This window comes from Fibrobacter sp. HC4 (assembly GCF_023373925.1).
Taxonomy (GTDB): domain Bacteria; phylum Fibrobacterota; class Fibrobacteria; order Fibrobacterales; family Fibrobacteraceae; genus Fibrobacter.
This window is the reverse complement of the sequence record NZ_JALCZV010000003.1, coordinates 1-46596: the sequence shown is the minus strand read 5'-3', so window position 1 is coordinate 46596 and position 46596 is coordinate 1. Positions and strand designations below refer to the sequence as shown.

General features: G+C 50.3%; 41 protein-coding genes. 20 read left to right on the top strand and 21 right to left on the bottom strand.

What is annotated here, in order from left to right; translation table 11 throughout:
- Positions 1–211: hypothetical protein (locus tag MMG03_RS02570; protein ID WP_249505570.1), on the bottom strand; the 211-nt coding region annotated here is incomplete at its 3' end.
- Between the two features lie 16 nt (positions 212–227).
- On the bottom strand, positions 228–872 hold the full coding sequence (locus tag MMG03_RS02565) for a hypothetical protein (RefSeq protein ID WP_199505671.1): 645 nt from the start codon (positions 870–872) through the stop codon (positions 228–230).
- A gap of 87 nt (positions 873–959) precedes the next feature.
- Between MMG03_RS02565 and MMG03_RS02560 the strand changes: the two genes are divergently transcribed.
- Positions 960–1538 carry a DUF4143 domain-containing protein gene (locus tag MMG03_RS02560; protein WP_073282927.1) on the top strand — a complete coding sequence of 193 codons (579 nt, stop codon included), beginning with the start codon at positions 960–962 and terminating at the stop codon, positions 1536–1538.
- A gap of 94 nt (positions 1539–1632) precedes the next feature.
- Here MMG03_RS02560 and MMG03_RS02555 read toward each other — a convergent pair whose 3' ends face one another.
- From MMG03_RS02555 to MMG03_RS02530, 6 genes are all read right to left on the bottom strand, one after another.
- Positions 1633–1914, bottom strand: coding sequence for a hypothetical protein (locus MMG03_RS02555; protein ID WP_158535409.1), 282 nt, complete (start codon positions 1912–1914; stop codon positions 1633–1635).
- 44 nt (positions 1915–1958) lie between these two features.
- Positions 1959–2702 (bottom strand): four helix bundle protein, encoded by a 744-nt coding sequence (locus MMG03_RS02550; protein ID WP_139259070.1) that lies wholly within the window; start codon positions 2700–2702, stop codon positions 1959–1961.
- A 149-nt stretch (positions 2703–2851) separates the two neighbouring features.
- Positions 2852–3427, bottom strand: coding sequence for a fibrobacter succinogenes major paralogous domain-containing protein (locus tag MMG03_RS02545; RefSeq protein ID WP_249505569.1), 576 nt, complete (start codon positions 3425–3427; stop codon positions 2852–2854).
- Positions 3428–3465: 38 nt separating this feature from the next.
- Positions 3466–4179, bottom strand: a complete 714-nt coding sequence (locus MMG03_RS02540) for a hypothetical protein (RefSeq protein WP_112131709.1) — start codon at positions 4177–4179, stop codon at positions 3466–3468.
- Positions 4180–4191: 12 nt separating this feature from the next.
- The gene (locus MMG03_RS02535; protein ID WP_073282916.1) at positions 4192–5907 is read right to left on the bottom strand and encodes a hypothetical protein; all 1716 of its coding nucleotides are present in this window, start codon (positions 5905–5907) and stop codon (positions 4192–4194) included.
- Between the two features lie 4 nt (positions 5908–5911).
- Positions 5912–6310 (bottom strand): hypothetical protein, encoded by a 399-nt coding sequence (locus MMG03_RS02530; RefSeq protein ID WP_073282914.1) that lies wholly within the window; start codon positions 6308–6310, stop codon positions 5912–5914.
- Between the two features lie 339 nt (positions 6311–6649).
- Between MMG03_RS02530 and MMG03_RS02525 the strand changes: the two genes are divergently transcribed.
- The 5 genes from MMG03_RS02525 to MMG03_RS02510 all read left to right on the top strand — a co-directional run bounded on the left by MMG03_RS02525 (position 6650) and on the right by MMG03_RS02510 (position 10944).
- Complete coding sequence (locus MMG03_RS02525; RefSeq protein ID WP_073283151.1) at positions 6650–6955, top strand: type II toxin-antitoxin system RelE/ParE family toxin; 306 nt, start codon at positions 6650–6652, stop codon at positions 6953–6955.
- The gene (locus MMG03_RS02520; RefSeq protein WP_073234160.1) at positions 6942–7286 is read left to right on the top strand and encodes an addiction module antidote protein; all 345 of its coding nucleotides are present in this window, start codon (positions 6942–6944) and stop codon (positions 7284–7286) included. The genes MMG03_RS02525 and MMG03_RS02520 overlap by 14 nt, the downstream gene beginning before the upstream one ends.
- A gap of 213 nt (positions 7287–7499) precedes the next feature.
- Positions 7500–7646, top strand: a complete 147-nt coding sequence (locus MMG03_RS16025) for a type II toxin-antitoxin system MqsR family toxin (RefSeq protein WP_083538078.1) — start codon at positions 7500–7502, stop codon at positions 7644–7646.
- Positions 7647–8135 (top strand): type II toxin-antitoxin system MqsA family antitoxin, encoded by a 489-nt coding sequence (locus MMG03_RS02515; protein ID WP_073282911.1) that lies wholly within the window; start codon positions 7647–7649, stop codon positions 8133–8135. It begins immediately after the preceding gene.
- 61 nt (positions 8136–8196) lie between these two features.
- Positions 8197–10944, top strand: coding sequence for a valine--tRNA ligase (locus MMG03_RS02510; RefSeq protein WP_249505568.1), 2748 nt, complete (start codon positions 8197–8199; stop codon positions 10942–10944).
- A 97-nt stretch (positions 10945–11041) separates the two neighbouring features.
- Here the strand turns inward: MMG03_RS02510 and MMG03_RS02505 are convergent, their stop codons facing one another.
- From MMG03_RS02505 to MMG03_RS02490, 4 genes are all read right to left on the bottom strand, one after another.
- Positions 11042–12613 carry a pitrilysin family protein gene (locus tag MMG03_RS02505; RefSeq protein WP_083538080.1) on the bottom strand — a complete coding sequence of 524 codons (1572 nt, stop codon included), beginning with the start codon at positions 12611–12613 and terminating at the stop codon, positions 11042–11044.
- Between the two features lie 46 nt (positions 12614–12659).
- Complete coding sequence (locus MMG03_RS02500; RefSeq protein ID WP_139258148.1) at positions 12660–12827, bottom strand: HIRAN domain-containing protein; 168 nt, start codon at positions 12825–12827, stop codon at positions 12660–12662.
- A gap of 93 nt (positions 12828–12920) precedes the next feature.
- Complete coding sequence (locus tag MMG03_RS02495) at positions 12921–13754, bottom strand: aldo/keto reductase (protein ID WP_101478765.1); 834 nt, start codon at positions 13752–13754, stop codon at positions 12921–12923.
- A gap of 79 nt (positions 13755–13833) precedes the next feature.
- Positions 13834–14745 (bottom strand): cation diffusion facilitator family transporter, encoded by a 912-nt coding sequence (locus MMG03_RS02490; RefSeq protein WP_249505567.1) that lies wholly within the window; start codon positions 14743–14745, stop codon positions 13834–13836.
- Between the two features lie 691 nt (positions 14746–15436).
- Here MMG03_RS02490 and MMG03_RS02485 point away from each other — a divergent pair.
- Together MMG03_RS02485 and MMG03_RS02480 are read left to right on the top strand one after the other, a co-directional pair.
- A complete protein-coding gene (locus tag MMG03_RS02485) occupies positions 15437–16813 on the top strand; it encodes an efflux RND transporter periplasmic adaptor subunit (RefSeq protein WP_073233694.1) in 1377 nt (458 codons plus the stop codon).
- A gap of 243 nt (positions 16814–17056) precedes the next feature.
- The gene (locus MMG03_RS02480; protein WP_249505566.1) at positions 17057–18541 is read left to right on the top strand and encodes a PHB depolymerase family esterase; all 1485 of its coding nucleotides are present in this window, start codon (positions 17057–17059) and stop codon (positions 18539–18541) included.
- Between the two features lie 181 nt (positions 18542–18722).
- Here the strand turns inward: MMG03_RS02480 and MMG03_RS02475 are convergent, their stop codons facing one another.
- On the bottom strand, positions 18723–19664 hold the full coding sequence (locus MMG03_RS02475) for an aldolase catalytic domain-containing protein (protein WP_249505565.1): 942 nt from the start codon (positions 19662–19664) through the stop codon (positions 18723–18725).
- A 391-nt stretch (positions 19665–20055) separates the two neighbouring features.
- Here MMG03_RS02475 and MMG03_RS02470 point away from each other — a divergent pair, with 391 nt between their 5' ends.
- A complete protein-coding gene (locus tag MMG03_RS02470) occupies positions 20056–22143 on the top strand; it encodes a glycoside hydrolase family 9 protein (protein WP_249505564.1) in 2088 nt (695 codons plus the stop codon).
- A 249-nt stretch (positions 22144–22392) separates the two neighbouring features.
- On the opposite strand, the gene MMG03_RS02465 is transcribed toward MMG03_RS02470, so the two are convergent.
- Positions 22393–23274 carry a GRP family sugar transporter gene (locus MMG03_RS02465; protein WP_249505563.1) on the bottom strand — a complete coding sequence of 294 codons (882 nt, stop codon included), beginning with the start codon at positions 23272–23274 and terminating at the stop codon, positions 22393–22395.
- Positions 23264–24652 (bottom strand): tRNA uridine-5-carboxymethylaminomethyl(34) synthesis GTPase MnmE, encoded by a 1389-nt coding sequence (gene mnmE, locus MMG03_RS02460; protein WP_249505562.1) that lies wholly within the window; start codon positions 24650–24652, stop codon positions 23264–23266. Before mnmE ends, MMG03_RS02465 begins: the two co-directional genes overlap by 11 nt.
- A gap of 193 nt (positions 24653–24845) precedes the next feature.
- Here mnmE and MMG03_RS02455 point away from each other — a divergent pair, with 193 nt between their 5' ends.
- The 10 genes from MMG03_RS02455 to nth all read left to right on the top strand — a co-directional run bounded on the left by MMG03_RS02455 (position 24846) and on the right by nth (position 39042).
- Positions 24846–25841, top strand: a complete 996-nt coding sequence (locus MMG03_RS02455; protein ID WP_073233686.1) for an aldose 1-epimerase — start codon at positions 24846–24848, stop codon at positions 25839–25841.
- 181 nt (positions 25842–26022) lie between these two features.
- Positions 26023–27903 (top strand): glycosyl hydrolase, encoded by a 1881-nt coding sequence (locus tag MMG03_RS02450; protein ID WP_101478760.1) that lies wholly within the window; start codon positions 26023–26025, stop codon positions 27901–27903.
- 172 nt (positions 27904–28075) lie between these two features.
- A complete protein-coding gene (locus tag MMG03_RS02445) occupies positions 28076–30094 on the top strand; it encodes a T9SS type A sorting domain-containing protein (RefSeq protein ID WP_249505561.1) in 2019 nt (672 codons plus the stop codon).
- Between the two features lie 83 nt (positions 30095–30177).
- Positions 30178–31857, top strand: coding sequence for a glycosyl hydrolase (locus MMG03_RS02440; protein WP_249505560.1), 1680 nt, complete (start codon positions 30178–30180; stop codon positions 31855–31857).
- Positions 31858–32036: 179 nt separating this feature from the next.
- Positions 32037–34013, top strand: a complete 1977-nt coding sequence (locus tag MMG03_RS02435; protein WP_249505559.1) for a glycosyl hydrolase — start codon at positions 32037–32039, stop codon at positions 34011–34013.
- Positions 34014–34166: 153 nt separating this feature from the next.
- Complete coding sequence (locus MMG03_RS02430) at positions 34167–36581, top strand: DUF3536 domain-containing protein (RefSeq protein ID WP_249505558.1); 2415 nt, start codon at positions 34167–34169, stop codon at positions 36579–36581.
- A complete protein-coding gene (gene hpt / locus MMG03_RS02425; protein WP_073233676.1) occupies positions 36582–37106 on the top strand; it encodes a hypoxanthine phosphoribosyltransferase in 525 nt (174 codons plus the stop codon).
- 27 nt (positions 37107–37133) lie between these two features.
- Positions 37134–37634, top strand: coding sequence for a hypothetical protein (locus tag MMG03_RS02420; RefSeq protein ID WP_073155911.1), 501 nt, complete (start codon positions 37134–37136; stop codon positions 37632–37634).
- A complete protein-coding gene (cysE, locus tag MMG03_RS02415; protein WP_073155908.1) occupies positions 37631–38416 on the top strand; it encodes a serine O-acetyltransferase in 786 nt (261 codons plus the stop codon). Before MMG03_RS02420 ends, cysE begins: the two co-directional genes overlap by 4 nt.
- The gene (gene nth, locus MMG03_RS02410; RefSeq protein ID WP_249505557.1) at positions 38413–39042 is read left to right on the top strand and encodes an endonuclease III; all 630 of its coding nucleotides are present in this window, start codon (positions 38413–38415) and stop codon (positions 39040–39042) included. Before cysE ends, nth begins: the two co-directional genes overlap by 4 nt.
- A gap of 33 nt (positions 39043–39075) precedes the next feature.
- Here the strand turns inward: nth and MMG03_RS02405 are convergent, their stop codons facing one another.
- The 6 genes from MMG03_RS02405 to MMG03_RS02380 form a co-directional block, all read right to left on the bottom strand.
- Entirely contained in the window at positions 39076–40008 is a 933-nt protein-coding gene (locus MMG03_RS02405; RefSeq protein WP_073155902.1) for a UDP-glucuronic acid decarboxylase family protein, read from the bottom strand.
- Between the two features lie 72 nt (positions 40009–40080).
- Positions 40081–41049: a GGDEF domain-containing protein gene (locus MMG03_RS02400; RefSeq protein WP_088666269.1), complete on the bottom strand. Its 969-nt coding sequence runs from the start codon at positions 41047–41049 to the stop codon at positions 40081–40083.
- 184 nt (positions 41050–41233) lie between these two features.
- Positions 41234–42046, bottom strand: coding sequence for a type III pantothenate kinase (locus MMG03_RS02395; protein ID WP_073233670.1), 813 nt, complete (start codon positions 42044–42046; stop codon positions 41234–41236).
- A gap of 138 nt (positions 42047–42184) precedes the next feature.
- Positions 42185–43048, bottom strand: a complete 864-nt coding sequence (gene nadC / locus MMG03_RS02390) for a carboxylating nicotinate-nucleotide diphosphorylase (RefSeq protein WP_073155893.1) — start codon at positions 43046–43048, stop codon at positions 42185–42187.
- A gap of 141 nt (positions 43049–43189) precedes the next feature.
- The gene (locus MMG03_RS02385) at positions 43190–44632 is read right to left on the bottom strand and encodes a sugar transferase (RefSeq protein ID WP_249505556.1); all 1443 of its coding nucleotides are present in this window, start codon (positions 44630–44632) and stop codon (positions 43190–43192) included.
- Positions 44633–44705: 73 nt separating this feature from the next.
- On the bottom strand, positions 44706–45995 hold the full coding sequence (locus MMG03_RS02380) for a homoserine dehydrogenase (protein WP_073282878.1): 1290 nt from the start codon (positions 45993–45995) through the stop codon (positions 44706–44708).
- Positions 45996–46348: 353 nt separating this feature from the next.
- Here MMG03_RS02380 and MMG03_RS02375 point away from each other — a divergent pair.
- On the top strand, positions 46349–46596 hold a 248-nt coding region (locus tag MMG03_RS02375), incomplete at its 3' end, for a transposase family protein (RefSeq protein ID WP_249505554.1).

Here is a 46596-nt window from a genome sequence, read left to right as displayed (position 1 = left end):
ACACCTGGTCTCCGATGGTCGTGTACTTGTAAACGCGGCCGTCGCGTTCGTCGGTGAAAGTGCCGCGGTTCGGCATGCCGTAGGCGTTCGTGCCGATGTCGGGGCACACCTTCTCGGCGCTCCAGCTTTCACCCTCGTCGTCGAATATGCAAGAGGTAAGGGAAAAGGCCGCAAGCAAAATTGAGAATAGACAAACCAACTTAAGTTTCATCTCGATCCATCTTTTTTTATTTGAAAATCTGCCAGTTGAGAATCACGTTGCCGTTGCGCAGCACCAGGTAGCCGCCCTGCTTGAGTTTGTCGGCAGGGATCACCACCATGTGGGTGCCCTCGCCCCACTTGCCTTCGAACAGTTTCGCCTGCGGGGCGCCGACTGCATTCTCAATTTCAAGGGTGTAGTAGCCCTCGGCGTCGATTTCCACATAGACTACGTCGCCCACGCGGGTCACGCGGCTCTCCGAAACATTTTTCACTACCACGCTGTCCGCAAATCGGGGCTGCGGAACGCCGCCGTAGAGCAGGTTCCCGTTCCTGTCGAGCACCACTATGGAGTCGGCCACGGCAAAATCCCTGCCCAGGCCATGGTGCGACGGGTCGTCATTTGCATTGAATCCGTCACCCCAGTCGGAGTTGTGCAAAGCGAACTTCGCGCCATTGCCGAACGCATTGCGTTCACCCGGATTCAAGACAACATTTTTATACATAAACGAAATGTAGTAAAGGTCGCCGCCGGCCGCAACATGGGATGCCTTCGCGAAGGTGGTATCGTAGTATTCCGGGTCGGCCACGTCGCCCTGGGCATCGCGATAGTAATACAGGACTTCGAAACCATCGACAGCGACGGTGCCGTCATTTTCGACAACTACCTGCACCTCGTTCCTCCTGTTCAGCTCCCAAGACAAATCTTTGGCAAGAACACGCACCGAGGGCTTAGGCCGTTCGGCGGTTTTTCCGTCGTCATGGCAGCTCCAGTCGTTCAGCAGCCCGCCATCTTCGTCAAGGAGCGCCACCCCCTTCGCCAGCACATACCCACTCTCGGCCCCCTGCTCGTACGAAGGGTCGTCCAGGATGTTCCAGGGCTGATAATAGTCGGCACGGTGCAGGCCAAGCTGGAGCTCCCCCTTGCAATCTACGAGGAACTGAGCGCCTTCAAGCTTTACATGCTCGACATCGGACTCCTGGGAGCCATGGTAAATACCGAAGCGTCACAGGTTCTTATCGACGACAGTGTATTTACGGAATACAAGGGCGGCGTAACGGAGCAGTTTATTTATCAGCAAATCAAGTGCGAACTAAACACTCCGACATACTACCACACAACCGATGATTCCAGACTTGAGGTGGACTTTATCGTTCAATACAAAGGGAAAATGCTTCCTATCGAAGTGAAGGCCGGCAGAAATGTTCGCGCCAACTCATTGAGCATGCTCCTCGCAAAAACTCCAGACATGCGAGCCGTACGTTTTTCCATGTTGCCATACAAACAGCAAAGCCAACTGACAAACATTCCCTTATACGCAGCTCCGATTATGGAGTAAAAAAGAAAGCCCCAAGGAAAAAGATCCCTGGGGCGTTTATTTTAAGGTTTTACTTCGCTAGGCCTAGGCTTGGCGGCCCATCTTCAGTGGGTGCCTAGTTAGAGTCCCGGAGACAACGAACAGAGAATCCATTATCCACGCTACATCCCTCAATATTTGGCTCCGCGACATCAACAAACAGATTCAAACGATAGGCTTCGCCGCCATCAGCCGTAGAAGACCAAAAGTTGGCGTTGTTGCCAAGGTTGTTGAACTTCTTGTTGTTGCTGTTGTAGTTGCCAGCAGGGAGAGCGGAACCACAAGCCGTTTGAACGCAGTCGCTATTAAGAGGTTGCAGAAGGTTGCAATCGCCGAACAAATCCAGTTGACCTTGCAAGATTCCACCGCCGTTTTTCTACTCGCCCTCACACAAAACGTGTTTTAGGCAAGCGGACTGCTGGACTCTGAAACGGGACACTCCGGCAAACCTTGATTTACCGGATTCCGCCCTAAAAGGTTTTGAAGTTTGACTATAGCCTGATTTACAAAAATCCACTGCTTCTCGGTGACCTGCTTTAAATCCAGAAGCAAACGCAGCCGGATTTGCAACGTAACCAAAAATCGTTCAAGGCGAACGTATTCAAATGCAATTTTTGACTGGACGACACATTGCAAGTCGGCCAGAACAGATACACATTCCTCCCGCAATTTATCTCCCAGACCGAACTTAAAATTTCGATGAAACTTGCTAGTTAAACGACAAAGGTACAATGTGAGGTCATAGAACTCACGGTAGATGACAAAGAGCTTTTTCAAGGGAACGACTGTTTCCACAGTTGAAGAAAGCTTTGAAACATTCGTGGAGGCATTGCCTACAGACTGAACAATACCGGTTTTCCAGGCATCGTACGATTCTAATTCTGGCAAGCCACTGATTTCTATATGCCGATCATCGGAAATAATTTTCCACTCGTAGCCGGCATCCTGAGCCTCGGCCCTCAAACCATCAAGAACAGAATCAGGGAAGCCGAGATACACGACATCGGCACCGATTTTCTTCACGAACTTATGGTGAACCTTGTACTCACGGAGAAATTTTACAAAACGGAATGCGGACCTTTCGTATGCCTGGAAAAACTTACGATCACGAATCAAGTGAATGCTTGATTCGTTGTCGCTTTCCACGGTGTAAATTTCGTCTATAAGCAATATTTATAACCAAACAAAAAATTTCTCCCCGAAGAACTTTCGCAGCTGCGCTGCGTTGTTCTTCGGGGAGTTTCAAGGCTTTACTTCGCTAAACCTTGGCTAGGCTTCCCACCTTCGGTGGAAGCCTAGTTAGAGTCCTGGAGACAACGCACCGAGAAACCGCCGCCCTTGCCGTAGTAGCGGACGATCGCGTCGTAGCCAATGATGGCCAGGTCGTCGGCGTAGTAGCCGCTAGCGCCCTCCGTAGAAGACCAAAAGTAGGCGCGGCGGCCAAGGTTGTTGAACTCCTTGAAGCTGCTGTTGTAGAAGCCAGCAGGGAGAGCGGAAAAACCGAACTTGTCCGCCCTATAACTAGCAGCACGCAAATTTTCACCTCGTTCCTTACCTGAAGATCCAACATTACTCAAAAGAGTCTCAAATTCCTCCGTACTGGGCAAGTGCCAGCCGCTGGGGCAGGCATTCATTGCAGCCTCCCAGGTGTAGAGGCGCCCGTACTTTTCGCAATTGGCAGGGGCGTTATCGTAGCACATGGAACCTGACACGTTCACATTCAGGTTCTCGGCCATCCAAACCTGGTCGCCGATTTTCACGGTCTTGTATGTTTGGCCATCACGAGAATCCTTCATGGTTCCCGCCATAGAAAATGTAGCTAACAAGACTACGGTCACAAGAATTTTTCCCATAATCATTTCTTTTTTCATTTTTTCTCCGTTTAGATTTAAGGACTTTTGCCATTTCCTTAATACAGTTTAACTTCGCAAATGAGTTCTTCTACGTTCACAAATTCACCGAACAATTTGCTACATACATTTTTGAAAGCGGCACCTCTAAAGGTCATTTCAATCTTTCGGTTACTTTCAAAACCAGCAACGAACATTTTGACTAGTGGAGATTCTTGATCTAGAACGAATTTCGTTTTTGAATCAAGCATAAGAGCTGATGTTTTGTCACCTTTCACAAAGTAATTCAAACAACGTTCATTATTTTTCTCAGTGATTCTATGCAAATAATTTTCACAGCCCAGAATTTCAAATTCAAACTGCGTCCCCATAGAAATAGATTTCACAACACATACAATGCCAAACCGCATTTGCGAAAGCATTAAAGAACAAAGCCTTTTCACTTCCTCTGGGGTTACATTGAAATTAGACTTGTCCAAGTTACAGTCATCCATTTCTTGTATTTTTTCAAGCCAATATTCTACAATGCTGCAATCTCCAAATTCCATTGCACACTCGCTCTCCTTTCCGTAATCAGAGAGTCTTTTTCCAACTTCTTTTTCATAAGTGCTCAATCGAATCTTTGCACTGTTTTCACTTTTTTCCTTCCACTTATCATAGGAAGAATCCGATGTTTTATAGTAATGATACAGGACAAACCATGTCGCACCCATACTACTAAGTTTATCTCCTCCAACAAAATTGAAGGAATGTTTTTCTTTGGTTATTGTCATGACATTCACCTTTTATTTTTCCAATCTCGTTCCTTTCCACATATCCGCATTCCAGCTCTGCGGATAGAGAATTTCCTTCAATTCATTTTCGGTTGCGTCACCCCAGACCTGAGGGATTCCACCGCAGTACGCACGAACATTCTCGGCACCGAAAATGGATATTACACTTTCTATAGCCTTAGCCCCATACGCATCGGCTTCCTTTTCGTAACGATGGGCATCTGCATAACATTTCAGTTCTTCGCCATACATCCATCGTTTTTCACCTTTATACCCCACAACCACGCTACAATACGCCTTTTCTTCGGAGTTTATTCGGCAACGAATGGCCTCTGTAAAAGTCTGTATCCACACAACATCATCTACAGGCAAGGAGTACCCCAGCAGAACCACATGCCGGCATTTTTCAAGGCCCACGCGAACTTCGCGCTGGACTTCTTCAAGGAACGATGTCGGCGTTCCCTTGATCATGGTCTGCATAATCATGGGCGAATTACTGGCAAAAGTCTTTGCCCCACAGGAAACACACTCTAGGGCATCCGATTGCAATGATTCGTTACGCCAGCGTTTTTCGTTTTCTGTGCGGTTAAAATTATCGTTTTCAAACAGAGGCACAGGCAAAGGTGGGTTCAAATGTTTTGAGCCATAGCCCCACTCGTCGCCAAGGTAATACATCATACGCCCGCAGGCGGGGCATTCACGCCAGTTGGAACTGCCGTGGGCAAAAAAGAACTTGCCTATACGCCCAACAGGTGACCCGGAAGCCTTGCATTCATTCTGCCTAAAGGCAACCACTTCGTCGTAGGAATAGGAGAACTTTTCGGACTTTCGATCTTCTGGTTTACTTGAAATTTTTCGGCTCTTGGTCTGGAATCCAAAATCCAGCCACTGCTCCACCTTTTGAGCCGTCTTCAAATACTTATCAAAGTGGTTCACTTCGCGGTTCGCATTGAACAGGAGCCACATGAAAACGGTTTCGAAATTGAAGGAGACAAAAGAGGTACTGAACTGGTAAAATTCGCGGCTTGTCAGGTCCGGGTATTTTTCGGCAAAAGCAAAACTTTCCTTTTGCATCAGGCGAGCGAATGTTTCTGCAAACTTTTTGTAGCTAGAAAACATCTCAGCCTTTTCGCCTTCTGCAAGATTTTTCCAAGATTTTGCGAAAAGGATTACCGTAAAACAGATAACGCAGGCGTACGCCCCCTTAAGCCTGCTGTAGTCTATGACAATTTCATCCTTATCGCCGATCGCCGCACGAACCTTGATGCCCTGCTTGGCGTTCATCTTTTTATCGAGCAGGGTATAGACATCACGAATCAGGTTGTCGTTTCCTTCGTCACAAGGGCAAATGGAAATGATCTGCTTAAGGGCCAGCCAGTCGTATGAATGGCGAAGTTCCAGAATCCTTTTTTTCAGGATTTCGTCTGGTGGAGTTACACCTGCGGAACCATAGGCCCTGCGCGCTGCGGCTAGCTCACCATTTGTAATTTCTAGCCAGCAATCTTCGTCTGTTTTGTCGTCCCCAAGCAGAATAAGAAAATCTTCAAGGCGATTCAGGTCGTTTTGCGCAAAATCATTCGTGAAATTCGCCAGGCTCTTACGACCACCGAATTTTGATAATTCTCGAAAAAATTTTGTTTGTTCACTGGTTTGGGGCATGCCAAGCAAGGCCGAAGCTCCGGCACCAATAAAAACGAGGGTCTCCGACCATGTAGAAGGCTGGCTCATAAGGCTAGATGAGGGTGATGGAGATTATCTTGGCTTCTATTTTTTCACAACCAGAAGTACCTGCAGTAGATTTAGACTTTGAGGGAGGTTCTTCAAATTTCAGGCGTACTTTTGTGTTTGATATTTTTGCTTGAATGAGCGATTGCGCAATTCCGTAACAAATGGTCGTCTTAAAATTCAAATCGTTCTTCACATTCAATAAAACAGTCTGTTTGCCACTCTCAATTTTTCCATCATCACAAGATTCATTTTTTTCCAGCATTTTTTCAGGGCAAAACACATTATACTCGTCGCTACCCTGTTTTAACAGATAGCCTTCCGTTCCCTTTACCTTAAGGGACGATACACAACCATTCACAGCCAAACCAACTTCTTGAATAACACATTCAATTTGATAAGCCATACAAACCTCATCTTTTTATTTACTTACACCTAAATGTAAACAAAAAAAAACAATGTCAAGTATTTTTGCCAAAAACGGCAAAAAACTTGAAAATTTTGGTAATCTTTCACGGAGAAATGCGGTTCTCCGCTTCATTTTGACACTTTGTGACAAGAATTTGTGTGTACATTTGATTGCGGCGAAATTCGCGCAGATTTCAAACCGATTTCTGATTTTTAGATAAGCAAAACTGATGCACAAAGCCGTCGCTTTTCAGCATGTAGCGACAGGAGGAACGATGAGTACACATGTAATGCACTTGACACTTTGTATCCGATTAGATACATTTGGGAGGGTAAGATGTTTTCAATAGAGAAAACTGAAACTTTCTCTAAATGGTACGCGAACCTTAAGGACAATCAGGCAAAGCAGAGAATATTCTCTCGATTATTGAGAGTTGAACTAGGAAATCTTGGTGATGTCAAAAACATTGGCGACGGGATATCCGAAATGCGATTCGATGTTGGACCTGGATATAGGCTCTACTACGCCATACGGGGACAGGTTGTAATCATTCTCCTATGTGGTGGAGACAAATCAACACAACGGCGAGACATTGAAAAGGCAAAGGAAATGTGGAGGACGATTCAAAATGAAAACAAGTAAGCTGGATTTATCAGAGCTTTTGGATAACGAGGAGGTTATCGCGGGAGTCATCAGCGACGCATTGCAGTCAAACGACAGCACCGTTTTGTTGAGGACCATTGGATACGTAGCCAAAGCTCGCGGCATCGCACAAATTGCAAAAGCAACAGGCCTCGGCAGAGAAAGTCTTTACAAGGCGCTGAATGAAGATGCTCACCCCCGTTTTGACACCATTTTACGCGTATTGAACGCACTAAATGTTCAAATGATCGCGGTTCCTAAAGTTCCTACAAAGAGAAAGGTTACCCGCAAACTTGCCGTGGCCGAAAAGAAAGCCGCTTACAAAGCTTAGGCAAATGTTTCGCCGAACTTAAACCATTTTTTGATAAATAAAACCGTAGCACAAAACCGTCGCTTTTCAGCATGTAGCGACAGGAGGCTAAATGACCAAAATACCGCTCGCAGATAGTACCATTATGGTACTTTTATATCTATATTTTCATTGTAACAGATTCTTCTGCTTTTGAGGAGGCATTCTGAATGGAACACCTCGGCAAAGCACACTATGACAACCGACGCTGACACAACTCTTTGGCAAGATGTATATCATTCAGTCGACACAAAAGCAGATGGTTCTTGCGTAAAGTTGTACATCAAAATTCAAATAACAAAAAATGGAAACGGAGTTGTCATTTCGTTCAAGGAGCTATAAATGATTATCAAAGAATGTCCCATTTGCAGCGCAAAAGTGAACCGAAAAAAAGTAAAAGAAACCTACACCTACAAGGGTAAATCCATCACAGTAAACAACCTTCCAATTTTCCATTGTACCGGATGTGGAGAGGAATTCATTGACGAGGAACGCGTCGGTCCCATCAACAAAAAGCTAGATGCTCTCTACAGGGAAGCGGAGGGCTTATTGCAGCCCCAGGAAATCGTAGAAATTCGCAAGAAGTTCGGTTACTCCCAGGAAGAATTTGCAGAAATCGTAGGTGGCGGACCGAAGGCCTTTGCCAAGTATGAAAAAGGAACCGTAACACAGAGCCGCTCCATGGACAACCTGCTTCGCATCCTGCGGGATTCCACAGACGCCATGGCCATTCTAACAAGTCAAAAAGCCCTCTGCGCCTGCGAAGCCCAAAGTACTTATCAGGCAAAAAAAGACAAGAGTTCGTCCTGTTCAAAAACATCTCGTTCGTGAAGTTCACTGTTTTTTTCTAAATTTGCCCGCATTAAGAAATTATTTGTGGAAGTAATAAATCATGGAAACACGTTATAATTCTTCAGAAGTTGAAGCCCGCTGGCATGAGACCTGGGCTGAAAAAAATAGCTTTGCACCTAGCGGTAAGGGCGAACCGTTCTCTGTCGTCATTCCGCCTCCTAACGTAACCGGCGCCCTGCACCTGGGCCACGCCTTGAACGACACCCTTCAGGATATTTTGGTACGCTACCGCCGTAAGACCGGTCGCGACACCCTGTGGATTCCGGGTACGGACCACGCCGGTATCGCAACCCAGGCTGTTGTGGAAAAACGCCTGTTCCAGGACGAACACAAGACCCGTCACGACATCGGCCGCGACGCCTTGGTGGAACGCATCTGGAAGTGGAAGGAAGAATATGAAGCTCGCATCACCAAGCAGCTGAAGAGCCTTGGCGTGAGCTGCGACTGGAGCCGTCAGCGCTTCACCTTGGACCCCATCTGCGCCAAGGCTGTTCGCCACGCCTTCTTCAACCTGTTCAAGAAGGGTTTGATCTACCGCGGTAAGCGTCTGGTGAACTGGGACACCAAGCTCCAGACTGCCGTTGCCGACGACGAAATCTATTACGAACATGTGAAGGGTCACTTCTGGACCTTCAAGTATCCTCTGGCCGATGGTTCGGGTTTCATTCCCGTTTCCACCACCCGTCCGGAAACCATCATGGGCGATACCGCTCTTGCCGTGCACCCCAGCGACGAACGCTATGCACAGTTCATCGGCAAGATGCTGAAGGTTCCCTTCGTTGATCGCGAAATTCCCGTGATTGCAGACGCCATCCTCGTGGACAAGGACTTCGGTACCGGTTCCGTGAAGGTGACCCCGGCTCATGACCCCAACGACTATGCTACCGGCCTCCGTCACAAGCTTCCCATGATCAACATCATGAACGACGACGGTTCCCTGAATGAAAACGCCGGCAAGTTCCAGGGCCTTAAGGGCCAGGCTGCCCGCGACGCCGTCGTGGCAGGCCTCGAAGAACTTGGCCTCCTCATCAAGGTGGAAGACCACGAAATGGACGTGGGCCACTCTGACCGTTCCAAGACTGTTATTGAACCGTACCTCAGCGACCAGTGGTTCGTGAAGATGGACGTTCTTGCCGAAAACGCAATGAACGCTGTGAAGTCCGGCGAAATCAAGATTATTCCGGAACGCTACGCCAACAAGTATCTGGATTGGCTTGGCGAAAAGCGCGACTGGTGCATTAGCCGTCAGCTCTGGTGGGGCCACCGCATTCCTATCTGGCACACCGACGCAAGCGAAGAAGAACTGAAGGCCGTATTTGGCAACCGTGAAGACATCTTCTTCTACAAGGCAGAAAACGGCGGCTACCTGGTCTGCTCTCAGGAAGAAAACCTTGCAGAAGACGCAGTTCCGGGTCACGTCCTCAAGCAAGAAGACGACGTTCTGGACACCTGGTTCTCCAGTGGTCTCTGGCCCCACTCTACCATGGGTTGGCCGGAAAACACCGACACTCTTAAGAAGTACTACCCCACTTCCGTGCTGGTGACCAGCCGCGACATCATCACCCTCTGGGTGGCTCGCATGGTGCTGTTCTCCCAGGAAAACATGGGTACTATTCCGTTCCACACTGTTTACATCCACCCGAAGATTTTGGACGGCAATGGCATGACCATGAGTAAGTCCAAGGGTAACGGCGTGGACCCCATGGACATCGAAAAGAAGTACGGTACCGACGCTCTCCGCTTCGTGATGGCCAGCCTCTGCACCGACAACCAGGACGTTCGTCTGCCGGTGAAGAAGGAAAAGCAGGAAGACGGTACCGAAATCAACACTTCCGAAAAGTTCGAAATCGGTCGTAACTTCTCTAACAAGATTTGGAACGCTTGCCGCTTCCTCTACCCGCAGCTGGAACAGGCTGGCGCCCTTGCCGCTGAACTTCCCATGGACAAGAATTTGTTCGCACTGGAAGACAAGTGGATCCTTTCTCGCCTGCAGACCACCATCAAGGATGCTACCCGCATGCTGGAAGAATACCACTTCGCAGAACTTGCCGGCTTCCTCTACCGCTTCGTGTGGGATGACGTTTGCAGCCAGTACCTGGAAATCAAGAAGGCTGTGATCAACCAGGAAACTCTGGATGCCAACAAGAAGAACGCCATGGCAATTCTCAGCTACGTGCTGAAGAATGTTCTTGACCTTCTCCACCCGGTAATGCCCTTCATTACTGAAGAACTGAACAGCATCCTGTTCCAGGGTTCCGAAATGGTGATCAGCCGCCCCTGGCCCACCGCTGATGAATCTCTCATCAACAAGGATATCGAAGCAGCATTCGACCAGGCATTCGCCGTGGTGGAAGCCGTTCGCGGTGTCCGTGGCCGTTACAGCGTTTCCCCGGCTACCAAGCTGAAGGCTGTTGTCTCTGTGGATGACGCCGCAACCGAACAGTCCGTCAATGCATGCCTCGCCATCATTACCGAACTGGGCGGCATTGAAAGCATTACCGTTGGCGTTAAGGCTGAAAAGCCCAAGTTCAGCGCCAGCGCCGTTGTGCCCGGTGGCGAACTCTTCATCCCGCTGGAAGGCATCCTTGACCCGGCTGCAGAAATCGCACGCCTCGAAAAGGAAATCGAAAAGGCCAAGAGCTTTGCCGCATCTATCGAACGCAAACTTTCCAATGAGAAGTTTGTTTCTGGTGCCCCGGAAGCCGTGGTCAACGCCGAACGCGTGAAGCTCGCAACCCAGCAAGATATCATCGCTAAGAACCAGAAAGCTCTTGAAGAGCTGAAGTAATTCAACGCGGTCTTTAATGCGAAAAAGAGGAAGTTCCCAAGGAACTTCCTCTTTTTTTATTTCAGGTTTGCGGTTTTAATTTCCGACTTAACCCATTTTATTTTTTGTCAGATTTTTTTGCAGCCTTTGCTGCAGGTTCCGCCGTTTTTACAGCAGTGGGTTCTGCAGTTTTCACAGCCGTTTCTGCTGGCTTTGCAGCCACAGGCTTTTCTTTCAGCAGCAGGCCTGCAACGCTGTGATCGCGGACGAAGGTCTTCTGGGCGGCTTCCTGCACAGAGGCGGCGCTAACCTTGTTCAGTTCGTCGGCCCAGGTGAGGTACATGCGATAGTCGCCGAACATTTCATACCAGGCCAGATTGGTTGCCACGTTTTCCATGTCGGTAAGGCTACGGACCAGGCCAGCGTAGGCACGGTTCTTCACCTTCTGGAATTCACGTTCGCTAACCGTTTCGGTCTTCAGTTTTTCCAGTTCTTCCCAAACGATAGCTTCCACCTTGGCGGGGTCGGCATCGGGGCGCATGTTCACGGTGACGCTGAATTCAGACACATACTTGTTGGGGCTGTTGCTTGCGCCAGCATTCACCGCCAGCTTTTCCTGTTCCACCAGACGCTTGTAAAGTTTGCCACTGCGACCATTCAGCACGCCCTCGGCAATATCCAGAGGGTAAAGAATCGGGTCGCCCACTTCGGGAGTCTTGAACACCAGAGTAAACAGGTTGGGAGCATCGGGGCGCTTTACCGTCAGGCGCTTTTCGCCAGCCTGTTCCGGATCGCGGATGGTCAAAGGCGGAAAAGCTTCGCCGGCAGGAATATCAGCAAAATACTTCTTCACCATTTCCATGGTAGAGGTGGTATCCAGGTCGCCAGCCAACACCAAGATGGCATTGCGGGGCTTGTAATACTTGCGGTAATGTTCGTCGGCCATTTCGCGGGTCAGGTTGGCAATATCACTGGGCCAGCCAATGGTAGGCACGCGATAGGGGAAGGCCTCGTAAATCAGGGAATTCAGACTTTCGTAGTAGCGGCCCGTGGGCTTGTCGTCGTAACGCATGCGGCGTTCTTCGCGGACCACATCACGTTCGGAATAGAATTCACGGAGCACCGCATTCTGCATACGGTCGGCTTCCAGCCACATGAACAGTTCGATCTTGTTCTTGGGCAAGGTCACAATGTAAGCCGTCATCAAGTCCGTGGTAAAGGCGTTCAGCCCAGTACCGCCGGCGGCCTGGTAAGCGCCCCACAATTCATCCTTCACAAAAATCTTGCGGTGTTCGTTCACAATGGAATCGTGCTCCGCAGTCAACTTGCGGACCGTGGCCGTATCACCTGCATTCTTTGCCGGACGAATCAAGGCCTGCAGACTATCCTGCAGTTCCATAAAGCGGACATCGGCGATGCTATCCGTAATGCCTACCTTTTTGGTTCCCTTGAACAGTTCATGTTCCAGCAGGTGAGCCAGGCCAGACTTTCCCGGAACCTCGTGGACAGAACCCGTCACATAGAACAGGCGGCAGCTCACCGTAGGAGCCTGCTTATTGGGGTGCAAAAGAACCGTCAGACCGTTAGGCAAAACTTCCTTATGCACGGCAAGATTCACTTCGGCAAAAGCACTGGACACGCAGCAAGCCAAGGCTGCGCACACGGCAAAATTCTTGAACGAAAACTTCATACCCCGAAGATAGCATTTTTGATTGAATACGCCAAAGAGATACCCCCTAATCTTCCATATACAAATCAATAGTTACATCCGGAGTCATGGCGTACCAACGATTTTCATGAACAGACGCATAAACCATCTTTCCCGCATCCATCAAATTGGCCACCACAACATTATTTTTCCGGGGAACATAACCAAGCTTATTCCCTTGAGAATCCTTGACCATGATAGCATACTTATCATGTCATTCTTTGAAGCAAAAATCAATTCCGAGGATTATATCGACTTACTGAAATCCCGAAAAAGTTAAGATGTTTCTTTAAATTTCAGGCATTTCCAGCAGCTGTTCCATATCGGCGGCACTGATTTCAAAGTCCAGGGCGCCGTTTTCGCGGATGCGTTCGGCGTGGGTAGACTTGGGAAGCGTCACCAGGTTCAACTGCAGGCAGAAACGGTTTGCCAGCTGGGGCACAGACACGCCATACTTCTTGGCCATCTCGCACACCGCAGGAACGTTCATCAGGCGGCCCGTCGCATTGGGCGAATAAGCCTCCACGCGGATTCCGTTGTAGCGGCAATACTCGATCAGTTCCAGAGGCACATGGCCAATGTGAACGCGAATCTGGTTCACCACCGGCTGGACCTTGCAGTTATCCTGGATGTTCTTGATATCGTCAATGCTGAAGTTAGAAACACCGAGGCAGCGGATTTTGCCCACGTCGTAGGCGGCTTCCATGGCGCGCCACACTTCCAGATTCTCGGCATTGTAAGAAGGCGCATTCGGGTCCTTCATTTCGATCCAGGGTTTGGGCCAATGGATCAGCATCATGTCGATATGGGGCGTAGCCAAACGTTCATAGCTTTCTTGAATAGACTGTTCCGCCCCCTTGTAGCTCTTGACTTCGGCGGGCACCTTTGTGGTCAAGAAAATACTTTCGCGGTGGATTCCCGTCTTTTCGAGGGCAGCCTTCAATCCGGCGCCAACCCCAGCCTCGTTACCATAAACAACGGCGGTATCGATATGCTTATAACCTGCATCGATGGCGGCCACAACAGCGTCGGCTGCAACATCGTTCGGGGTTTGCCAAGTGCCAAGGGCAACTTTCGGAATACGGACACCATTGCTCAGTTTGAAAACTTCATCTAAAACCATGCACGACTCCTTTGAAGGCAAGTTTTCTAGAGAAATCTATACCATTTCGGGGCAATATGCAATTTGCACAGAAAATTTTTTACTTGAAGGCCTTCTTGGGGTCGAAGGGGTCTACGTGGACCATGGCATCCACCACATTTTCGCCCGCGTCCAGGATTCGGCGCTCCACTTCTTCGGAAAGATCATGGGCAGCCAGGAGGGTCATATCGGCAGGAACCACAATATGCAGGTCCACATGAAGGTCACTACCCACAAAGCGGGTCCTGAAACCATGGATACTAATGACGCCGGGAGTTTCAAGGGCTAACGTTTTTAATTTCGTCGCCGTTTCCTCAGGGGCACCAATATCTGCCACCTGGTGAATTCCAGGCCAGGCAATTTCGTAGCCCGAATGCAGAATAAAGCAAGCCACAATCAGAGCGCCCACGGAATCCGCAAACCAAAGTTCCGGGAACAGGATGCCGATCCCCACCGCAATCAACACGGGAATAGAACTGTAGGCATCGCTGCGATGGTGCCAGGCGTTGGCTTCGAGAGCCTGACTGCGGATGTTCTTGCCCGCCTTGCGCGTATAACGGAACAAGCCCTCTTTAATGGCAATGGAAAGTGCCGCCATAACAGCAGCAATCCATTCCGGATGAGACGCGCCCTCTTCTCCCAATCGCAGGGTCTGAATGGCATCGTACCCAAGCCCCAAGCCAACAGCGCAAACCGCCACACCGATCCCCACAGAAATCAGGGTCTCGAAACGGCGGTGGCCATAAGGGTGGTTAGCATCCGGCGGACAGTTCCACAACTTGGAACCCGCAATAACGGCAATATCCGTCAAAAAGTCAGACGCACTATGAATAGCATCGGCAATCAAGGCCTGAGAACCACCGATAAAACCGGCGAAGAACTTGCCCACAGACAGAGCCACGTTCCAACCCAGGCCAACCCAGGTCACATGGCGCACTTCGGCGCTGTCATCTTGCTTAACGATGCGAGTCATACCCCTAATTTAGCAACCTGTTCAAAAAAAGACTAGGACTAAGGGGAAAGGAAGGACATAAACTGCGGGGTAGATATGAGTGAACAGTGGATAGTGGATAGTGGGGTGTCGTCCTGAACATTCGCAAACTGTCATTCTGAACTTGTTTCAGAATCTCATAAACGCACGAGACCTTGAGCAGTTTAGTTATGAGTTGTGAGTAGTGAGTAGTGAGTAGTGAGTAGTGAGTAGTGAGCTAAAAGTAAGGCGCCTTTGGCGCGACTATAAAAACTCATAGCTCACAACTGAAAACTCTCCGTTGGTAAGGGCGTCTCCGGCACGATTTTAATAACTCATATCCGATATCTAGATCCTTCGCTTCGCTCTGGATGACACTTCATATCTCATATCTTGTATCTCGTATCTGCTTTCTAGCCATAAATACCAGGGTATACGTGTACGCAATAGTGGGTTCAACCCATGAATACATGGCAATGCATAAGTGCAATAGTGAATTTGCAGAACTTTTACACGGGTTTGCCTCTGTGCAATTGCGCATCAAAAGGAGGAAACACCGGGCATGTTTCAAATTAGTTCCTCAGGGGACAATTAAGCGTCTCCCCCCAGCGTCTTTCTTTGCAACGAATCCCCTTGCTAGCGCATCTAAATAGCTGTAAAAAGTCTAATACTTTCTAAATTTTCTCCGTAAAGTATGATGAAGCTATTGAAATTCTTAATTGTAATCGCCATTTTGGCGGGCGTTGGCTATGGAGTCAAGACGTTTGTGTTTGACAAGGGGGCCGAAGCGAAGATTGCCACCTTGGTCACTTCGGAAGTTACCCTGGCCACCATTTCTACCACTATTTCTGCAACAGGTTCCCTGGAACCCGTAGACCAGGTGGAAGTGGGCACCCAGGTTTCTGGCGATATCAGCAAGCTTTTCGTGGATTTCAATTCCAAGGTCAAAAAGGGACAGGTCATTGCGGAGCTGGACAAGTCCAAGTTACAGGCCACCTTGAACCAGGCCGAAATCGCCTACAAGTCAGCCGAAAACGATTTTAACTACAAGACAAAAACTTTTGAACGTACCAAGAAGTTGGCCGAAAGCAACAGCGCCAGCGCCGTGGAACTGGAATCTGCCGAGTACAGCGTAAATGCCGCCAAGTTCACCATGGAACAGCGCAAGAACGAAGTGGCCCAGGCCCGCCTGAATCTCAGTTACGCCACCATCAAGAGCCCCATTAGCGGCGTAGTTTTGAAGCGCGCCGTAGACGTGGGCCAGACCGTGGCCGCCTCCATGAGCACCCCCACCCTGTTCATTATCGCAAAGGACTTGAGCCAAATGAAGGTTATGGCCGACGTAGACGAAGCGGATATCGGACAGGTAAAAGCCGGCCAGCGTGTTGAATTTACAGTGGACGCATTCCAGGACGACAAGTTCAGCGGCAAGGTTCAGGAAGTACGCCTGAACCCCACCACCACAAGCAACGTGGTGACTTACACCGTGGTCATTACCGCCGACAATCCGGATCAGAAATTGCTGCCGGGCATGACCGCCACCTGTACCATCGTAACGAAGGAAGTTCAGGACGCCATTTCCATTCCGGCAAAGGCATTGAAGTTTACACCCAACGAAAGCACTCCCATGGCGGACTTCAAGGATATGCCACGCCCGCCTATGCCTCCCGAAGGTTTCGGCCCGCCGCCAGGATTCAAGGAAGGCGAAATGCCCCCGCCGCCCCCGGGAATGGATGGTCCTCCTCCTGGCGGTCCTGGTGCTGGCGGCCCTCCCCCGGGAATGGGTCCCGGCGGTCCTGGCGGATTCGGCAAGGGTGGCTTTGGCGGAAAGCGTAAGCCCGGCAAGCAGAAAGGCAGAAACATGGTCTGGGTCAGCGTCAACGGGAAGGCTGCCCCCCGCCCCATCAAGATTGGCATTAGCGACGGCGTGAACGTGGAAATCCTGAAGGGTCTAAGCGTTGGTGACGTCGTGATTACCGGCCAGGAAATCGAGACCGAAGTCAAGGCCGAAAAGGAAAAGGCAAGCAGCCCCTTTATGCCTGGCCCTCCGGGAAAACGCAAGAAGAAATAATCCCACGCAGACCAGGATCTGCGCGGCAAGAGAGAGAGAAAGTCTTCGCTACGGCGGAGACTTTTTTATTATTCGGGAACATTATTCCCGAAGGAAACGCAAACGAGAACAATCACCCCGTTTTTTCTTAATGTCAGTTTTATTTATCATCTTTTTCCAGGGGATTCTCTGCGTAATTATTCTAACTTGAGTTTGGTTTTGTAAATCAAGGTGTGTTCGGGATAAAACTCTAAAGGAGATTTTATGTTTTTGAAGCATGCCCTGGGTGGCGTTCTTGTCACCGCAATTGCAGCTTCCGCGTGGAACCTTGACGGTACCGTGGTCAACACAGACAACGAGCCTCTGGAAGGCGTTAACATCACCTGCTACAACTATGGTGGCTACACCGCAACAAGCGACGCCCAAGGAAGATTTTCCATCGGCGATGAAATAACGACTGCAATTGCAGACGCCTCTATTCAAAACAAAATTGCCGTAGCCAAAAATGGAAACGTCTTGAGCATTGCCAACCCCAGCGGTAATTCCTTCAAGGTTTCTATGATGGACGCTCTTGGCAAGATGATGATGCAGCAGGAGTTCAATTCACAGAACACCTCCATCGACATTCAGAAATTCGCTGGTCAGAAATTCATGATTCTGAAGGTGTCCAGCAATAGCGTAAACGACAACTACATCGTAAGTCGCGGTGCCTTGATGAAGGCTGGCGACCCTCTGCCCTACTTGGCATTCTCTCTTACCGGATACAAGATTTTCAGCTATACCATGGCCGAAGAGGAGGAAACTGGAAAAGTCTTTACCTTGGAAAAGCAGGACTTGACAGCATCCAGTTCTTCTATGACTTGGGAGCAGCCTAGCTCTTCTTCTATGACTTGGGGACCGGCAAGTTCCGCATCCCAAAGTTCCGCCTCCACAGCAAGATCCAGCTCCAGCGTCGAACTGATTGTAAATTGCGCCAGCAAGACTGCAAAGGCCGGCGATCAGACCATGAGCGTAAACGTAGATGGACAGACCCGAACCTTCATCATGCACGTTCCCAGCGCCTACAAGGGCGACAAGGCAGTCCCTCTGGTCATTGACTTCCACGGTATCGGCGGTAATGGTCAGGGACAGATGGGCGGAACCCAATTGAGGGCTCGGACTGATCCTGAAGGCGTCATCTCCCTGTACCCCGACGGAGCAAGCGCAGCCTGGAACGTAGGCCCCTGCTGCTCTACCGCAGACGACGTAAAGTTCACCCGCGAAATGATCAAGGCGGCCAGCGAATCCGCCTGCATCGACAAGAAGCGCGTGTACGCCAGCGGCTTCTCTATGGGCGGTGGCATGACCAATCATCTGGCTTGCAACTTGGCCGATGAACTGGCCGCCGTGGCACCTTCCGCAATGGACCTGAATACAGTCAACAGCGCATCCTGCAACCCGGCTCGCCCCATTCCCATTATCATGTACCGCAGCACTAGCGATGGCGTCTGCGTCTATCAGGGTGGCGACAGCGGTCGCGGCGACGGCCTGAACTTCCTCGGCGCCGAAAAGAACTTCACCTTCTGGGGCCAGAAGAATGGCTGTACCGGCAACCCCACAGAAACCCGAGACGGCAACGTCACCGTGAAGGAATACTCCAACTGCATGGACGGCGTGAAGGTTGTATTCCGCAACGATCCTAACGCAGGCCACTCCTATGCTGACGGCAAATCTGCCTGGGCATTCCTGAAGCAGTGGCAGCTGCAGTAATCAAGAATTCATCTACTCCTTCTAACAAAAAATCCCGAGTCCGTTCAAAAACGGAACTCGGGATTTTTTATGAAGCGACTCTCGGCTCTTAATCGTGGGACTCTTGCCCCGCGGGCTGCGAGTCTACGGCCAAAGGTTTTGTTATCCAGGCAAGTTTACTTGCCTGCGCACCAAAACCTCTTTAGTCGTTCATCATATGGTTGTAGAACTTGGAGTAGTTGTCCTTGTCTTCGGTCTTGCGGACGGCGATTGCATCCTGCGGGTGACGGTTCAGCATACCAGTGATCATCTGCGGAATGATGTAGCCCCATTCGTACTTGGCCTGGAGCGGGAGGAACAGTTCCTGGTAAGCATCGAGAACCGGACGGAGATCGTACTTGGGGTTCTTCAGGAAGCCAAGGAGAAGTTCGGTGGTGCAGTTGCCAGCGCCACGGCCCATACCGGAAACGGAACCGTCCAGGAAGTCAACGTGGTTGATGATAGCCTGAATGGTGTTAGAGAAAGCCAGCTGCTGGTTGTTATGACCATGGAAGCCGAACTGCTTGTTCTTCACGATGCCACGGTAGCGAGCCATTTCCTTATCGATGTCTTCCTGGTAGAAGGCGCCGAAGCTGTCTACGAGGTACAGAACGTCAGCCTTACATTCTTCGTTCACCTGGTGCAGAGCTTCATCCAGTTCCGGACCGCGGTCACGGCTCACAGCCATGATGTTCAAAGTGGTTTCGTAGCCCATGTCATGGAAGGCGTTCACCATTTCGATACCCTTGTCGATGTTCTTTACGTAAGAAGCAACGCGGAACATCTGGTAGGGGCTTTGGTCAGCGGGCTTCACAGCGTCCATGTTCACGCGGCCCACGTCAGCCATCACGGCCATCTTCATCTTGGAATCGATGCCGTCCTTCACCTTCCACAGCAGATCGTCTTCGCAGAACTTCCACGGACCGTATTCCTTGGGGTCGAACAGTTCCGGAGAGTTCTTGTAACCCATTTCCATGTAGTCGACGCCAGCGGCGGACAGGAGGGTGTAAAGACGACGGACGAATTCCAGGGAGAAGTCGTGCTTGTTGACGAGACCACCGTCGCGGATGGTGCAGTCGAGAACCTTAATGCTTTCGTAGTACATAGTAGCTTATAAGTTAAAGGTTAAAGTGTAAAAGTTAAAGGGCCTGCGGCCCGATTTCTTATGAGGGTAAAGGTAGATTAATAGGTGGGTTCGCACAAGGGGACAGCTAACCTAGAGAAGAACTTTATGCATTTTAAACGCATTTTTTGCGTTAATAACACCCTAACACCCTATTTTTGATGGTATTCAGGACATTACAAAAGCATAAAATCACCTCATTTTCAACACAATCCATAGAATCCATCAAGGTCGACAAGCCTATGACGGGCCAACCCATCTTTATTTTAACGCAACTTTTGCGTAATTATTAATCTAAAAGGTTAGCTTTGTTCTCCCGATGTCCATCCATCCTCTTATAATCTTCTTGAACTACGGAATTAAATTTTATCTCATGAGAACAAAGATTTTTACCGTATCGACTTTAGCAGCGCTGGCCTCCATCGCCAACGCAGACAACGCCTTTTACTACAACCAGGTGGGTTATGACGTAGGTCAGCCCGTTTCCGTTATCGTGGAAAGCGACAAGAACCTGGAAGGGGTCAACTGGACTTTGTTCGGTGGCGGTTCCGATGGAACGCTGGGCGGCAGCATCAAGGGCGGAACTTTTGGCGCAGGCGTCAATCCGGATAACTGGAGCAAGAACGGCAAATACTATGTCATCGACCTGGGCGATTCCCTTAAAGCAGGCACATACTACGTCAGCGTCAACGAGGGCTCCCCTTCTACATCAGATTATTTCGTGGTTGCAGAAAACGCCCTGGCCGCCAACACCTTGAAGTCCGTGATGGATTACTTCTACAAGGATCGCGCCGACAAGGATCCTATCGTGGGCTGGGACAAGAGCGTTCCTCTGGAAGGGAGCGGCACCAAGGTGGACGTTCACGGCGGTTGGTATGACGCCAGCGGCGACGTGAGTAAGTACCTTAGCCACCTGTCTTATGCAAACTATTTGAACCCGCAGCAAATTCCGCTAACGGTGTGGGCCTTGGCATTCGCCGCAGAAAAAATGCCCGCCGCATTGAGCGCCAATCCGTCTACCGTTACCGCAGTGGATGAAGCCATCTACGGCGCAGACTTCCTAGTCCGCATGCTGAGCGAAGAAGGCTACTTCTACATGACCGTATTCGATAGCTGGGGACAAGCCGACCGTAGCGTCTGCGCCTTTAGCGGAAGCGAAGGCACAAGAAGTTCCAAGTACCAGACCGCATTCCGCGAAGGTGGCGGCATGGCGATTGCAGGCCTTGCCCGAGCCTCTATGCTGAAGAAGAACGGCGACTACACCAGCGAACAATACCTGGCCGCAGCAAAGAAGGGCTTTGAACATTTGCAGTCCAAGCAGTCTATTGGTGGAAGCTGCGCCTATTGCGACGACGGCAAGGAAAACATCATCGACGATTACACCGCGCTGTTGGCAGCAATGGAACTATATAGCGCAGGTGCTTCATCGGAAAAACATGACTACTACAACGAAGCCCTCAAACGCGCAGAACACCTGATTGACCGACTCAGTGATGAAGGATTCTTCTGGAGCGATGACGCTAAGACTCGTCCCTTCTGGCACGCCAGCGACGCAGGGCTTCCTCTAGTCGCGCTATGCCGTTTTGCAGAGTTAGCACACGAAATGGACTTGTGCCCCGGTGGCGGTTGCGCCTCCCGCGAACTTCCCGTGGTTAAAGACGCTATCAGCAAGCATCTAAACTGGCTTATCTCCGTTACAAACGAAGTGGGCAATCCCTTCGGTTACGCACGTCAAACCGCCAAGACACAAAACACCATCAAGAACACCTTCTTTATCCCCCACGATAACGAAAGTAATTACTGGTGGCAAGGCGAAGACGCTCGATTGGCCAGCCTTTCTGCCGCAGCCGTATACGCAGCAAAAGTTCTAGGAGACACCCCGAACAAAAAAGAAATCAACAAGTACGCTACCGATCAGCTGGACTGGATTTTGGGAAAGAACCCTTACGGCGTGTGCATGATGTACAAGAAGGGAAAGAAGAATCCCGCCATCTATGATGGATCTTCCAATTACGACGCCACCCTCGAAGGCGGTATCGCCAACGGCATTTCCGGATTGAACACTGACGGTAGCGGAATCGTGTGGGACGACGTCAACGCCATTAACGGAAAATCTTGGGACAACTGGCGTTGGATTGAACAGTGGCTCCCCCACAGCACTTGGTACCTGATGGCACTAGCCACCCGCTATGACGAAGTGACTCGAGAAGCAACAGGCGCAAAGGACGGAATCGTTACTCAAATCGCAACAGGCTTCAACATGAGCCTGAATGGCCGAACCCTGATTGTAAACCTGCAGAATGCAAAGTCTTCTAGTATCCAGTTGACAGACTTGAAGGGCCGCAAAGTCATGAGCCAGCCGGCAGTTGCAGGCCATGCCACTCTGAACCTGCAGACTCTGAAGAGCGGCGTTTATATGGTGAAGGTAGGTAATACCGTAAAGAAGATTGCCGTCAAGTAAGGTCGCTCAAGAGTACTCACTCAAAAAGGCAGTGGAAAGAGTCCTAGACAGGAGAAATCCACCGCCTTTTTATTATGTTATCCACAAAATAAGGTGAAACACATACAAAAAAAGCTCCCAAAGGAGCAATTTTCACCGCTACGGTCCAAATTCGCGTAGGATTTTTACACACAAAATAAAGAAAAGGCAGTGGAAAGAGCTTCAAACAATGGTTTTCCACCGCCTTTTTCGCGTACATCCAAGATTCAATTACCCCTTGGAAAGGGTCAAGAGCACTGCGCCGGCGAGAATTACAAATGTCGCCAGCAGAAGTTTGATGCGTTCCTTGGCAGTCTTGTATTCGCCAAAGACAATCACGCCCCAGCAAAGGTTCACCAGCAGGTTCAACTGGGTAAGGGGGTAGCCAACAGCGTAACCCAAGGCGCCGCCTGCGGCAATGGGAGCAATTGCCCAGAAGCAGCCGTGCATGCCAAAGACCCAGAGGGCGCCTGTACCGACGCAAACAAGGCTAGGCACCATCGGAAAACCGAAGGACTTCTTGCGCTTCAGCGTAAGGATTCCAACAAGAACCTGGCTACCCGCGAAGATACCGATGGATGCAGGACACATGAATTCCAAGTCCGTAAGTTGAAGGCCATTGGCTGTGGCAATCTTAAAGGGAATGAGGTAAGTACCGAAAACGAAACCGCCCAGGAAGGAACGCCAGTTCTTGAATACGGAACCACCAGTAGACGGTGTCAAACGGGACAAGCCCACCAGGAAGCAGACGATCGCCGGAATGGAAAACTTAAAGTCGGAAGCTTCTCCAAAGAGCAGGACCCCCGTCAAGAAGGACGACAGAATGCTCACGCCCATGGCGCGAACGCCGGCGCCCGCAAGGTCTGCCTCAGCCTGCACCGCCCAGAAACTGAAGGCGCCGCCGGCCACCCACAGGACTCCGCAAAGCAAGCCGATGGGATTCAAGTTAAAAGTCCCCGTCACAAAGGCGATTACCAAGGAGCAGATAAGAGCGCCTGTGGTCATCATGGAAAGAAATGACCAGGAAGAGTAGGAGGACCATTTTTTCAGGGGCACCATGTAGGAGCCGAAAATGACGATGGCGAGCAAGGCGCCGATATAGCTATTTCCCAATGCAGAACCCCGCAAAGATGGATTGTAAAACGTCTTCAGATGAGATTTCGCCGGTAATGCTCTGGAGGGCGCGGCGAACGATTTGCATTTCAAAGGCCAGCAGTTCTACTGCGGGATTGGAACGCAACTGTAGAAGCACGCGATCGATGCCGGCAAGAGCTTCTTCGAGGCAGGCCTTTTCGCGTTCGCTTGTAATCCAGAGGTCTTCGGAATTTTCGCGATTCTTGAAAAGGCGGGCGTTGAGAGCGGATTTAAGTTCAGCGAGACCTGCGCCTGTTTTTGAAGATATGGCCAGTTCGCCGTCCTTGACCGGAACCTGATTCAAATCCTGTTTTGTGCGAAGCACAAGATCTGGGTTAGACTGCAAGTCTAGATTCTTCGCTTCGCTCAGAATGACATCGGAGGAGGAACCTACAACACCATCTACAGAAGAATCCACCAGCAGAATTTTCATGTCGGCTTCAGCGAGAATCTGACGGCTCTTTTCCATGCTTAAGGCATCCAGAGCGTCGGCAGCCTTTTCGGCAAGGCCAGCGGTATCCACCAGACGGATTTCGCCACCATCCAGGAACAGACGGACTTCCACGAAGTCGCGGGTGGTTCCCGCAATGTCACTGACAAGAATACGGTCTTCACCTAGCAATGCATTTACCAAGCTGGACTTACCTGCATTAGGGGCTCCATACAAGACCACCAGAGGCAAGCGGCCCACTTCAGCCTTGCCGCGGAAACTATCCAGAATTCCCTGAACCGACTGGCGAATGGCCACAAAGCGGGTTTCCCAGCCAGCGTAATCCGGATCCGCCTCTTCTTCGGCGAAATCCACATCCAGTTCCATGCGGGCAGAAATATCCTTCACCTGCTCGGTGAGAGCAGAAACCTTTTTAGAAAGGGCGCCTCCCAGCAAACGGTGGGCGTTTTCCAATTCGGAACGGTTTGCGCTGTGAATCACGTCTGCCACAGACTCCGCCTGGGTCAAGTCCATCTTCCCGTTCAAAAAAGCTCGACGGGTATATTCACCCGGTTCAGCCAGGCGCACCCCCTCTACCATTCGGCAAGCCTGAAGCAGGTCACGGACAATTAGGGGATTGCCATGGGGGTAAAGTTCCAGGACATCTTCGCCAGTATAAGAATTGGGACCTTCAAAATACAAGTACAGCAGACTATCAATCACAGCCCCGGCACGGCATCCACCTTCAACAGAAGCTGGCCACTTGGCTGTACCCAGTTTTGCCATGTGGGATTTAAGCCCAGCCACGGCCTTTTCACCAAAGAGGGTCTTCACCACGGATTTCACCTGGGGGCCGCTGACACGAATGGCAGCCACGGCACTTACGCCGTTGGGGGTCATCGGGGCTACAATAGTCTGTTTTTCCATGGCGTGAAAAATAGAAATTCATTTTTCTCTGTCCAATACAACAAAATGGACCATTGACGGAATTGTGTTAACTGTGATTTACGGCAAATCATGCTTACAAAAAACTTCCACAAATTGGCAAGACTAATACATTTTTATTACTCGGCTATATTCACTATTGGAATGCTGATTTTATTATCTAGATTCCCTACATATGAGTCAGTTCAAGATTATTTCTCGCCCCCTGGGTACTGTCCAGTGTTATGTATTGCAGCGCGATGACGGTGCAGAATTCGAAATCCTTAGCGGCTACGGTGGAGGCCTTAACGCCTGGCGCGTACCCGTAAACGAAAAACACGGCGAACTGCTTGATCTATTGTTCGGTTACCGCGACGGTTCCACCATCCACCAGGTGGGCCCTGATACCAACGCCGGCTGCCGACTGACCCCCTTCCCGGGAAGAACCGGTTTTGCCAAATTCAACTGGAACGGCAACGAATACCAGCTGGAAAACAACGTCAGCTGGGCTCCCCACGCCCTTCATGGTTTCTTGCAGAACAGGGAATGGACTTTCCAGAGTTTTGAAAGCGATAACGACTGCTGCACAGCAGTATTCACTTGCGACTGGTCTGGCGCCTACGCCGGCTTCCCCTTCCCCTTCCGCGCCACCAACACCATCATCTACACAGGTGAAAAGGTGACCATCTACTCCAAGGTCGAAAACCTGGGCCAGAAGGACATGCCCTATTCCGAAGGTTGGCACCCCTACTTCAGCCTGGGCGAAAAGATTGACGAACTAACCCTCTCCATGCCTGTGACAAATCTTGCCGTGCTGGATTCCGCAGACCTCCCCACCGGCAACTTCAAGGAAGACACCCGTTTCGTCCCGTCTCGCAAGATTTCCGATGAATTCATCAATGACTGTTTCTGCCTGGGCAAGGAATTCGCCCAGACTCCCGCCGATGCAGATTTCATCAACAACGCACACGTTTTGCTGGAAAGCGAGAAGTACCTGCTGGACATCTGGCAGCGCGCCGGTATCGAACAGTATAACGCCATCCAGATGTACACTCCCCCCGACCGCATGAGCATCGCCATCGAGCCCATGACCACGGAACCGGATGCCCTGAACCATCACCGCGGTCTCATCGTGATTCCTCCGGGCGAATCCCGCACTTTTGAGTTCGGCTTCAACTTTATTGAGAAATAGCTTTTCTATTTCGCAACACACTTAAAGAAAATGGCTTTTTTCGAAAGAAAACGCCATTTTTTTCATTAAAAAGTTTGTTGTGTTCCATTCAACGTTATTACAACATAGAACATCAAAAAAAGAATTCTCTCCTCTCAGGAATATAATTTTAGTCAAGTAAATCTTTTTGTATGGAGTGTTTATGAATATCAAGAAATCCCTCTTGGCATTTGGCTTGGCTGCAACTGCAGCTATTCTGACAACAGCATGCTCAGACGATTCTAGCAGCGGTCCTGAAGAACAGACTACCGTTGTGGGAGATGATCCCGCCGCCACACCTAGCGACAGCACCGGCACACCTTCTGGCACTCCTACCGACACATCTAACACGACCATCGATACCACTGCAGTATCTGACAACGGAAACGAAGGAAACAACACTCCGATTACCAACGTGCCCGGAACCTTCAGCTACGCTCCGGTTACAGAAGGAGCTACTGCTAGCGCCCAGAAGCTTTACAACTTCCTCGCCACCAACTTCGGTTCTCGTACAGTTTCCGGTGTTCAGACCGGTGACGTCAACACAGCCACCGTCAAGGAAATGATCGACGTCAAGGCCGTATACGAAGCCGCAGGCAAATATCCCGCGCTGGTGGGTTTTGACTTCCTGTTCGCAAACGGTGTCAATGCCGGAGATGCATGGTACAAGAGTTATACAAAGATGGCTGTGGAAGCAGCAGCGGACCTTTGGAAGCAGGGCGGTATTCCGGCCTTCTCCTGGCACTGGAAGGACCCCAGCCACGCTATCGACGCCTTCTACACCAAGAAGGGTAACGCCAGCGAATTTACCACTTTTGACTACGCTGCAGGTTTTAAGGCAGGAACCACCGAATGGGATGAAACATCCGAAGCCTACCAGCAGATTGTCGCCGACATTGATGAAATTTCTGAATACTTCCTCCAGCTTCAGGAACAGGGTGTAGCTGCAATCTTCCGTCCCCTTCATGAATCCGGTGGAGCCTGGTTCTGGTGGAGCGCCACCGACAAGATGCACCAGGGCGCAGAATACGCAGCCCTTTACCGCCTTGTATATGACCGCATGGTCAAGGTCAACGGTGTAAAGAACCTGGTATGGGTGTGGAATGCCGAAAAGACAATCTTCAGCGATGCAACGTGGGATCCGGGTAGTGCCTATTACGACGTGTTCTCCGTAGACATCTACAACAAGTCCTATGACTATCAGAGCAACGCAGCTGTATTCAACAACATGAAGACTATTCATGGCGACAAGGTCTTGGCCCTTTCCGAAAACGGTCCCATTCCTGACGCCTCCCTGATGCACGCCGACAACGCCGTCTGGAGCTGGAACATGCCTTGGTATGAAAGCTGGGACGGCAAGTACGTCAGCAAGACCAAGAACACCGTCTGGGCAGCTAATTTGGCAGACCCCTGCGTATTCGCCCTCGAAGACATGCCCGGTTGGGACAACTACGTCATCAGCAACGCTCCTGCAGCAGCATGCGTCGTCGGATACGCCCTTGCAGACCTGGATACCGCCGTTGAAAAGGCACCCCTCGTGCTTCCTGAAGACATCGCCACCAATGGATACTTGCAGGTTGTCATGACAGCAAGTTCTCCAGAAGACACCGTTCGCGGCAACGTAGTCCTCCACGGAGGTTCCGTCGTCGACCTGTCCAAGGCAACCAAGCTCACATTCAATGTTGACAATTCCAATAACGGAGACGGTCTGTGGTTCACCATCGCCTTCATGGACTCCAAGTGGAAATGGGCTCAGCCCGACGGCTGCTGGATTAACGGCGGCGCCAAGGAAGCCTGTGAAATTGATCTTGCAACAACAGCCGCAAACCAGACCGTTCTTGAAGGTGAAGAACTGACAGCCTATCTCGCAGACGTTTCCACAATCCTCCTGGAAATTTCCACCCCGGGTGTAAACGGAACGATTTTCTACGACGATGTTGTCGCAGACGACGGAACAGCTTTGAGCGATTTCAACAAACCCGCCACAGTTGAAGTCCAGGAAGGACAGTTCATGGACGCAACCATTATCGGTGGCGCACAGTAATCCCTTTTTCTACAAAGGTAAAAGTTTATGCTTCGGGATAAAATTCCGAAGCATTTTTTTTTTTGATAAAAAAAAAAAAAGAACACTTTGATTTAAACTACCAAAATAAATTATATTAACTCTGTTGTTTGGTATTTTTGCGTCTCTGAAGACGCTTGTTTGGAGTATACTTATGAACAAAATTTTAAAAAAAGCTTTAGCGCTTTCCCTGGTGGGCGGCGCCTTTTTCGCAACTTCAGCCATGGCCGCAAACGGCGATGGTTATAAAATGAGCATTTGCGCAAACGACAAGAGCAAGCTCTGCTACAACGGCAATGAAGTATTTCTCAACGGTATGAATATCGCCTGGTGGAATTTCAGCCAGGACGTTGGTAAGGACGCCAACGGCAAGCTGATGACCATCGACGAAAATGCAGTCCGTAAGGATTTGAAGGATCTTCGCGCTGCAGGCGGTAACTCCATTCGTTGGTGGCTTTTCACCAACAACACCATGGACCCAAGCTTTGATCCCACCACCCATTACGCCACAGGCATCGAAGAACAGACCATCAAGAACGTCGGTATGGTTCTGGATATCGCCGAAGAATACGGCATCGTGGTAGACCTCTGCCTTCTTTCCTTCGACATGATGAAGAAGGATTATGAAAGCACCAAGGAATGGGGCGGTCGTTTTGACTTTACCGCCAACGAATTGATTCTTAAGGAAGAAGCCGCCACACAGGCATTTATCGACAAGGCAGTTCTCCCGCTGGTAAAGGCTTACAAGAATCACCCGGCACTCCTTGCCTGGGAAGTGTTTAACGAACCGGAAGGTATGACTAGTACCGAAAACTTCGGTAACGGCTGGGGCACCGAACTGGTGGACATCAAGTACATCCAGCGCGTCATCAACATGACTGCAGACGCCATCCACAAGGAAGCACCCGACAACCTAGTTTCCAATGGCAGCGCCCGCTTTACCATGACCAGCGACAAGTGCGGCAAGAACTACTATGCAGACGCCATGCTCCTGGCCGCCGGCGAAAACAAGTACCCCAAGGGAACCCTGGACTTCTACCAGGTCCATTACTATCCCGAATGGAATCCCAACAGCGCAAGCCCCTTCCACAACCCATACAGCTACTACATGCTGGACAAGCCCATGGTGGTTGGTGAACTTCCGGGTGCCGACTGGGTTAAGGTGAACACCAATGGCGGAAACCTCAGCAGCGATCCTGCCGGATCTCGCCAGATGACCATTGCCGATGCCTATAAGTACGCCTTTGAAAACGGCTACTCCGGCGCAATGGGCTGGACCCTCCACGAAGAAGCGGGCAACAGTTTCTACCTGAACGCCATCTGGAGCCTCGCCAATTCCGCAGAAGCTCTTACAACCATCTACAAACTGGATTCCACCAAGGTGAAACTTTCTGACTTTGCAGCATCCGCCGGTGGACAGAACGGCTGGATGAAGGTGACCTACGCTGGCGTCGACGCTTCTGAAGGAGCAAACCTGACATACAATTTCACAACCAACCTGGGAACAGCAAAGGCTATTACCTTTACCGTAAAGAACAACTCCACCAGCGATCTTCAGTACACCATGGCCATGAAGACCAACGCCAGCGATACTCACATCAAATGGGGCTGGTACAATGCCAATAGCTACTGCGACGTTGCTGCAGGAGAAACTGCAACTTGCACCTTCCCCATTGCAGACTTTGCTTACTGGGAAGACGACTTCCCCATCACCAGCAATCTAGGCAACCTCAGCCAAGTCATTATCAAGATGACTACGGATGCCTTCAGCGGCGAAGTTATGATTGACAATGTGGTCGTTGATGGTGGAGCAATCGTCATCAACAACTTCGATACAGAATTCGACACCTTCTCCCCGGAACAGGCTACCATTACCAAGGTGGAAACTTACTTTGACGGAACTCCGGCAACGACAGCAATCAAGGCTACCGCAGCAGCACCTGCTACAAAGATGTCTGTAAACGGAAACAGCATCATGTTCACTGCCGCTTCCGCGGGCCTGGTTAACGTAGATGTGTTCGGTATGAACGGCAAGCGCGTCGCCACCCTCTATCGCGGAACCCTGTCTGCAGGCACCCACGCATTCGATATGACCGACATGTCCAAGGGTCAGTACATCGTACGCGTCAAGGGCGCAGGCATCACCGCAACCCAGCCGATCATCATCAAGTAATTCATCAAGTTTGATGTGTGGGAAAACGTCGCGGGACACCGCGGCGTTTTTTCTAAAAGTATATGTATACATGGAGTTTTGGAATGAACATGTTTAAACAAGCCCCGTTTTTTGGATTGGCCGCCCTGGTTTCGGCCAACGCCGCAGCAATTCGCCTAGAAGCCGAAGACGCCGTTCTCGCCGACGACCATAAAGTTGAAGTTGTTTCCAAGGCAGGCGTTTCTGGAGGCTCTTATGTGGCTATGAAAGAGGGCAATTTGGAATTCAAGGTGAACGTTCCTGAAACAGGTTATTACACCCTGTGGGCCAATTACATGCTCCCTACCGACGGGACTGACAAAATTCAGAACTTGACTATCAACGGAATCTCCGCAGGTCAAATTTCCTTCGGCATGAACGACGAGTTTTCCACCATCAAGGGTGCAGGAAAAATCAAGCTGAACAAGGGCGACAACACCATCGGTATTGTACATTCCTGGGGCTGGGTGAATCTGGACTACATCGAGCTTACCGAATACGAAGCTGCCCCATTCAGTCTGAGCGCAAGTCCCGTGACACCGGAACCTACCGAAAGCGCACAGAAGCTCTATAACTTCCTGCTGACAAATTTTGGAAAGCGAGTCATTAGCGGCGTCATGACGGAACGTCCCTTCGAAAATGACGGTAAGTACACGCCTCAGACTTACGAAACTCAGACTGAATTGAAGTACATCGCAGATGCCTCCGGCAAGAACGTGGTGCTGGTAGGTTTTGACTTCTTGCACGCCAGCGGCAGCGGCTCCGACGGCATGTGGCATCAGGGCTACACCCACGCCACCCTGGAAATGGCAAAGTACGTCTGGAAGCAGGGAGGCATCCCTCAATTTAACTGGCACTGGAAAGACCCCATGTGGGATGTGGAAGCCTTCTACACCGAGTCCAGCGGAAACGATCCATTCACCACATTCAGCGTCACCAAGGCTTACGACCTGACTACCAAAAAGTGGAAAACAGAATCCGACGAATACAAGGCCATTGTCCGCGATCTGGAAATGATTGCCGACAGCCTTCACACTTTACAGGAAGCCGGTGTTGCCGTATTGTGGCGTCCCCTTCACGAAGCCGCCGGTAAGTGGTTCTGGTGGGGTACCGATGGTGCCGAAGCCTGCGTCGCCCTTTATCGTTTGATGTTCGATATTTTCGTCAACAAAAAAGACCTGCATAATCTCATTTGGGTCTGGACCACCGACGAAGCCAAGGACGCCATCGATTGGTACCCTGGCGACGAATACGTAGACGTTGTGGGCCGCGATTACTATTACTATCCTCGCGAAGCAAACCACTCCAGCCTGGTGGGCAGTTTTGAAACCGTGAAGGATATTTACGGCGGCAAGAAGATTATCGCCTTAAGTGAAAATGGTTCTGTTCCCTTCCCCGACGAAATGAAGGCCGATGGAGCCAACTGGAGCTGGTTCATGCCCTGGTACGGTGACTACGCCATGGAAGGCTGGGCCAACGACAATACGGCTGAAACCTGGAAGACCGTCATGAACAACGACTTCGTAATCACCCTGGAAGATATGCCGGGTTGGGACAAGTACGAATTGGCAGACGTGTCTGAAATTGCAAGCCTTAAGGGTAAGCAAGAGACCAAAACGAACTTTAAATCTGCAGGAACAAGACTCATAATCAAGGGAAATAAAGTTCAGGTCCACAAGGTCGATCAAAACAAGGATCAACCCAAAATTTTTGACCTTACAGGAAAGAAATTTCCCAATAACTAATTCCTTGTAAAATTAGACGATCGAAGGCCGCGAAAAACGCGGCCTTTTCTGCAATCTTTATTAAAAAAAAGCATCAATTGATGCGAACTTTTCAACGATTTAAGCTTTTCGAGGCGATCTTCCATTTAAAAATTCGGTTTTCAAATATAGATTTAAGGCGGTTTAATTAAGGAGTGTTTATGGGATTACATTTTAACAGCGCCATCAAGAGCGCATTCTCTTTCGTTGCCTTCATGGGGCTCGCCACAGCAAGCTTTGCAGCAACCACAGCCACCAAGTATGAAGCCGAAGATCAGCCCGGCGTAACAGCCGCCGACATCAAGGAAGACGCCAGTTTTTCTGGTGGCAAGTATGTGGTTCCCGGTTCTGACGGAATGACGTTCTCCATCAAGGTTGACGAAACTGCCATCTATAAGGTGACCACCCAGGTTCTGATTAAACAGTACGACTGGACCACCTCCAAAATCATGGTCAATGGGGAGCAGGCTGGTTCTGAATTGACCACACCCCGCAACTGCGATTCCGCCTACGTCGTATCCGCCACTTCTAAGATGAAGGCTGGCGAGAATACGGTTACCGTCGGCAATGCCTCCATCGGCGTAGACTACATTATCGTGGAACGGGTTCCTGATCCGGAATTCAAGATTAGTGCATTGCCCGTAACTCCCGGCGCCACCGAAAGCGCCATGAAGGTCAAGACCTTCCTCCGCGACAACTTCATGAAGAAGACTATCAGCGGCATGATGATCAGCGACCAGAATTTCAACTACGATTACGGCAACATGAAGTTGCTTTCCGCCGCAGAATGCACTCCTGCAGACTCCTGCAAGTTCTTGAATGGTGAAGATACCTGGAAAGGCCAGACCGACATCGACGAATTTTACAAGCGTTCCGGCCACTATCCTGCTATCGGTGGTTTTGACATGCTCTTCGCTGCAGGCGGGCATCACGAAGAAGGATGGTTCCGGGGCTATACAGAAAACAATCTGGTCATGACCGAAGACCTGTGGAGCATGGGCGGCATCCCCACATACACCTGGCATTGGAAGGTGGGCGAAGACACCGTTTTCTACACCCAGATGCAGGGTTTCAAGAATGCAGGCTGTACCGAAGACGTTGCTGGAACCGCAGAAAACAACACCTGTTTCAACTACACCAAGGCATTCAAGACGGATTCCGTATGTACGGATATGGACTCCGCCAAAAACGAATGCAAAGCAACCAAGACAGTATGCCTTGACGCCGACCCCACTTCCGAGGTATACAAGGACATCGTCGCTGACGTAGATATTGTTTCCGGTTACTTCAAGCAGCTTGAAGAAAAGGGAATTGCCGTTCTTTGGCGTCCTCTCCACGAAGCAAGTGGCGGCTGGTTCTGGTGGGGCGTCGGTTCTCCGGAATGTTATGTTCAGCTGTGGCATCTTGTATTCAACCGCATGGTTAACGTAAACAAGAACAGGAACCTGATCTGGGTCTGGAACATCAATACCGATCCTAAGTTTGGTTACGACTATTCTGCCCTCAATGGAGAATGGTATCCGGGAGACGAATACGTGGATATCGTTGCCGTCGACATTTACGACCCGCTGAACAACCATTATTCTGCAGCCGATTACTGGAACAAGATTATCGATGAAGTGGGCACCAATAAGATGATCGCCCTCAGCGAAAACGGCGCCATTCCCGACATCGACAGCATCGCCGAAGACAAGTCCTATTGGAGCTATTGGATGACCTGGAGTCAGACATGGAGCGGAAACTTCCTGGAAAAGACTCCCGCCGATATGTGGAAGCGCAACCTGGATGACGAACGAGTAATCGCCTTGGACAATATGCCGGGCTGGGACAATGTGGTTGCAGACACCAATAGCGCAGGCGCCATCGTCGCCCCCAGTTCCATTCGCAACACCGTACCTTTCGCAAACAACATAACGGCATCCGTTCAAGAAAAAACTTTGTCTTTGTACATTCCCCAGGCAGGCCGAGGAACGGTGGCGCTGTTCGACATGATGGGCCATCGCATTGCAACTCTTGCCCAAGGCAATCTCGTTGCCGGAAGCCATCGTTTTGACCTGAGTGCACTGACCCATGGAAGCTATGTACTCCGCGCATCTGCCGGAAAATACAGTGTTTCCAGAGTCATCAAGCTGAAATAAAAACAATTAGCGATTCCTTTTAAGCGAACCCCAAATCAACGCAGCCTAACCGCTGCGTTTTTTCGTATCTGAAAGCCCCTACAACACGCCCACGCAGCCACGCTGCATATGGCAAATTTCTATCTTTCGCCAAAACGTTTTTGGTGTGTAATTATGTCTGAAAAACATCCTCTGTATTTTACAATCCACGGCCACTTTTATCAGCCGCCCCGTGAAAACCCCTGGACCGGAGTCATCGAAAACCAGCCCAGCGCCCGTCCGTTCCACGACTGGAATGACCGCATTGCAAGTCAGTGCTATAGCCCCAACTCCGCAAGCCGTATTCTTTCCCCCAACGGCCGCATCGTAGATATCGTCAACAACTACGATTTCATGAGCTTCAACATGGGTCCCACCCTGATGGGCTGGATCCGCACCAACACTCCCGATACCTACAAGCGCATTCAGGAAGCTGACAAGAGAAGCATTGAACGTTTGGGCCACGGTAACGCCATCGCCCAGGTGTACAACCACATCATCATGCCTCTTGCTTCCGAACAAGACAAGAAGACCCAGATTGAATGGGGTATCGAAGACTTTAAGTTCCATTTCGGACGTATGCCCGAAGCCATGTGGCTGGCAGAAACAGCCATCAACTTCGAAACGGTTGTGGCCCTCATCAAGGCCGGCATCAAGTTCACCATTCTCTCCCCCACCCAGGCAGATAGCTTCCGCAAGTTGGGCAGCAAAGAATGGCAAGGTTGCTCCAACACCGATATCGACACCACCCGCCCCTACCGCATCTACCCCCGCGACAAGGAAGGCAACCTGGTGTGCGACGGCTACCTGGATGTATTTTTCTACAACCCCTGGCTTTCTTCTGCAGTGGGTTTCGAACACCTGCTCCGTGACGCAGGCACCTTCGGCAACAAGATCAAGAGCGCCTGGGATGAAAATCGCGAAGACGCACAGTTGGTAAGCATCGGCACCGATGGCGAATCCTACGGACACCACGAACCGTTCGGCGACATGTGCGCTGCCTGGCTCTATAACCACTTTGCACCCGAGAACAACATGGTTCCCGTGAACTACGGTTGGTTCCTGGAAAAGTTCCCACCCCAGCACGAAGTCCTTCTGAAGAATTTCCATAGCGAAGGTTGCGCCTGGAGTTGCGCCCACGGCGTTGGCCGCTGGTACCGCGATTGCGGTTGCTGCACTGGCGGTGGCCCCGATTGGAACCAGAAGTGGCGCGGTCCTCTCCGCGACGCCTTCAACCACCTGAAGAAACTGGCAGACGACGTTTTTGTCCGCGAATTCGAAAAGATTTCCGACGTAAACCCCTGGGACGCACGTAACAACTACGTACAGACCTTGGTCGCTCCCGAAGACAAATCCCGCGTGGAAGCCTTCCTGAAAGCTACAGTAAAGAACCCCTCCAACGAAGCACAGTGCGCCCGCGCCATCCGCCTTCTCGAAATCCAGAAGTTCTGCCTGTTCAGCTTCACCAGCTGCGGTTGGTTCTTCAACGATATCGAAGGTCTGGAACCGGTGCAGAACATGCGTTACGCCCTCCGCGCCATGGAACTGCTGGAACCGTTCCTGCCCTACGGCCACCATATCCGTAACGAGTTCATTAGCATCCTCGCCCGCGCCACCAGTAACGAACACAAGTGGAACGGTGCCGAAGTCTTTACCCGCTATGCCGAAGAACAGGTTCCCGTGGTTGTCAAGGAAATGGCAGAACGTGCCGCCATCTTCCACCTGGACCTGGAAGACGGTTACGACAACAAGGATGCCCGCATCACTGCGACAAAGATTGCTTCCCGCCGTCGTCAGACTCTGGTCCGTGCAGAATTCAACGACAAGTTCGTCGGCGAATCCCGAGTATCCTCCGTTCTTGCCATTACCGACCAGTTGGGCCGAATCAACCTGGTGGTTGCCGATGGCGAAAACGAACAGAACGGTCTTAAGTTCGTAGAAGATCCCAATATGGGAACCGAACAGCTCCAGGAAATGTATCCCACCGCCTATGTGGTCCGCATGCGCAACCTCATGAGCGACTCCCTGAAGCGTATCAACCAGATTTCTACCCGCAAGTACCTTTCCGGTCTTACGGAATCCTTCAGCAGTTTCGCCTTGTCCCATGGTCTTTCCATCGACAGCATGGCCGACCCCGACCATACCCTGCCCGACACCATGCGCAAGATCCTGTCTCTGGAAATCAACTCCAAGATCCACCACCTCGCCCTTTCCTATATGGAAACCGACGACAAGAAGGTCTTTGACGAAATCCACGACCTGGTTGAAGAAGCTACTGCATTGAACACCCACTTCTCCTTCGGCGGTACCGGACGTATGTTCCACGCCAAGTTGGTGGAACTGATTGATGCAGTCTCCGTCAAACTGGATAAGAAGTCCGTCAGCCACATCACCGGCCTCATTACCGTGGCCGACTGGCTCCGTCTGGGCATCGACAAGACAAGCCTCGAGAACAAGGTATTCCCCTTCTTCCAGGAATACAACAAGAATCCCGAAGGCAAGCTTGCCGCCCTGAAGCCCATGTTCAGCTGGCTGAACTTTGAGGTGTAAATGTACAAGATGTCCGCAAAGCCCATGATTTCTGCACAGCAGCTCCAGACCCGCGTCAAGGAGCTGGCTACAGAAATCGGCGGATCCTTTGAATTCGACATTGTCCTTTCGGCTCTCACCGGAGCGTTCATGTTCACCACGGACCTGGTTCGCGCCATGGCCAACCCCAAGCATCAGATTAAGTTCATCAAGGCTTCTAGCTATGGTTCCGGAATGGAATCCAGCGGCAAGCTGAAGGTGAGTGGTCTGGACTTGCAGGAACTAAAGGGCAAGCGAGTACTAGTTGTGGACGACATCCTGGATACTGGCAACACCATGTTCACCTTGGTAGGCATGTTAAAGGAAGCAGGAATTACAGAGTTACGTACTTGCGTTCTTATGAATAAGGAAGAACGTCGAACTGTTGATTTCCACGCCGATTATGTCGGATTCGAGATAGCCAACGAATTCGTCGTGGGATACGGACTAGACTTTAACGAAGACTACAGAACATTGCCCGAGGTCTGGACACTGATAGAAGTTTAGTTTTGGATTAGGTGAAGAGAGAGTAATATGGCAAAAAACAAAGATTTAGATGACGTCAAGTTACACGCCACCCAAGCCTTTGAGGCGGTAGGCAGAAGCTACAACAACATTAGCCGCGGCAAGAAGTTCCTGTTGCTCCTAGTAGGATGCTTCCTGGTATTTGTCGCTGGATTCATCACTAGCAGCATTATGCACAACGTTCCTGCCAAGGGAACAATCGAAAGAGTTGCAGCCCAACCTGATCTGCCAAACAAGTGCAAGTACCGTTACGACCGCGCCATGGAATACGCCATCATGCACGAATGCGTGTTCGCCCAGGGCGCTCCCCGTAACGACAACATCCTAATCCAGCGCATAAATTACTGTACCTGCGCCCTGCAGAGCGTGCAGAAGAAGAAGCCTTACCAGAAAATGTTCGAAAACAATCTGGTTGACTTTACCTTTAAAATCCGCGAAGAAAACCTTTGCCAGGAAAACAAGGTTATTCCCACCCTCGACGACGACGAGCCCTCTAAGGATAAAAAATGAATATTGCAGACATAGAAAAATCAATTCGTGACGAAGCCGAAATTCTGGTACAGAAGGAGCCCCTCTCTGTATTGATGCTGAACGAACAAATTCTATGTCGTAACAGTTTCTGCGAAATGTTGGGTGTCACCCTTTCCTGTCAGCTGGCAGGCGAAGTCATCGACAGAGTTGAACTGGAAAAGATGTTCAGCGGGCTTTACAGCAAGTACCCCGAACTTCTGATGAGCGCCGCCAAGGACTTGCACGCCACCGTGCTCCGTGACCCCGCCTGCACCAGCTATCTGGAGCCGTTGCTGTTCTTCAAGGGTTTCCAAGGATTACAGGCATTCCGTGCTGCCCACATTTTGTGGAGCGAAGGACGCACCTTCCCCGCAAAAATGTTGCAGAGCATCATCAGCCGCAAGTTCGGCATGGACATTCATCCTGCAGCAAACATTGGATACGGAATTCTTGTTGACCACGCTACAAACATTGTCATTGGCGAAACCGCTGTCGTCGGCAACAACGTTTCCTTCCTTCATGGAGTCACCTTAGGCGGTACTGGTAACGAAATCGGCGACCGTCATCCGAAGGTTGGTAACGGTGTCATGTTGGGCGCCCATGCACAGCTTCTGGGAAACATCCATATTGGCGACGGTGCCAAGATTGGTGCGGGTGCCGTTGTGGTCAGCGACGTTCCTGCACACACAACGTACGCTGGAGTGCCTGCCGTTCAAGTTGGTCGTCCCCACGATGAAATGCCCAGCTTCAACATGGAGCAGGACTTCACCCGCGACGCATGACCAAAAAAGATCGCATCACATTCATCAACCAGAAGTTGGACGAGTTGTTTCCAAACCCGCCGATTCCCTTAAACTACCGCGATCCTTTCACCTTGTTAATCGCGGTAGTCTTGAGTGCCCAATGTACCGACGCCCGAGTAAACCTGGTGACCGCAGAGCTCTTCAAAGTTGCCGACACTCCCGCAAAAATGGTAGCCCTCGGCGTGGATAAAATTGCGGAATACATCAAACCCTGCGGACTCTACCAGAATAAAAGCAGGAACATTTTCAAGCTGTCCCAGATTCTCGTTGAAAAATACAACGGCAAAGTCCCGCAGACCTTTGAAGAACTAGAAGCCCTCCCTGGCGTCGGCCACAAGACCGCCAGCGTCATGATGATTCACGCCTTCAAGATACCGGCCTTTCCTGTAGACACCCACATCCATCGACTGGCCGCCCGCTGGGGCTTAAGCGACGGAAGTTCCGTAGAACGTACTGAAGCAGACTTAAAGAAAATCTTTCCTCCCGAATCCTGGGAACGAAAGCATCTGCAAATAATTCTCTTCGGACGAACCTACTGCAAGGCCATGGGACACAAAGTGGATCAATGTCCCATTTGCAGCACCATCGGTTGCAAAACAAAATAAGCGAGCGTTTCCGCTCGCCTTTAAAAGTTTGCTTTATTCTTTCAGCAGTTCATCAAAATAGACGATAGTCTTTTCAAGCCCCTGACGCAAGGGAATCGTCGGTTCCCAACCCAGGGCACTCTTGGCCAGGTCAATGTTAGGTCTGCGCATCTTGGGATCGTCACCCGGCAGCGGCTGGAAGACAATCTTGCTCTTGGAACCGGTCAAGTCCAGAACTTCCCTTGCAAGTTCCAGCATGGTAAATTCACCGGGATTGCCGATATTTACCGGTCCGATAATCTTGTCCTGGCTCATCATGCGGACAAAGCCTTCAATAAGGTCGTCTACATAGCAGAAGCTACGGGTCTGGGACCCATCACCATAAATGGTAATATCATCGCCCTTCAAGGCCTGCACAATAAAGTTGCTAACGACGCGACCATCATTAGGAAGCATGCGAGGGCCGTAAGTATTGAAAATTCGAACGATGCGGATATCCACATTGTTCTGACGGTGATAATCCATAAAGAGAGTTTCGGCAACACGCTTGCCTTCGTCGTAACAGCTACGGATACCGATGGGGTTCACGTTTCCCCAATAGTCTTCTGTTTGCGGATGCACAGCAGGATCGCCATAAACTTCGCTGGTGCTGGCCTGAAGAATGCGGGCTTTCACACGCTTGGCAAGTCCCAGCATATTGATCGCACCCATGACGCTGGTCTTGATGGTCTTTACCGGATTATACTGGTAATGCACAGGGCTGGCAGGGCATGCCAAGTTAAAAATACGATCCACTTCAAGAAGAATTGGTTCCGTTACATCGTGACGGATCAGCTCGAAGCACCTGTTGTCGCGGAGGTGGGCCACATTAGCCATTCGGCCAGTGAAATAATTATCAAGACAAATAACCTCGTGACCATCATTCAGAAGACGTTCACAGAGATGGCTACCCAAAAATCCAGCACCACCGGTAACTAAACAACGCATACACGCTCCAATATTTAATCACCGATAATATAACTTTTTTTGAAGTTTTCAAAACTTACGAGTAGAACACTTCTAACTCACAATCTGGTTTTTGCCGTGTTTCTTTCCCCAGTAGAGTTTTTCGTCTGCCTGGCGGATGTAATTCTCATATTCCGAAATACTGTCACCGGTACACACGCCGATTGTCGCAGAAATCCTGATTTCCTGATTCCGGTAAATAACGGAACATTCGCGAAGTCTCGTAATGAAATTTTCCAGGACTCCACGGGCACTGTCCACACTCATCATGGGCAGGTAAAGCACGAATTCCTCGCCACCCCAACGGACGGCAATGGCATTCTTGGGAAGCACATCGGCCAGCAGGTGGCTCACCCGTTCCAGAACCTTGTCGCCGGCCTCGTGACCGTAAGTATCGTTAATATGCTTAAAGTCGTCCACATCCACCATGGCCACAGAAAAGGCATTCTCGTTTTCTTCCTTGCTGCGTTTCATGATGCCTTCAAAAAAGCGGCGGTTATAAAGACCGGTCAGCACGTCATGATTACTTGAATAATCCAGTTTGGCCCTGGCCTCGTTCAGCTCTACCAAATAAAGGTTGGAAACATAGAAAAGGGTAAACAAGGTAATGATAAGATTCAGACAGGAAATGAATACTTTATGTTCAAGAACAATAGGTAAGTATTCCGGGAACATGGAATATTCGAACACCGTAATTTGGCTTACACCAATGGCTGACACCGCACCAATGAACTGGTAAATATGTTTCTTCTTGTTCCTAAAGGGCAGCAGAAAGAACACCACAGCCACCATGCCGATAATAAAGTTCACATAGCTAAAGTGACCGCCGGCCACAACTTCACTCAAGAACGAGAATATGATTATTTCGAAATAGGCAAATACAATCTGCAGGTCACTATTCTTCTTGAACAAGGTCAGGAACAAGACATACAGACAAGAACTACCAATATTCAGCACCACCAGCGGAGTTAAGCCAATGGAACAAAAATAGATTGCGTTGAATATATGGACAAACAGACACATGACCAAAAAGATCAACGTTCTGTTCTGCGATAACGTCTTAAGGAATTTTGCCAGCACGATTTTCACCTTCTTAACTTATGTAATAATATAATAAGTTTAATTTGCGATAAGCACATTTCTGCTTTTTTCCCATAAAAAAAAGCCCTATTCCTCAGGATAAGGCTTTCAAAAACAGATGTTCTGGCTATTCTTCTTCGGTATCCCGTTCCACTTCTGCAACGGAATTTCCCTTGACAGCCACCAGACGGATTCCCCGCAAAGTTAGGAAAGGGTCATACTTGTCAATAAGGGTTGTCCGGCGGGCAATGGTCTTGCCCCAACCGCCCGTCGCATAGACAGGCAGGTCTTCGCAGCCCACTTCCTTCTTGATCTTACCGATCAGCACTTCCAGCTGAGCCAGGAAGCCATAAAGAAGACCAGCTCGAATAGCATCATCCGTATTGTCAGCCACCACGTTTTCGGGCCATTCGATAGTTACCGGAAGCAAGCGGGCGGCCTTTTCGGTAAGGGCATCCAGGCTAGCGTTAATACCGGGGATAATCACGCCCCCGACAAAAGCGCCATCCTTCATGACATCAAAGGTGGTTGCAGTTCCCATATCCACCACCACACCGTTTTTCAGGCCTTCTTCACGGAGCGCAATCACATTGCAGAGGCGGTCGGCACCAGCCATGGAAGGATTCTGGTAATCAATTTTCAAACCGAGGCAGTTCTTGGAATTGACAACCTGAACGTGCTTTTTCAGCAGAGAATCCAGAGCCTTGATCCAGGGGCGCTCAAGAGCGGGCACCACCGTCGAAAGACCCACATGGGTAATCTCTTCCGGATTAATCTTAGAAAAGCGGAGAAGACCTCCGATACGGTTCATCACCTCGTCGGAAGTGGTTTCCTTACGGGTTGTCAGACGCCAGTAATCCACCACCTTGGTTCCCTTGAAAATGCCAAGAACCGTGTGGGTGTTTCCTACGTCAACAACTAATGTTACAGAATCTGCCATAGTCTCTTTTATCCGGGTATGAGGAGTGAGGTCACTCACTTCGTTCGTTTTGAGGTATGAGGTACGAAATCAATTCGATACCTCTAAGCAGCTCTGCTGCGACCTCACACCTAAAAGGGCGAAGCCCGACCTCAAAGCTTAAATTCTCATGGAAATGTCGAGAGCCTTCACGCTATGAGTAAGGGCACCCACGGAGATGAAGTCCAGGCCGAGGGTAGCGATTTCCTTGGCGCGTTCCAGGGTCATGTTGCCGGAACCTTCCACCAGGCACTTGTCGCCGCTTTCCTTGATGATCTTCAAGGCTTCAGCCATGGTTTCGTTGCTCATGTTGTCCAGCATAATCACGTCAACACCCTTATTGAGCAAGGCGCGCAGCTGGTCGAAATTTTCCACTTCCATTTCCACCATAAGGTTCTGGGTGTTATTCTTCTTGACAACTGCCAGAGCTTCCAACACGCCACCGGCGGCAGCAATGTGGTTGTCCTTCACCAGCACCATGTCAAAGAGACCCATACGGTGGTTGGATCCGCCGCCAACGCGAACTGCATACTTCTGCAAGGTACGGAAACCGGGAATAGTCTTACGGGTATCCAGGACCTTGGTCTTACCACCCTTCAATGCTTCCTGGAAAGTGTGAGCCACAGTGGCCACACCGGAAAGCTGCTGGATGAAGTTCAGCAAGGTACGTTCACCGGTCAAAAGTTCGTGAGTGGTACCATCCAGTTCGGCAATCAGATCGCCCTTCTTTACCACGTCACCATCCTTCTTGTGGAGGGTCACGGTAGCATTAGCCTTCATTTCCTGGAACACCAGTTCGATAATGGGAAGACCAGCCACAACGCCATCTTCCTTAGCGATCAAACGAGCATGCTGCTTCTGGTCGGCAGGAATGGTCCACATGCTGGTCACGTCACCAGTGCGAACGTCTTCAGCCAAAGCCAGACGGATCATAGTCAAAGCATCTTCTGTGGGAAACACCGGAGTAGAATTATCACCGTACATAATCAAGGTCCTTATATAAACGTTTTGGTATGAGGTATGGGGTCGCTCATTTCATTCGCTCTGAGGTATGAGGATACTTACAACCTCTAGGGCGTAGCCCGACCTCACCCCTCAAAGTGAGCGGAGCGAACGCCCTCAAACCTACTGAGCGCCTTTTCCTGTTAAAACAACATAAACAGTACGTACAAGAATCTGGAAATCCAGCAAGAGGCTCATATTCTCGTAGTAATACATATCGTACTGCAATTTAATCTTCACGTCTTCGGTGCTGGTATCGTAATGATGGCAGACCTGAGCCCAACCAGTCAACCCCGGCTTCATCTTCAGACGGCTGATGTAGAAGGGAATCTGTTCACGGAGCTTACCGATAAACACAGCTCGTTCGGGGCGGGGGCCCACCATACTCATATCACCTTTCAGCACGCACAGAATCTGGGGAAGTTCATCGATACGGGTCTTACGCAGGAATCGTCCAATGCGGGTAATTCGCGGATCGTTCTTGGTAGCCCACTGAGCGCCAAACTTTTCGGCATCGGTACGCATGGTACGGAACTTGTACACAAAGAAAGGCTTTCCATACAAACCGATTCGTTCCTGGGAATAGAAAACCGGGCCACGATCGTCCAGCTTGATAGCGATAGCCGCAAGCAGGCAAATGGGCAACGAACAAATTCCAAGGAAGGTACCGAAGCAAATGTCCACCATACGTTTGACGCGGACCTGCCAGGGCGGCATGGTAAAAGGCAGCAGTTCCTGGAGTTCAAAGCCATATACCAGATTTGCCTTGAACTGACCATGAATCACCTGATAAAGTTCCGGAACGAGGTAGATGTGTACAGCGCATTCGCAAACCCACACAAGCACTCGCATAATTTCCTGCGGAGAGGTACTATCATGGGCGATAATGATGCCAGAAACCTTCTTACTCTTAATCAACGCGGGCAAGTCAGAATACTTACCAAGAACGGGGACACCGGCAAATTCCTTGTCCATGACCTGATAACGTTCATCGACAAAACCAATAACACGCTGAGGCGTCTTGGCGAGTTCTTCGGCAATCTTGCGACCAGCCTCGGTTGCACCAAGTACCAGAATGTTATTGGCACCATAACCGAGACGCAACAGACCGCGAAGGCACTGGTAGATGATCATTCTAAAACTGACCACCAGGCAAAGTGCAAAACCACCGTATATAAAAATCCAGGGGAAGCGAGATCCATACAGATAACCGCTGTTCAAGGGTTCGTTAGACATAACCTTGCCCAGGAATTCCGCACCGAACAGGCAAAGAATCACCAGGATAATTCCAAGGACCACCGCACGCAGCACCCGCAAAATCTGATGAGTCCTAGACTGCAGAAGCCAGGAACGATAAAGTCCCGCGCAAACAAACAGAAAGAGCCACCCCACATTAAGCACAATGCCCATGTGGTAGTAATCAGCAAAAGCTCGGCTAGGATCAAACTTGTCAGCAATCCACCCACTGTGGAACTGCACCCAGAAGGCCAAGCCAAAGCAAATGGACAACGCAACAAAGTCCGACAGGACAACAAGCATACGTTCCAATGTGGTCGCTCGAATCATACACAATCCAACGGAAGAAGTAAACAAGAGGAAAGGTTCCCATCAACCCGTGACGGGAACCATCCTAAAGCGTTTAAGCCAAGAAGCGGATAACCTGGCTCTTTTCCACGATTTCAGCGAGAGCGTCGATGGCATCCACTGCCTTCTGGGCCTTGCTGTCCTGGGTGCATTCGGTAATGACAACCACAGAAACCTTACCCGGATCCTTGACGTTCTTCTGGATGATGGTTTCGATGGAAATGTTATTATCGGCCAGGATCTTGGTGATCTTAGCCAGAACGCCGCAAGCATCACGGGAAGTGAAGCGCAGGTAGTAGCGGGCGCTGGTTTCGGAAATGGGAACCAGGGTCGCAGAATTTTCAACGTTGAACCAGCCCATGGGCAGAGCCTTGCGGGAACCGCAGTCGGTGGAGCGGGCCAGGGAAACCAGGTCGGCTACAACGGCGGAGGCAGTAGGCAGGCGGCCAGCACCGGCACCAGTCTGCAAAGTTTCACCCAGATTATCGCACTGCAGGTAGACAGCGTTCAGAACGCGGTTCACACTAGACAGCTGATGTTCCATGGGAACCAGGCACGGATGGACACGGGCGTCCACGCGATCGCCTTCACGGCGGTAGATACCCAGAAGCTTCACGCAGCAGCCAAGTTCCTTGGCGATGGCGATATCCTGGGCGGTAATCTTGGAAATACCGGTCACGTGAATCTTTTCAAAGTCTACGCGGTGGCCGCTGCAGAGAGAAGCCAGGAGAGCAGTCTTGTGAGCGGAGTCGATACCTTCAATATCAAAGGTAGGATCGGCTTCAGCAAAACCGAGACGCTGAGCATCCTTAAGAACCACATCGAAGTCCAGGCCTTCTTCAGCCATACGGGACAGGATATAGTTACAAGTACCGTTAATGATGCAGCTCAGGTTTTCGACGGTAGAGCCCAGCAGGCCTTCCTGGAGGCTACGGATAATAGGAATGCCACCACCGACAGCAGCTTCAAACAGAACATGCAAACCCTTCTTTGCAGCCAGCGGGAAAATTTCGTGACCGTACTTAGCCAGCAAAGCCTTGTTAGCGGTAACCACATGCTTGCCACTTTCCAGGGCAGCCAGGATCCACCTGCGGGGCATATTGTAGCCACCAGCCAGTTCCACCAACACGTCAATGTCGTTGGAAGCGATCATTTCGTCGGCATTGGTAGAGGTCTTGTAGCCCTTAGCCTTGAAGGGAGCCACTTCTTCGTCGGACTTGGCGCAAATGCAAGCCAGTTCCATTTCGACACCGAGCTTTTCCTTGTATTCGGCAATCTTCTGTTCCAAAATCTGAATAACACCGCCACCGACGGTACCTGTACCAATAAGACCAATACGCAACATAGAGCGTCTCCATTTTAAAATTATACAGCCCAAAATTAGAAAAGTTCCGCTTTTCTTCACGAAAGCAGGCCCTTCGAACGTCCTATTTTACCGGTATAACGTCCCTATTCTGCAGCAAACCTTTATGTTCATACAAATTAATAAAATGTTTTTTGGAGTTTTTTCCTTAAAACAGCCAATTATAAACCCTTACCCCTTTTGGCTACACCGAAGTAAATTCTTCTTTTTTTAGGCTCTTCATCAACATGTGTGGGTGGCTTCGCCACCCTTTTTTGTTGACATTCGCCTAAATTAAACAAAAAATGGGCTATTTTCTAAAATTTAATCGCCAAAAAAAACAGAAGAAAAAGCCCATGTCAAAATTATACAAATCCATCTTCAATGTCAACGGCTGTTCAGTCGTCAAGCAGGAACAAACCGATACCACGGTCACCATCACGGTAAGACTCACCAAGGGCAACGCCAGCAGGTGCGGCTGTTGCGGGCGAAAAGGGAAACTCTACGACAACGGCCGGGAACAGAGGGTATGGCGGACGCTCGATCTCGGCACGAAAATGGGCTTCATCAAGATGGACACCTACAGGGTGAAGTGCAGGAAGTG

Coding starts and splice junctions, on each gene's coding strand:
- MMG03_RS02560 (WP_073282927.1), top strand. CDS start 960: ATGGCAGCTCCAGTCGTTCAGCAGCCCGCCATCTTCGTCAAGGAGCGC.
- MMG03_RS02385 (WP_249505556.1), bottom strand. CDS start 44,632: ATGATTCGAGCGACCACATTGGAACGTATGCTTGTTGTCCTGTCGGAC.
- nadC (WP_073155893.1), bottom strand. CDS start 43,048: ATGTACGGTGATAATTCTACTCCGGTGTTTCCCACAGAAGATGCTTTG.
- MMG03_RS16025 (WP_083538078.1), top strand. CDS start 7,500: ATGACAACCGACGCTGACACAACTCTTTGGCAAGATGTATATCATTCA.
- MMG03_RS02500 (WP_139258148.1), bottom strand. CDS start 12,827: ATGGTCAAGGATTCTCAAGGGAATAAGCTTGGTTATGTTCCCCGGAAA.
- MMG03_RS02535 (WP_073282916.1), bottom strand. CDS start 5,907: ATGAGCCAGCCTTCTACATGGTCGGAGACCCTCGTTTTTATTGGTGCC.
- MMG03_RS02510 (WP_249505568.1), top strand. CDS start 8,197: ATGGAAACACGTTATAATTCTTCAGAAGTTGAAGCCCGCTGGCATGAG.
- MMG03_RS02430 (WP_249505558.1), top strand. CDS start 34,167: ATGTCTGAAAAACATCCTCTGTATTTTACAATCCACGGCCACTTTTAT.
- mnmE (WP_249505562.1), bottom strand. CDS start 24,652: ATGGAAAAACAGACTATTGTAGCCCCGATGACCCCCAACGGCGTAAGT.
- MMG03_RS02450 (WP_101478760.1), top strand. CDS start 26,023: ATGAATATCAAGAAATCCCTCTTGGCATTTGGCTTGGCTGCAACTGCA.
- MMG03_RS02400 (WP_088666269.1), bottom strand. CDS start 41,049: ATGTGTCTGTTTGTCCATATATTCAACGCAATCTATTTTTGTTCCATT.
- MMG03_RS02395 (WP_073233670.1), bottom strand. CDS start 42,046: ATGGCAGATTCTGTAACATTAGTTGTTGACGTAGGAAACACCCACACG.
- MMG03_RS02480 (WP_249505566.1), top strand. CDS start 17,057: ATGTTTTTGAAGCATGCCCTGGGTGGCGTTCTTGTCACCGCAATTGCA.
- MMG03_RS02435 (WP_249505559.1), top strand. CDS start 32,037: ATGGGATTACATTTTAACAGCGCCATCAAGAGCGCATTCTCTTTCGTT.
- MMG03_RS02445 (WP_249505561.1), top strand. CDS start 28,076: ATGAACAAAATTTTAAAAAAAGCTTTAGCGCTTTCCCTGGTGGGCGGC.
- MMG03_RS02520 (WP_073234160.1), top strand. CDS start 6,942: ATGAAAACAAGTAAGCTGGATTTATCAGAGCTTTTGGATAACGAGGAG.
- MMG03_RS02380 (WP_073282878.1), bottom strand. CDS start 45,995: ATGTTGCGTATTGGTCTTATTGGTACAGGTACCGTCGGTGGCGGTGTT.
- MMG03_RS02485 (WP_073233694.1), top strand. CDS start 15,437: ATGATGAAGCTATTGAAATTCTTAATTGTAATCGCCATTTTGGCGGGC.
- MMG03_RS02440 (WP_249505560.1), top strand. CDS start 30,178: ATGAACATGTTTAAACAAGCCCCGTTTTTTGGATTGGCCGCCCTGGTT.
- MMG03_RS02470 (WP_249505564.1), top strand. CDS start 20,056: ATGAGAACAAAGATTTTTACCGTATCGACTTTAGCAGCGCTGGCCTCC.
- MMG03_RS02420 (WP_073155911.1), top strand. CDS start 37,134: ATGGCAAAAAACAAAGATTTAGATGACGTCAAGTTACACGCCACCCAA.
- MMG03_RS02455 (WP_073233686.1), top strand. CDS start 24,846: ATGAGTCAGTTCAAGATTATTTCTCGCCCCCTGGGTACTGTCCAGTGT.
- MMG03_RS02530 (WP_073282914.1), bottom strand. CDS start 6,310: ATGGCTTATCAAATTGAATGTGTTATTCAAGAAGTTGGTTTGGCTGTG.
- MMG03_RS02405 (WP_073155902.1), bottom strand. CDS start 40,008: ATGCGTTGTTTAGTTACCGGTGGTGCTGGATTTTTGGGTAGCCATCTC.
- MMG03_RS02525 (WP_073283151.1), top strand. CDS start 6,650: ATGTTTTCAATAGAGAAAACTGAAACTTTCTCTAAATGGTACGCGAAC.
- MMG03_RS02505 (WP_083538080.1), bottom strand. CDS start 12,613: ATGAAGTTTTCGTTCAAGAATTTTGCCGTGTGCGCAGCCTTGGCTTGC.
- MMG03_RS02545 (WP_249505569.1), bottom strand. CDS start 3,427: ATGAAAAAAGAAATGATTATGGGAAAAATTCTTGTGACCGTAGTCTTG.
- MMG03_RS02515 (WP_073282911.1), top strand. CDS start 7,647: ATGATTATCAAAGAATGTCCCATTTGCAGCGCAAAAGTGAACCGAAAA.
- hpt (WP_073233676.1), top strand. CDS start 36,582: ATGTACAAGATGTCCGCAAAGCCCATGATTTCTGCACAGCAGCTCCAG.
- nth (WP_249505557.1), top strand. CDS start 38,413: ATGACCAAAAAAGATCGCATCACATTCATCAACCAGAAGTTGGACGAG.
- MMG03_RS02490 (WP_249505567.1), bottom strand. CDS start 14,745: ATGACTCGCATCGTTAAGCAAGATGACAGCGCCGAAGTGCGCCATGTG.
- cysE (WP_073155908.1), top strand. CDS start 37,631: ATGAATATTGCAGACATAGAAAAATCAATTCGTGACGAAGCCGAAATT.
- MMG03_RS02540 (WP_112131709.1), bottom strand. CDS start 4,179: ATGACAATAACCAAAGAAAAACATTCCTTCAATTTTGTTGGAGGAGAT.
- MMG03_RS02475 (WP_249505565.1), bottom strand. CDS start 19,664: ATGTACTACGAAAGCATTAAGGTTCTCGACTGCACCATCCGCGACGGT.
- MMG03_RS02495 (WP_101478765.1), bottom strand. CDS start 13,754: ATGGTTTTAGATGAAGTTTTCAAACTGAGCAATGGTGTCCGTATTCCG.